43 protein-coding genes and 1 pseudogene (1 of these 44 running past the window's edge) are annotated in these 57,671 nt (G+C 71.2%); 20 read left to right on the top strand and 24 right to left on the bottom strand.

Annotated features, from left to right (window positions below):
* On the bottom strand, positions 1-225 hold the 5' portion of the coding sequence (locus NBY69_RS21260) for a hypothetical protein (RefSeq protein WP_250302685.1). The gene continues 192 nt to the left of window position 1, outside the view; 225 of the gene's 417 nt are visible here — the first part of the coding sequence; its start codon is at positions 223-225; its stop codon lies beyond the left edge, outside the window.
* A gap of 40 nt (positions 226-265) precedes the next feature.
* The gene (locus NBY69_RS21255; protein ID WP_250302684.1) at positions 266-1,669 is read right to left on the bottom strand and encodes an NADP-dependent succinic semialdehyde dehydrogenase; all 1,404 of its coding nucleotides are present in this window, start codon (positions 1,667-1,669) and stop codon (positions 266-268) included.
* 133 nt (positions 1,670-1,802) lie between these two features.
* On the opposite strand from NBY69_RS21255, the gene NBY69_RS21250 reads away from it, so the two are divergent.
* A complete protein-coding gene (locus NBY69_RS21250) occupies positions 1,803-2,261 on the top strand; it encodes a MarR family winged helix-turn-helix transcriptional regulator (RefSeq protein ID WP_374211317.1) in 459 nt (152 codons plus the stop codon).
* 171 nt (positions 2,262-2,432) lie between these two features.
* Positions 2,433-4,490 carry a phosphocholine-specific phospholipase C gene (locus NBY69_RS21245; RefSeq protein ID WP_250302682.1) on the top strand — a complete coding sequence of 686 codons (2,058 nt, stop codon included), beginning with the start codon at positions 2,433-2,435 and terminating at the stop codon, positions 4,488-4,490.
* A 63-nt stretch (positions 4,491-4,553) separates the two neighbouring features.
* On the opposite strand, the gene NBY69_RS21240 is transcribed toward NBY69_RS21245, so the two are convergent.
* A complete protein-coding gene (locus NBY69_RS21240) occupies positions 4,554-6,626 on the bottom strand; it encodes a phage holin family protein (protein WP_284348794.1) in 2,073 nt (690 codons plus the stop codon).
* A gap of 231 nt (positions 6,627-6,857) precedes the next feature.
* Between NBY69_RS21240 and NBY69_RS21235 the strand changes: the two genes are divergently transcribed.
* The 6 genes and pseudogenes from NBY69_RS21235 (at position 6,858) to NBY69_RS21210 (ending at position 12,531) form a co-directional block, all read left to right on the top strand.
* Positions 6,858-7,628, top strand: a complete 771-nt coding sequence (locus NBY69_RS21235) for an MBL fold metallo-hydrolase (RefSeq protein ID WP_250302680.1) — start codon at positions 6,858-6,860, stop codon at positions 7,626-7,628.
* Entirely contained in the window at positions 7,625-8,260 is a 636-nt protein-coding gene (locus NBY69_RS21230) for a DedA family protein (protein ID WP_250302677.1), read from the top strand. Before NBY69_RS21235 ends, NBY69_RS21230 begins: the two co-directional genes overlap by 4 nt.
* Positions 8,261-8,434: 174 nt before the next feature.
* Positions 8,435-9,409, top strand: coding sequence for an alpha/beta hydrolase (locus NBY69_RS21225; protein ID WP_250302675.1), 975 nt, complete (start codon positions 8,435-8,437; stop codon positions 9,407-9,409).
* On the top strand, positions 9,402-10,562 hold the full coding sequence (locus NBY69_RS21220) for an acyltransferase (protein WP_250302674.1): 1,161 nt from the start codon (positions 9,402-9,404) through the stop codon (positions 10,560-10,562). Before NBY69_RS21225 ends, NBY69_RS21220 begins: the two co-directional genes overlap by 8 nt.
* Positions 10,555-11,868, top strand: coding sequence for a sensor histidine kinase (locus tag NBY69_RS21215; RefSeq protein WP_374211313.1), 1,314 nt, complete (start codon positions 10,555-10,557; stop codon positions 11,866-11,868). Before NBY69_RS21220 ends, NBY69_RS21215 begins: the two co-directional genes overlap by 8 nt.
* A pseudogene (locus tag NBY69_RS21210) lies at positions 11,865-12,531 on the top strand (response regulator). Before NBY69_RS21215 ends, NBY69_RS21210 begins: the two are co-directional and overlap by 4 nt.
* Positions 12,532-12,545: 14 nt before the next feature.
* Here NBY69_RS21210 and NBY69_RS21205 read toward each other — a convergent pair.
* A complete protein-coding gene (locus NBY69_RS21205; protein WP_250302672.1) occupies positions 12,546-13,727 on the bottom strand; it encodes an MBL fold metallo-hydrolase in 1,182 nt (393 codons plus the stop codon).
* Between the two features lie 31 nt (positions 13,728-13,758).
* Positions 13,759-14,976 carry an aminotransferase class I/II-fold pyridoxal phosphate-dependent enzyme gene (locus NBY69_RS21200; RefSeq protein WP_250302671.1) on the bottom strand — a complete coding sequence of 406 codons (1,218 nt, stop codon included), beginning with the start codon at positions 14,974-14,976 and terminating at the stop codon, positions 13,759-13,761.
* A gap of 234 nt (positions 14,977-15,210) precedes the next feature.
* Between NBY69_RS21200 and NBY69_RS21195 the strand changes: the two genes are divergently transcribed.
* From NBY69_RS21195 to NBY69_RS21185, 3 genes are all read left to right on the top strand, one after another.
* Positions 15,211-16,716, top strand: a complete 1,506-nt coding sequence (locus NBY69_RS21195; protein ID WP_250302670.1) for a bifunctional phosphatase PAP2/diacylglycerol kinase family protein — start codon at positions 15,211-15,213, stop codon at positions 16,714-16,716.
* A gap of 107 nt (positions 16,717-16,823) precedes the next feature.
* Positions 16,824-17,633 carry a methyltransferase domain-containing protein gene (locus NBY69_RS21190; protein ID WP_250302668.1) on the top strand — a complete coding sequence of 270 codons (810 nt, stop codon included), beginning with the start codon at positions 16,824-16,826 and terminating at the stop codon, positions 17,631-17,633.
* 112 nt (positions 17,634-17,745) lie between these two features.
* Positions 17,746-18,102, top strand: coding sequence for a VOC family protein (locus NBY69_RS21185; protein ID WP_250302666.1), 357 nt, complete (start codon positions 17,746-17,748; stop codon positions 18,100-18,102).
* Between the two features lie 27 nt (positions 18,103-18,129).
* On the opposite strand, the gene NBY69_RS21180 is transcribed toward NBY69_RS21185, so the two are convergent.
* Positions 18,130-19,431 carry a M48 family metallopeptidase gene (locus NBY69_RS21180; protein WP_250302665.1) on the bottom strand — a complete coding sequence of 434 codons (1,302 nt, stop codon included), beginning with the start codon at positions 19,429-19,431 and terminating at the stop codon, positions 18,130-18,132.
* 82 nt (positions 19,432-19,513) lie between these two features.
* Positions 19,514-21,493, bottom strand: a complete 1,980-nt coding sequence (locus tag NBY69_RS21175; protein WP_250302664.1) for a DUF5107 domain-containing protein — start codon at positions 21,491-21,493, stop codon at positions 19,514-19,516.
* Between the two features lie 208 nt (positions 21,494-21,701).
* On the opposite strand from NBY69_RS21175, the gene NBY69_RS21170 reads away from it, so the two are divergent.
* Complete coding sequence (locus tag NBY69_RS21170; RefSeq protein ID WP_250302663.1) at positions 21,702-22,037, top strand: DUF6204 family protein; 336 nt, start codon at positions 21,702-21,704, stop codon at positions 22,035-22,037.
* A 69-nt stretch (positions 22,038-22,106) separates the two neighbouring features.
* Here NBY69_RS21170 and NBY69_RS21165 read toward each other — a convergent pair whose 3' ends face one another.
* The 7 genes from NBY69_RS21165 to NBY69_RS21135 form a co-directional block, all read right to left on the bottom strand.
* Positions 22,107-22,448, bottom strand: coding sequence for a hypothetical protein (locus NBY69_RS21165; RefSeq protein ID WP_250302662.1), 342 nt, complete (start codon positions 22,446-22,448; stop codon positions 22,107-22,109).
* Positions 22,449-22,532: 84 nt separating this feature from the next.
* Complete coding sequence (locus NBY69_RS21160) at positions 22,533-23,084, bottom strand: GNAT family N-acetyltransferase (RefSeq protein ID WP_250302661.1); 552 nt, start codon at positions 23,082-23,084, stop codon at positions 22,533-22,535.
* Between the two features lie 50 nt (positions 23,085-23,134).
* Entirely contained in the window at positions 23,135-23,386 is a 252-nt protein-coding gene (locus tag NBY69_RS21155) for a LapA family protein (protein ID WP_250302660.1), read from the bottom strand.
* A 162-nt stretch (positions 23,387-23,548) separates the two neighbouring features.
* The gene (locus tag NBY69_RS21150; RefSeq protein ID WP_250302658.1) at positions 23,549-24,481 is read right to left on the bottom strand and encodes an LD-carboxypeptidase; all 933 of its coding nucleotides are present in this window, start codon (positions 24,479-24,481) and stop codon (positions 23,549-23,551) included.
* On the bottom strand, positions 24,478-26,466 hold the full coding sequence (locus NBY69_RS21145; RefSeq protein WP_250302657.1) for a prolyl oligopeptidase family serine peptidase: 1,989 nt from the start codon (positions 26,464-26,466) through the stop codon (positions 24,478-24,480). Before NBY69_RS21145 ends, NBY69_RS21150 begins: the two co-directional genes overlap by 4 nt.
* Positions 26,467-26,479: 13 nt before the next feature.
* The gene (locus NBY69_RS21140) at positions 26,480-27,856 is read right to left on the bottom strand and encodes a M20/M25/M40 family metallo-hydrolase (protein ID WP_250302656.1); all 1,377 of its coding nucleotides are present in this window, start codon (positions 27,854-27,856) and stop codon (positions 26,480-26,482) included.
* Positions 27,849-28,682, bottom strand: a complete 834-nt coding sequence (locus NBY69_RS21135; RefSeq protein ID WP_250302655.1) for a M55 family metallopeptidase — start codon at positions 28,680-28,682, stop codon at positions 27,849-27,851. Before NBY69_RS21135 ends, NBY69_RS21140 begins: the two co-directional genes overlap by 8 nt.
* Positions 28,683-29,131: 449 nt before the next feature.
* Here NBY69_RS21135 and NBY69_RS21130 point away from each other — a divergent pair, with 449 nt between their 5' ends.
* Complete coding sequence (locus NBY69_RS21130; RefSeq protein WP_250302654.1) at positions 29,132-30,364, top strand: CdaR family transcriptional regulator; 1,233 nt, start codon at positions 29,132-29,134, stop codon at positions 30,362-30,364.
* A gap of 148 nt (positions 30,365-30,512) precedes the next feature.
* Here the strand turns inward: NBY69_RS21130 and NBY69_RS21125 are convergent, their stop codons facing one another.
* The 4 genes from NBY69_RS21125 to NBY69_RS21110 form a co-directional block, all read right to left on the bottom strand.
* Positions 30,513-34,688 (bottom strand): carboxypeptidase regulatory-like domain-containing protein, encoded by a 4,176-nt coding sequence (locus NBY69_RS21125; protein ID WP_250302652.1) that lies wholly within the window; start codon positions 34,686-34,688, stop codon positions 30,513-30,515.
* 555 nt (positions 34,689-35,243) lie between these two features.
* Positions 35,244-39,152, bottom strand: a complete 3,909-nt coding sequence (locus NBY69_RS21120; RefSeq protein ID WP_250302651.1) for a carboxypeptidase regulatory-like domain-containing protein — start codon at positions 39,150-39,152, stop codon at positions 35,244-35,246.
* Positions 39,153-40,107: 955 nt separating this feature from the next.
* Positions 40,108-41,121 carry a polyprenyl synthetase family protein gene (locus tag NBY69_RS21115; RefSeq protein ID WP_250302650.1) on the bottom strand — a complete coding sequence of 338 codons (1,014 nt, stop codon included), beginning with the start codon at positions 41,119-41,121 and terminating at the stop codon, positions 40,108-40,110.
* Positions 41,122-41,213: 92 nt separating this feature from the next.
* Positions 41,214-42,281: a tetratricopeptide repeat protein gene (locus tag NBY69_RS21110; protein WP_250302649.1), complete on the bottom strand. Its 1,068-nt coding sequence runs from the start codon at positions 42,279-42,281 to the stop codon at positions 41,214-41,216.
* A gap of 296 nt (positions 42,282-42,577) precedes the next feature.
* Between NBY69_RS21110 and NBY69_RS21105 the strand changes: the two genes are divergently transcribed.
* From NBY69_RS21105 to NBY69_RS21085, 5 genes are all read left to right on the top strand, one after another.
* Complete coding sequence (locus tag NBY69_RS21105; RefSeq protein ID WP_250302647.1) at positions 42,578-43,351, top strand: TetR/AcrR family transcriptional regulator; 774 nt, start codon at positions 42,578-42,580, stop codon at positions 43,349-43,351.
* A gap of 168 nt (positions 43,352-43,519) precedes the next feature.
* Entirely contained in the window at positions 43,520-43,714 is a 195-nt protein-coding gene (locus NBY69_RS21100) for a ferredoxin (RefSeq protein ID WP_250302645.1), read from the top strand.
* The gene (locus tag NBY69_RS21095) at positions 43,681-44,910 is read left to right on the top strand and encodes an NAD(P)/FAD-dependent oxidoreductase (protein ID WP_374211316.1); all 1,230 of its coding nucleotides are present in this window, start codon (positions 43,681-43,683) and stop codon (positions 44,908-44,910) included. Before NBY69_RS21100 ends, NBY69_RS21095 begins: the two co-directional genes overlap by 34 nt.
* Positions 44,907-46,142, top strand: coding sequence for an NAD(P)-binding domain-containing protein (locus tag NBY69_RS21090; protein ID WP_250302642.1), 1,236 nt, complete (start codon positions 44,907-44,909; stop codon positions 46,140-46,142). Before NBY69_RS21095 ends, NBY69_RS21090 begins: the two co-directional genes overlap by 4 nt.
* Positions 46,139-47,383 carry a cytochrome P450 gene (locus NBY69_RS21085; RefSeq protein WP_250302639.1) on the top strand — a complete coding sequence of 415 codons (1,245 nt, stop codon included), beginning with the start codon at positions 46,139-46,141 and terminating at the stop codon, positions 47,381-47,383. The genes NBY69_RS21090 and NBY69_RS21085 overlap by 4 nt, the downstream gene beginning before the upstream one ends.
* 77 nt (positions 47,384-47,460) lie before the next feature.
* Here the strand turns inward: NBY69_RS21085 and NBY69_RS21080 are convergent, their stop codons facing one another.
* The 5 genes from NBY69_RS21080 to NBY69_RS21060 form a co-directional block, all read right to left on the bottom strand.
* Positions 47,461-48,183, bottom strand: a complete 723-nt coding sequence (locus NBY69_RS21080) for a class I SAM-dependent methyltransferase (protein WP_250302637.1) — start codon at positions 48,181-48,183, stop codon at positions 47,461-47,463.
* Positions 48,184-48,306: 123 nt separating this feature from the next.
* Entirely contained in the window at positions 48,307-50,754 is a 2,448-nt protein-coding gene (locus NBY69_RS21075) for a SpoIIE family protein phosphatase (protein WP_250302635.1), read from the bottom strand.
* A gap of 236 nt (positions 50,755-50,990) precedes the next feature.
* On the bottom strand, positions 50,991-51,797 hold the full coding sequence (locus tag NBY69_RS21070) for a lysozyme (protein ID WP_250302633.1): 807 nt from the start codon (positions 51,795-51,797) through the stop codon (positions 50,991-50,993).
* Between the two features lie 370 nt (positions 51,798-52,167).
* Positions 52,168-54,564: an MFS transporter gene (locus NBY69_RS21065; RefSeq protein ID WP_374211312.1), complete on the bottom strand. Its 2,397-nt coding sequence runs from the start codon at positions 54,562-54,564 to the stop codon at positions 52,168-52,170.
* Between the two features lie 245 nt (positions 54,565-54,809).
* Positions 54,810-55,253, bottom strand: a complete 444-nt coding sequence (locus NBY69_RS21060; protein ID WP_250302631.1) for an SRPBCC family protein — start codon at positions 55,251-55,253, stop codon at positions 54,810-54,812.
* A gap of 146 nt (positions 55,254-55,399) precedes the next feature.
* Between NBY69_RS21060 and NBY69_RS21055 the strand changes: the two genes are divergently transcribed.
* Together NBY69_RS21055 and NBY69_RS21050 are read left to right on the top strand one after the other, a co-directional pair.
* Positions 55,400-56,464 (top strand): Rv2578c family radical SAM protein, encoded by a 1,065-nt coding sequence (locus NBY69_RS21055; RefSeq protein WP_250302629.1) that lies wholly within the window; start codon positions 55,400-55,402, stop codon positions 56,462-56,464.
* A 71-nt stretch (positions 56,465-56,535) separates the two neighbouring features.
* Entirely contained in the window at positions 56,536-57,147 is a 612-nt protein-coding gene (locus tag NBY69_RS21050) for a GNAT family N-acetyltransferase (protein ID WP_308409494.1), read from the top strand.
* Here NBY69_RS21050 and NBY69_RS21045 read toward each other — a convergent pair.
* Positions 57,096-57,662: an adenylosuccinate lyase gene (locus NBY69_RS21045; protein WP_250302739.1), complete on the bottom strand. Its 567-nt coding sequence runs from the start codon at positions 57,660-57,662 to the stop codon at positions 57,096-57,098. The genes NBY69_RS21050 and NBY69_RS21045 overlap by 52 nt on opposite strands.
* Between the last annotated feature and the right edge of the window lie 9 nt (positions 57,663-57,671).

The following is a 57,671-nucleotide window of genomic DNA, read 5'->3' as shown; positions in this document are numbered from 1 at the left end:
TTCGAAGGACGCCGTCCACACCGTGGGACGGCCCGGGATCTCCGTCTGCGGCCTGTCCTCGACGGGGCGGTCGCAGGCGAACCCCTTGCGCAGGGCGCCGAAGACGGCCGCCGCGTCCTCTCTCGTGCTCCCGGTGAGCTCCACCGTGACCAGGGTGCTGGAGTGTTCCGCGCTGGAGTGTTCCGTGCCGGGGCTCTTCGTGCCGGGGCTTCGCGTGTCGGCCATGGTGCTCACTTTCCTTGCGGTGTCCGCTGGGTACGGGAGTTCACTCGCCCGGTTCTGCTCCGTGCCAGACCGTGGTGATGTTGCAGAACTCCCGGATGCCGTGGCCGGACAGTTCACGTCCGTAGCCGGAGCGCTTGATGCCGCCGAAGGGCAGCGCGGGGTGGGACGCGGTCATGCCGTTGAAGAAGACCCCGCCGGCCTCCAGGTCCCGTACGAAGAGGTCCACTTCTTCCTCGTCCCGGGTCCATACGTTCGAACTGAGGCCGAAGGGCGTGTCGTTGGCGAGCTCCACCGCCTCGGCCGCGCTCGTCACCCGGTAGATGGACGCCACCGGCCCGAAGGCCTCCTCGTGGTGGATGCGCATGTCGGTGGTGATGCCCATGAGGACGGTGGGGGCGAAGAACCAGCCGCGGTCCTGTCCGGTCGGACGCCCGCCGCCGCAGAGCGCCGTCGCGCCCAGGCGTACGGCATCGGCCACCAGCTCCTCCAGGTCCGTCCGGCCCTGCTCGGTGGCGAGCGGGCCGATGTCGGTGGACTCGTCCAGCGGGTCGCCGACCTTCAGGGCCCCCATCCGGGTGGTGAAGTGCTCCATGAAGGTGTCGTAGACATCGGTGTGGACGAGGAAGCGCTTGGCCGCGATGCAGGACTGTCCGTTGTTCTGCACCCGCGCCGTCACCGCGGTCGCCGCGGCCCGCTCGATGTCGGCCGAGGGCATCACGATGTACGGATCGCTGCCGCCCAGCTCCAGCACGGTCTTCTTGACCTCGTCACCCGCCACGGCGGCCACCGAGCGGCCCGCCGGTTCGCTGCCGGTGAGGGTCGCCGCCACCACCCGCGGGTCGCGCAGGACCGCCTCGACCGCCCGGGAGCCGATCAGCAGGGTCTGGAAACAGCCGTGCGGGAATCCGGCCCGCCGGAAGAGATCCTCCAGGTAGAGCGCGGTCTGCGGGACATTCGACGCGTGCTTGAGCAGGCCCGCGTTCCCGGCCATCAGCGTGGGCGCGGCGAACCGCACGACCTGCCAGAGCGGGAAGTTCCACGGCATGACGGCCAGCACCACGCCCAGCGGCCGGTAACGGGTGTACACACGGGAAGCGCCGGAGTCCGCGGCATCGGCGGCCGAGGGGTGCTCGTCGGCCAGCAGTGCGGCTGCGTTGTCCGCGTACCAGCGCATGGCCTTGGCGCATTTCGCGGCCTCGGCACGGGCGGCGGCGACCGGCTTGCCCATCTCGGTCGTCATGGTGCGGGCGATGTCGTCCTGATCCTTGTCCAGCAGGTCGGCGGCACGGTGCAGCAGTCGCGCCCGCTCGGAGAACTCCGTGGTGCGGTACTGCAGGAACGTCGCGTGGGCCACCGCGATCCGCTGCTCGGTCTCCTCGGCGCTCAGCGCGTCGAAAGTGCGGAGCGTCTCGCCGGTCGCGGGGTTCACCGTGGCAATGGGCATGGGTGGGGCCTCCTCGTACTCCCTTCCGACCCTGCCGCCCCCGGTGCGCGCCCGCAACGCGGGCGGCCCGGCGCCGTGGGCCGCCCGCGATGATTCGCGGCACGAACCATCCCCCTATGCTGGCGGCATGGACATGGCCAAAGGTGAGCAGCCAGCCGGGTTCGCGGCAGCACTGGTACGGACGGCGTTCCTGGTGCAGGCCGTGTACACGGAGGCGAGCCGGGAGTACGGACTGCCGGTGCAGCAGGCCCAGTTGGTCTGCGTACTGATGGCGCAGCCGCGCGGCATGAGCGAACTGAGCGCCATGCTGGGGCTGGAGAAGTCCAGCCTGACCGGGCTGGTGGATCGGGCCGAGCGGCGCGGCCTGGTGCGCCGCGAGCCGGACCCGCAGGACAGACGGGCGGTCCGGGTGGCGCTGACGGTGGACGGCAGTACCGTCGCCGGGGATTTCTACGCGGACACGACCGCGCGGATGGAGGCACTGGCCGACGGCATCGGTCCGGCGGAGCGCGACCGGCTGGCGGCCGTGCTCGGACGGGTGGTGCGCGCCAACGAGGTGCCCGTGGTCTTCATGGAGCCGAAGTCCGCCTGATGCGGCGGTACATGACGGGGAGCAGTGTGTCCAGGGGCTGAAATCAGCCAGGTTGCCCGTACTGAGTGCCTCATACATCCACTCGACGGTCGCTGCCTCTTCCTTTTCTCCCCCTCCTCTGGAAACACTCAGCTGGCCCCTTCCCCTCACACCGCGAGAGGCTCCTCACTCATGCCACAGCTCAATCGGCGCCGCTTCCTCCAGATCGCGGGCGCGACCGCAGGTTTCTCGGCCCTCTCGAACAGCATCGACCGTGCCGCCGCCATTCCCGCGAAGCGCCGCTCGGGCACCATCAAGGACATCGAGCACATAGTCGTCCTGATGCAGGAGAACCGTTCGTTCGACCACTACTTCGGCTCGATGAAGGGCGTCCGCGGCTTCGGCGACCCGCGCCCGGTGACACCCGTCGGCGGCAAGCCGGTCTGGAACCAGTCGAACCTCTTCACGGACGTCCTGCCGTACCACCCGGACGCCGACGACCTCGGGATGCAGTTCATCGCGGGCCTCGACCACGACTGGACAACCGCCCACTGGGCCTGGAACCAGGGCAAGTACGACCAGTGGATTCCGGCCAAGACCGCGGGCACCATGGCCCATCTGACCCGCAAGGACATTCCGTTCCATTACGCGCTCGCCGACGCGTTCACGGTGTGCGACGCCTACCACTGCTCGTTCATGGGGGCGACCGACCCCAACCGCTACTACATGTGGTCCGGCCATGTCGGCAACGACGGCAAGGGCGGCGGCCCGGTGCTCGGCAACGCCGAGGCGGGATACGACTGGACGACGTACCCCGAGCGCCTGGAGGAGTCCGGCGTTTCGTGGAAGATCTACCAGGACACCGGCGACGGGCTGGACGCCGCGGGCGGGTGGGGCTGGATCGACGACGCCTACCGCGGCAACTACGGTGACAACTCGCTGCTGTACTTCAACTCGTACCGCAACGCCAAGCCCGGCGATCCGCTCTACGAGAAGGCGCGCACCGGCACGAACGCCAAGAACGGCGACGACTTCTTCGACCACCTCCGGGCGGACGTCAAGGACGGCACGCTGCCGCAGGTCTCCTGGGTCGTCGCCCCGGAAGCCTTCTCCGAACACCCCAACTGGCCCGCCAACTACGGCGCCTGGTACGTCTCGCAGGTGCTGGACGCACTCACCTCCAACCCCGAGGTGTGGAGCAGGACCGCGCTGTTCGTCACCTACGACGAGAACGACGGCTACTTCGACCACGCGGTCCCGCCGTTCCCCCCGTCCTCCGCCGACCGCGGCGCCTCCACCGTGGACACCTCGCTCGACTGGTACCCGGGCGACATCAGCCACATCGCCGGACCGTACGGGCTCGGCATGCGCGTTCCGATGACCGTCGTGTCGCCGTGGAGCACCGGCGGCTACGTCTGTTCCGAGGTCTTCGACCACACCTCGATCATCCGGTTCATGGAGCGGCGCTTCGGCGTGCACGAGCCGAACATCTCGCCGTGGCGGCGGGCCATCTGCGGTGACCTCACCTCCGCCTTCGACTTCGGGCTGAACGACTCCGGCCCCGCCGCCCTTCCCGACACCGACGGCTTCCGGCCGCCGGACCAGAAGCGGCACGACAGTTACGTACCGAAGGCGCCCTCCGACCCGGCTCTGCCGAAGCAGGAAGCGGGCTCCCGTCCCACCAGGCCGCTGCCGTACGCCCCGCTGGTGGACGGATCGGCGACACCGTCCACCGGGAAGTTCACCCTCACCTTCAGCGGGGGCGCGTCGGCCGGGGCGTGCTTCACGGTCACGTCCGCGAACCGCGGGGACGGCCCGTGGTCGTACACCACCGAGGCCGGCAAGCAGATCTCCGACACCTGGAACGCGGCCTACTCACAGGGCTCCTACGACCTGTCGGTGTTCGGCCCCAACGGGTTCCTGCGCACCTTCCGCGGCCCCGGCTCCACCGCCGGGCCGGAGGTGACCGCCCGCCACCGCGCGTCCGACGGTTCCGTGGAGCTGACGATGACCAACGCGGGCAGCGGCGACTGCCACGTGACGGTCACCAACGCGTACGGCGGGCAGGGCCAGACCTTCACGGTGCGCGCGGGGAGCAGCGTGGTGCACACGGTGGATCTGCGCTCCACCCGGCGCTGGTACGACCTGTCGGTGGTGTCCGACACCGACAGCGCCTTCCTGCGCCGGTTCGCCGGGCACGTCGAGAACGGCAGGCCCGGGGTGAGCGACCCGGCGATCATCACCGGCTGACCGCCGACAGGGGTGACGGGGTACCGGCGCCGGCAGACGTTCCGGCGCCGGTACGGTCCCCGTTCAGGCGGACTCGCCGGAGGGGGCGCCGTCCGTCGCGGGGCCCAGCGGAACCTGCGGGCCCTGGTCCTCGGCCAGCCAGCGCCGCAGGACGCGGTGCACCTGTTCGGCTCCGACCAGGTCGCCGCCCTCGGGTACCGGCGCGGAGAGGGCGAGCGGCGACAGCAGGAAGGGAGCCGACTGCTCGCCGCCCAGGCCGCCGTGCGAGCCGATCTGGCCCTCGAAGGCATGCACGGCGCCGGTCCCCGGGTCGTACATCGAATTGACCATGATGTCGGCGACGTGCGGGAAGGCGTCGGTCCGCCGCACGGCGTCCGCCGCGCCGGGGCCGAACGGCGCGAGCGGCCCCTCGCCGTCGGTCAGCTCCACGACCGGCACCTCGACGCCGCCCGCCCCGAGCACCACCGAACCGTGCTCGGCGCTGCCCATCAGCAGGAACCCGATCCCCGGGTGGTTGGCCAGCGTCGGCAGCAGCGCCGGGTGGCGGCGGTCCAGCTGCTCGCGGGTCATCCGTCCCGGCGCGTCAGGGAAGGAGATCAGCCCCAGATTGCCGGAAGCCAGCACGACCGGGTCGGACCCCGGCTCCGGCGACGGCTCACCATCGGCCGGCACCGGCCGGTGCAGCGCCACGCGCACCGCGGCCCGCGCCTCCGAACCGCTCTCGGTGCGCTGCGCCCTGCGCGGTACCGGCAGCCCGCAGCCCGCCCGCACCAGATCCTTCAGGGTGAGGCCGTACGCCCCCTCGAAGGTCTGGCCGGGGCTCTGCCCGTGGTCGGAGAGGAGCACGATCCGGTACGGCCTGGGGGCGTGCTCCTCGACCTTCGCGATCATCGCCAGCGAACGGTCCAGACGGGCCAGCACCTTCGCCGCGTCCCGGCTGCGCGGCCCGCTGTGGTGCGCCACCTCGTCGTACGCGACGAGATCGGCGTAGACCGCGGTGCGTCCGGCGAACATGTCGCCGATCACCGCGGTGACCACCACGTCGCGCTCCACCACGGTCGCGAAGGCCCGGATGAACGGGTAGAGACCGCCGCGCTTGATCCGTGGCTGCTCCTGACGCGCGCGGGCCCGTGTCGACTGGCCCATCTCCCGGCCGACCTCGGCGAAGAACGACATCGCGGTGCGTACCGCGTTGGCCGGGTCCGAGAAGTACGCGAAGTAGCCGGCGCGGGAGCGGTGGCGCCGGTCCCGCCGCGCGGCGACCGAGAGCACCAGGGCCAGCTCGTCGGCGCCACCGCTGAAGAGATTGCCCCGGCTCGCGCCGTCCACCATGAGCAGGCCGGCGTCGCCGGAGTGCTCCACCGCCCGCCGCTGCAGTTCGGCGGCGCTGGCCGGCCGGTTGCAGACCATGACGTCGCCGGTGTCCTTCTCGTACCAGCGGAAGGCCGGGACGTCGTGGTTGGAGCCGTGCAGGATGCCGAGCTGGCTGGCGCCGGTCTGGCTCGACCAGTCGGTGCGCCAGGCGTCGAGCCGGTGGGTGGAGCCGATCCATCCGGCGAGCGTGGGCATCAGCCCGTCCTCGACCGCGCGCAGCAGCGCCGCGTGGCCGACGCCGTCGAGCTGGAGGAAGACCATGCCGTGCGGCCCGCCGCGGCTCATGCCCTCGCCCTGTCTGCGCCGCCGCCGGGAAGCCAGCCGGGAGAGCCGTCGCCGGTACGCCTCGTCGTCGCGCACCGCGAGCGAGGTGGAGGTGGCGGAGGCGACGGCGGACATCACGGCCGCGACGACCACCGCGGTCTCCGGGTTGGAGGCGCCGCGCCCGTTCGGGATGAGGCTGAGGGCGACCAGCAGCAGCGAGCCGTTCAGGAAGAAGACCAGCAGGCCGAGCACGAGCGCCGGGACGAGCAGCAGTGCCCGTACGACCAGTGGCCAGACCAGCGCGCTCAGCAGTCCGAACGCACCGGCGCCCCACCCGGCGGTGATCGCCACCGTGGTGGCGCTGTCGCCGTTGTCGGACTCCAGCTTGAAGTCCGGCAGGATCCCCGCGAGGACCAGCATGGTGAGGGTGGACACCGCCCACACCACGATCACCCGGAACAGAGCGCTGCCCACCCTGTGCCATCGCCTTGCGGCCACGCCTCTGCCACCTCACGTCCGTCGGACCCCGTGCGGGCCCGCCGGCCAGTTTTTCACAGGACCGGAGTCGGACCAGGTCACCGCGGGGAGCCCTGGTCACGGAACCCGCGGACTCCCGTGGACGGGGCCTCACTCCCCATTTGCGGACCGGGCCGCATAGGGTCGTACAGGAATCCGGGGGTTCCGAGACGTCCGGGAGTTCCCGGGGATCCGAGCGTGAGGAGACGGCAGGTGCCGGTCGATGTGACCTGGTGGGGCCATGCCACCTGTACGGTCGAGGACTCCGGTGTCCGGGTGCTCACCGACCCGCTCTTCGCCCGTCGGCTGGCCCATCTCCGGCGCCGTCGCGGCGCCGTGCCACCGGCCGGAGCCACGGTCGCCCAGGCCGTGCTCATCTCGCACCTGCACGCCGACCATCTGCATCTGCCGTCCCTGGCGCGGCTGGCACCCGGCACCCGGTTGATCGCGCCCCGGGGCACGAGCCGCGCCGTGCCGGGGCTGCGGCGGCTCCGCCTGGACCTCACCGAGGTCGTCGCGGGTGACGAGGTGCGGGTCGCGGATCTGCTCGTCCGGGCGGTCCCCGCGCGCCACGACGGCCGCCGGATGCCGCTCGGGCCGCAGCGGGCGCCCGCGCTCGGCTTCGTGATCAGCGGTGAGGCGCGGACCTACTTCGCCGGGGACACCGGGCTCTTCGACACGATGGCGGAGGCGGTCGGCGAGGTCGACGTGGCGCTGCTGCCGGTCGGCGGCTGGGGCCCCTTCCTCGGGCAGGAACACCTGGACGCGCGGCGGGCCGCCGAGGCGCTGACGGCCCTGCGACCGCGCTCGGCCGTCCCGGTGCACTACGGCACGTACTGGCCGGTCGGGATGGACGGGGTCCGCCCGCACGAATTCCACACGCCCGGCGACGAGTTCGTCCGGCAGGCGGCGCTGCTGGCGCCCGAGGTGTCGGTGTACCGGCTCGCGCACGGCGAACAGGTGCGGCCCGAGGTGGCCCGGTGATCCCTGAACTCGTGAGCCAGGTACCGGCGGAGTCCACCCAGCAGGCCGTCGGCTACCCGTCGCTGTTCCTGCTGGTGGTGCTGGGGTCCCTGGTCCCGGTGGTACCCACGGGGGCGCTGGTGAGTTCGGCGGCCGTGGTCGCCCTGCACCAGACGGACCCGTTCGCCCTGCTCTTCGTGTTCGCCGTCGCGTCCTGCGCCGCGTTCCTCGGGGACCTCACGCTGTACTGGCTCGGCCGGCGCGGCGTGCACTCCAGGAACGGTTCGCGCTGGCTGGAGGCGCTGCGCAAGCGGGTCCCGCAGGCACGTCTGGTGAGCACCCAGGAGAGGCTCGACAAGCACAGCAAGTCGGTGCTGGTCCTCTCCCGGCTGGTGCCGGCCGGACGGATCCCGGTGATGCTGGCCTGCCTGCTCGGCGGGATGCCGCTGCGCAGGTTCGCCCTCGCGGACGTACCGGCCTGTCTCGCCTGGGCCGCCGCGTACCAGCTCATCGGGATACTCGGCGGCTCGCTGTTCGACGAGCCGTGGAAGGGCGTGGTCGTGGCGGTCGCGCTGACGCTGCTGGTCAGCGGGGCGCCCGCGGGGTGGCGCAGGATCCGGGCCGCCCGTACCGGATCGCCCGCGGCCCGCTGAACGGGCCCGCGCACAGCGGCTCTTGAGCCCGATCGACCCTTCCCTGTAGGCCCCGTAGTACTTCAGAGCTACCAGGAAGGTTCGGCCGTCCGCGGGACGCCGGCCACAGGGGGCGCTCCCTAACTTCGGTACCGGAAAGCACGACCGTCACCCGGTACGGAAGGACCGTCCTCCATGGAGTCCCGCCCGCGCAGCAGCCGCTTGCGCCGCGCCCTGCTCGCCGCCCTCGTCACCGCTTCGGTGGCCGTGCCGGTGTCGGGGGCGGCCCGCCCAGCGGCTGTCCCGGCCCCCGCCCCGGCGCACCTCTCACCCCTGCGGGCGGTGACCCCCGCGACCCTCGCCGAGCGGTACGCGGCCACCCGTGCGGACGTCGTGGCGGCCGAGCACGCGGCCACCGCCCACGGTGACCGGAAGCGGGCCGCCGCGCTGCGCGCCATGGCGAAGCCCGCGCGTCACTTCCTCACCTTCGACGGCCGCGACGGGGGTCGCACCGCCGAGGTGTTCGGCGACCTGTTCCGGGCCGGGCGGATCGCCGTACTGGTCCCGGGGTCGGACACCGACCTGGACCGGTACGGGCGCCTCCGGAACGGCGCCGCGGCGCTCCAGCACGAGCTGGGCCGCGGGTCCGCCGTCGTCGCCTGGCTCGGGTACGGGACACCGGGCACGGTGAGCCCCGCGGTGCTGACCCCCGGCCGCGCGAACGCCGCCGCCCCCGCTCTGCGCACGTTCACGGCGGAGTTGGGCGCGATCGAACCCACCGCCCGCATCTCCGTCCTGTGCCATTCCTACGGATCGGTGGTGTGCGGCCGGGCCGCGTCGGGGCTCGGGGCCGGGGTGTCGGACATCGTCCTGTTCGGCAGCCCCGGCGCCGGGGCGAGCAGCGCCGCGGCGCTGCACACACGGGCCACCGTCTGGGCGGGCCGGAGCAGCGGTGACTGGATCTCCGACGTGCCGCACGTACAGCTCCGGCTCCCGTTCCTCACGGTCGGACTGGGCGCCGATCCGGTCTCGCCGAAGTTCGGCGCCCGGGTCTTCGCTGCGGGCCACGGCAGCCACAGCGACTACCTGAAACCCGGTTCCGAACCGTTGCGGAACCTCGCCCGGATCGTCTCGGGGCAGACCCCTTCCGAGGAGGACCGTCATGCGTGACCTCGTCCGGCGCATCGATGCCGCGACGCCGCCCGACCGTGACCGGGCCGTCGACGCGCTGCGCGCCCTCGCCATCCTCGGTGTGGTGCTCGGCCACTGGCTGGTGAGCGCCCTGGTCGTGGACAGCGGTACCGTGCACGCCGCCAGCCCGCTCCAGCACATGCCCGGACTCACCCCGGTCTCCTGGGTGTTCCAGACCCTGGCGGTCTTCTTCCTGGTGGGCGGGCGGGTGGGGACGCGGAGTTACGCCGCGGCCCGCGCCCGGGGCACGACGTACGGGCAGTGGCTGGGCGCCCGAACGGCCCGGCTGAGCAGGCCGGTCGCCGCCGTCCTGGTGGTGTGGGCGGTGGCCTCGGTCGCGATGCTCGTCTCCGGGGTCGGCCTCGACACCCTGTACGCGCTGCTGAAGCTGGTGCTGTCACCGCTCTGGTTCCTGCTGGTCTTCGCGGCGCTGACCGCGGCGACCCCGCTGGTCGCCCGGGTGCACCCGCTGTGGCCCGTCGCCGTCGTGCTCCATGTCGACCTGATCCGGTTCGGTCTCGGCGGGCCGTCCTGGCTCGGCTGGATCAATGTGGCGGCCGGCTGGCTGGTCCCGTACTCGCTCGGCGCGGTCTGGGCACGCGGCGGGCTGCGGGGGCGCCGGACCGGGTGGGCCCTGCTGATCGGGGGCGCGGCCGGCACGGTTCTCCTCGTTCTGTTCGCCGGTTACCCGGCCTCCATGGTCGGGGTGCCGGGCGCCGCGATATCCAACCTGGATCCGCCCACGCTGGCGGCGGTCGCCTTCGGTCTCGCCCAGTGCGGGGCGGCGGTCCTGCTGCTCGGTCCGCTGCGCCGGGTGCTGCGCCGCCCCGCCCTCTGGGCCGCGGTGGCGCTGGTCAACCTCTCCGCGATGACGGTCTTCCTCTGGCACCAGACCTCGATGATGGCGGTCACCGCGGTCGGCATGCTCACCGGGCGGACGCTGCCCGGCCTGCACACCGTCCCCGACGGCCCGGGATGGGTGTACGCCCGGCTGGCCTGGCTGCCGGTGTTCGCGGTGGCGCTGCTGGTGTGCTGGACGGCGTTCCGTACCTACGAGCAGGGGCGGCGGCGTGGCTCCACGGTCGTACGGGAAGGGGTACCGGCAGTGAACAGGGGGGCGCGGCATGCCTAGGGTGACGCGTGTGACGGGGAAGGCGTGGGACAAGGAGCATCTGGCGGGGGCCCTGCGGAGGCTGCCGCGCACCTTGCGCGAGGACCTCTGGACCGCGCCCGTCGATCCGCTGCCGCCGGCGGGAACTCCGGGATGGGCCGCCTGGCGCCCGGTGTTCGTGATGCTCCTGCTGTTCGGGGCGGTGCCGGTCGCGGTGTTCCACGTGCAGGACATGGTGCCGCACGACGGGGTTTCCGGAATCCCCGCGTACACCGTCCTTCTCGCCCTGCTCCAGGGCGCGGCGCTGGTCGCCGGGGTGTACCGGCCGCTGACCGCCTGGTGGGCGATGACGGCCCTCACGGCCGTGGTCCTGCGGGTCGGGGAGCCGGTGGTGGGCCCGGACCTGTTGTTCCCCTGGAGTCCGACCGGGATGGCCCTCCAGGGCGGGGCGCTGTTCCTGCTGGCGCTGCGGGTCCATCCGCGGCGCTCGGCCGAGGCGTTGGCGATCACCCTGCTGACCGGGCTGGTCTGCAGCGCCTTCACCACCCAGGTCCACAACTACGACACTCCGCGCGCGATCCCGGTCCTCCTCGCCACCGTGGTGGTCGGCGCCTCGCTGCGCGGCCTGCGGGTGGCCCGCAGCGAAGTCGTCACCCAGGCGGGGCTGACCGCCGAGGAACGGGCCCGGCGCACCCTGCTGGAGGAGCGCAACCGCATCGCCCGTGAACTGCACGACGTGGTCGCCCACCACATGTCGGTGATCTCCATCCAGGCGCAGGTGGCCCGCCATCTGGTCGAGGACCCGTCCGACGAGCTGACGGAGAACCTCGCGGGCATCCGCGAGAACGCCGTCGACGCGCTGAACGAACTGCGGCGGGTGCTGGGCGTGTTGCGCTCCGAGGACGCCTCGTCCGAAGGGCTGCGGCACGCGCCCCAGCCCACGCTGGGCCGGCTCGACGAGCTGATCGGCAAAGTACGCGGGGCCGGGCTCACGGTCGTCTCCGAGACCACCGGCGGACGGCGCCCGCTCCCTCCCGGTGTGGAGCTGACCGTCTTCCGCATCGTGCAGGAGGCGCTCAGCAACGTGCTGCGTCACGCACCCGACGCGACGGCCCGGGTGGAGATCGGGTACCGGTCGGCCGGGGTCACGGTCCGGGTCGCCAACACCGCGCCGGGCGGAACTCCCGTACCCGGGCGGGGGATGGGACACGGGCTGCTCGGTATGCGCGAGCGCGCTGCCATGCTGGGCGGTGACTTCGCCAACGGGCCGACCCCCGGAGGGGGGTACGAGGTCGTGGCCGTGCTCCCCCTGGAGGATTCCGTATGACCATCCGCGTACTGATCGCCGACGACCAGATGATGGTCCGTCAGGGGTTCACGGTGCTGCTCGACGCCGAACCCGGCATCGAGGTCGTCGGTCAGGCGGTGGACGGCCTCGACGCGGTGGCCAAGGTGGCCGAACTCGCCCCGGACGTCGTCCTGATGGACATCCGGATGCCCGGAATCGGCGGCATCGAGGCGACCCGCCAGGTCACCGGACCGGCCGGCGCGACCGTCAAGGTCCTCGTCCTGACGACGTTCGACCTGGACGAGTACGTGTACGAGGCGCTGCGCGCGGGCGCGTCCGGGTTCCTGCTGAAGGACGCCTCGGCCGAGGAACTCGCGCGGGCGGTACGGGTGGTGGCGGCCGGTGACGCCCTGCTCCCCCAACATCACCAAGCGCCTCATCGCCGAGTTCTCCCGGATGGCCGACGCCCCCCGCGCCCCGCTCAAGGAACGCGTAGGAGACCTGACCGGACGCGAGACCGAGGTCCTGTCACTCATCGCGCAGGGGCTGTCCAACGCGGAGATCGCCGGGCGGCTGGTGGTCGCGGAGCAGACGGTGAAGACCCATGTGAGCCGGATCCTGGTCAAGTCGGGGCTGCGCGACCGGACCCAGGCCGCGGTCTTCGCGTACGAGACGGGGCTGGTGCGCCCGGCCGGGCCGTGACGGCGGCCACCGGCTCACAGGACGCGGGACCCGCCCACCGGGAGGTCCCACAGTTCGTCGCGCGGGCGCCCCGCGAGCTGCCAGGCGGCCCGGACCCGGGTCAGCGGTTCGAGCACCGGCTCGGCCGAGAGCAGGAACGTTCCCCAGTGCATGGGAGCCATCCGGCGCGCACCGAGGTCCTCGCAGGCCGCGACCGCCTCCTCGGGGTCGGTGTGCACGGGGCCGAGCATCCAGCGGGGGTCGTACGCCCCGATCGGCAGCAGTGCCAGGTCGATGCCGGGATGGCGGCGGCCGATCTCCTTGAACCAGCGGCCGTATCCGGTGTCGCCCGCGAAGTACACGCGCTGCCCCTGCTGGTCGCTGAGCACCCAGCCGCCCCAGAGCGAACGGCAGGTGTCGGTGAGGGTGCGCTTGGACCAGTGGTGGGCGGGCACGAAGTCGAGCCGGACGCCACCGGTCTCGGCCGCTTCCCACCAGTCGAGTTCGGTGACCCGGGTGAAGCGGCGGCGCCTGCACCAGCGGCCCAGACCGGCCGGGACGAAGAGCGGGGTGTCGCGCGGGAGGCGTTTGAGGGTGGGGGCGTCCAGATGGTCGTAGTGGTTGTGGCTGATGACCACCGCGTCGATCCGCGGGAGGTCCGCCCAGCGGACGCCGACCGGGGTGACCCGGGCCGGCGTGCCGAGGATCCTGCGCGACCAGACCGGGTCGGTGAGGACGGTGAGTCCGCCGATGCGCACCACCCAACTGGCGTGCCCTGCCCAGGTGACCGCGACGGTGGTGGTGTCGGTCTCGGGCAGTGGGGCGGGGGCGTAGGGCAGTAACGGGATGTCGCGGAGCCCCTCGGGCCTCGGGCGGGCGGCGCCTTCGCGGGCCAGCCGGGCCATCGCCCGGACCCCTGGCAGCGGGGCGGTGAGGCGGTCGGCGAAGGACTTCGGCCAGCTGCGGATCTCGCCCGGCGGACGCAGGACGCCCGGCGGCCGGGTGCGGGTCGGTGCGGACGCCTGCGCGGTGGACCGGCCTGCGACGGACGGACCGGGAGTGGACGGGCCTGCGGTGGACCGGCCCGGAGCGGACCGGCCAGGAGCGGACGGGCCTGCGACGGACGGGCCCCGGTCCGGACGCCGGACGTCCGGCTCCGGCTGACGCTGCTGGTGCGACGGCGGCTCGGCGAGGGAGCTCTCGGTCTGTTCCGTCATCGAGGGGCTCCGTCCGGTGGCGGTGAGGAATTCATCGCAGTTGCTCCAGGGCCGACGTGAAATGACTCAACGCACGGGCCACATGCGGCAGTTCGAGTGGCTCCGCCGAGGTGAGGGACTCCAGACGTTCCTCCGGGGTTGACCCGAGGAGCGGGCCCGTCGTGAAACGCACCCGCAGCGCGGCCGGATCGTCCCCGAAACGATGGCCGCCCGGCGCCGGGGCCCCGATCCGCCGGTCCAGGTAGTCCTCCAGTTCCATGGCGTCGGTGACGCCCCGGGACTCCAGCCCCGGGCGCAGCGGCCCGAGGTCGGCGTAGAAGTGCCGGCCCGCTTGCGGAGGGCGGGCCAGCGCGCCCGCGGCGAGCACCGCCCGGTGCGCGGCGCCGGCCACCCGTCCGTACAGTTGGGCCGCCTGCCCGGCCCTCTCCCGTACGGTGTCCGGCTCGCTCAGCGCGTGGGCGGCGGCGGCTGCGACCGGTCCGGCCACCACCGTGCCGATCGCCGTGATGACGTCGAGGGTCCTGGCGCGCCGGGCGGCCCCGTCGGCCGTGTCCGGGAACCGGGCGACGGCCACCGGCCAGGCGGTCGGGATGAGCGATCCGGCCGGATCGACGAGGACGGTCACCGCCTCCGGGCACATCTCGGCGGGGCTGAGGAGCACGGTCCTGCGCGGCCGGTGCCGGGTGTCGTTCCAGGTCTCGTCGCTGATGATGTGCAGCCCGGCGGAGACGGCGGCCTCACAGGCCTCGTGCACCACCTCGGGCGGCGCGACCGTGCCGGTCGGGTCGTCGGCCACGGAGAGCAGCAGCAGCCGGGGGTCACCGCCCTCGTCCCGCACTCTGCGCACGGTCTCCAGGAGCGCGTACGGGTCGGGGACCCCGCCGCACTCCGCCGGGGTCGGCACCGGGTAGGCGGACCGGCCGAGGAGACGGGCCTGCGGTATCCACCAGGCGGGGCACGGACGGGGCACCAGCAGGTCCCCGTGGTCCGCGGCGAGCAGGGCGAGGAGCAGCGACGGGGCTCCTCCGGCGGCGGCTACGTCCGCGGGCCCGCAGCCCAGTCCGCGCCGGGTCCAGTAGCCTGCGGCGGCCTCGCGCAACGCGGCGCCGCCGCCCGGCGGTTCGGGGGCGATGCGCGGGGCGGCCCCGGCGAGTACGGCGGCGAGCTCGGGAAGCACCGGCAGGCCGGGGCCCGGAGCGAGTGGTCCGTAGCGGACAGGGCCGCGGCTCTCCGGAACCGTCCGCTGCATGCCCGTACCTCCGCTGCTCGTCGGCCCCTCCGAGACCTTTATACGTAGATTTGCCCGACCGGGCGACCGTGGCCGGAGGCATCACTCGCGTCGGACGGGGTACGACGACCGGTCACCGGATGCCGGAAGTCACCACCGTCCGGCGGTGGACCGGCACCCGGACGGAACCGGGTCCACCTCGGCACCGACCGACACGCCACGCACGACGCACGACGAACGAGAGGGTTGATCGCCATGGCATTCGCCGTTCCCCACAGCGGTCCGGGGCACTACCGGCGGCTCGCCGCCTGGCTCGGCACCCAGGACCGGGCCCTGTTCCGGACCGCGGCGAGCAAGCGCTGGCCCGCCGCCGGTCCGCTGCTGCCCCGGCTGAGCAGCAGCGCCAACCACGGGCTGCTCTGGTTCGGCGCCGCCGCCGGGATCGCCGCTCTGGGCGGCTCCACCCGGGCCCGCAGGGCCGCGGTGCGCGGGCTGGCCTCACTGGCCGTGGCCTCCGCCGTCGCCAACACTGCGGGCAAGCGGTCGGTCCGCAGGACGAGACCGGTGCTGGACGCCGTCCCGGTGGTGAGGCAGCTGAAACGGCAGCCGGTCACCACCTCCTTCCCGTCCGGGCACGCGGCTTCGGCCGCGGCCTTCGCGACGGGCGTCGCACTGGAGTCGAGGGGCTGGGGTGCGGCTGTCGCACCGCTCGCGGTGAGCGTGGCGGCCTCGCGGATCTACACCGGCGTCCACTATCCGAGTGACGTCCTGATCGGGGCGGCGCTCGGCGTCGGCGCCGCCTTCGCGGTGCGCGGGCTCGTACCGACACGGGCCCAGCTTCCCGCACCGGGCCGCCCGCACACGGAGGCCCCGATACTGCCCGGCGGCCAGGATCTGGTCGTCGTGGTCAACAAGGCATCGGGTACGGCCGCCGCCAAGGCCGCTCTGGTCCGCGCCGCCCTGCCGCTCGCCGAGATCGTGGAGTGCGAGCCCGGCGAACTGGTCACCGCACTGGAGAAGGCCGCGGGCCGGTGCCGGGCGCTGGGCATCTGCGGCGGGGACGGGACGGTCAACCGGGCCGCGGTCGTCGCGGCCCGGCGCGGTGTGCCGCTTGCCGTCTTCCCCGGTGGCACCCTCAACCACTTCGCGTACGACGTCGGGATCGAGGAGGTCCACGACACCTGCCGGGCGCTGGCTTCCGGGGACGCGGTCAAGGTCGACCTGGGGCGCTTCACCCCGGGGCCGCAGGGCGGGGCGGGCGGGTCCGGGCACTTCCTCAACACGTTCAGCCTGGGCGCCTATCCGGAACTGGTGCGGATCCGGGAACGCTGGTCACCGAGGATCGGCGGCTGGCCGGCCGGTGTCCTGGCGGCGGCGAAGGTGCTCGGTTCCGAGCAGCCGCTCCAGGCCGAATTCCACGGGGAGCGCAGGTCGCTGTGGACGCTCTTCGCGGGCAACGGCATGTACCAGCAGATGGGTCCCACGCCCGGCAGGCGTTTCGATCTCGCGGACGGGCTGCTCGACGTACGCGTGGTGCACGGCGGGCGGCTGCCCGGACTGCGGCTGCTGGCCGCCGCGCTCGCCGGACCGCTGTCCCGTTCCCCCGTGCACGCGGCGGAACGGCTGCGGCGGGTACGGATCGCGGGGCTCGCTCCGGGGACGCTGCTCGCGTTCGACGGCGAGATCACCGAGGCGCCCGCCGAACTCTGGATCGACAAGGACGACGAGGCGCTCACGGTCTACCGCCCGCTCCCGCTCTAGGCCGTGTCCATATCTCAAGACGGAAATCTCACGATCCGACATGAGCGTCTACGGTGATCCCCATACCTCGGACGCATAGTCGCGACGACGAATGAGGGAGATCCGTCATGCCGAAAGAGACAGCCGTCTATACGCACGGACACCACGAGTCGGTACTGCGCTCGCACACCTGGCGCACCGCCGCCAACTCCGCGGGCTACCTGCTGAACGAACTCAAGCCCCACATGCAGATCCTGGACATCGGCTGCGGCCCCGGCACCATCACCGCCGATCTGGCCGGGCTGGTCCCCGAAGGCCGGGTCACGGGTGTGGACATGGCGCCCGCGATCGTCGAGCAGGCGCGCGCCCTGGCCGCCGAACGCGGCCTGGACAACACGGACTTCGCGGTGGCGGACATCCACGCGCTGGACTACCCGGACGACAGTTTCTGTGTCGTCCACGCCCATCAGGTGCTCCAGCACGTGGGCGACCCGGTCCAGGCGCTGCGCGAGATGCGGCGGGTGACCAAGCCCGGCGGCATCATCGCGGTGCGCGAGAGCGACTACGGCGCGTTCGCCTGGTACCCCGAGCCCCCGGTCATGGACGACTGGCTGGACCTGTACCACCGGGTCGCCCGCGCCAACGGCGGTGAACCGGACGCCGGACGGCGGCTGTTCTCCTGGGCCCGGCAGGCGGGACTCACGGACATCAGGTCGACGGCGTCGACCTGGGTCTTCGCCACCCCGGAGGAACGCGACTGGTGGGGCGGCCTGTGGGCGGACCGCACGGTCGCCTCGGTCTACGCTGAGAAGGCGGTGGCCGGCGGCCACGCGACGCGGGACCAGCTGACCGCGGTCTCCGCGGCCTGGCGGGAGTGGGCCACGCACGACGACGCGTGGTTCATGGTCCCGCACGGCGAGATCCTCTGCCGGGTCTGACGACCACCGGCCGGGACGGCGGCTGCGGGCTGCGGGCTGCGGGCTGCGGGCTGCGGGCTGCGGGGATTCGATCTCCTGGCCCGCGCCCGCCAACCCAACTAGGCTTCTCCCCATGGAGATTCTGGGCACCACGCTGCGTATCTGCGTCGACGACCTCGACACCTCGGTGTTCTTCTACGAACGCCTCACCGGAAGCAAAGCGCTGCGCTTCGAGCGCGGCGGTGTGTCGGTCGCCGCGGTCGGTTCCTTCCTGCTGATGAGCGGCCCGGAGTCGGAGCTGGAGATCCTGCGCAAGGTGACGGCGACCATCGCGGTCCGCGACCTCGCCGACGCCGTCACCACGCTCAACGATGTCGGCGCCAAGATCATCGTGGGGCCGCTGCCGACGCCGGCCGGAAGCAACCTGATCGCGGTACACCCGGACGGTTCGGTGTTCGAGTACGTCGACCGGAAGACGGCCCAGGACTGACCCCGTTCGTACCCGGCCCGGCACTCATCAGCCGAGACCTCGGACGACCGCTCGGGCCACCACGGCCCGCGCTCCCGCGAGTTCGGCAGCGACGGCTTCCACGGTGGCGCTGTCGGCCACGACCTCCGCCGCACAGGGCTCGCTCTCGGCCAGCAGCTGACGTCGCAGATGGGTCGGCGGATGGGTGGAGTTCACGCTGTGGCCACGTCGCACGCTGACCCGGCGCAGCCGCTCGCGCTCGTGCTCCGGTACGGATGCGGTGTGGTCGACGACCCGTTCCCACAGTTCTGGACCCACGGTGCGGGCGTCCCTCCCCCTGCTCCGTGACCGGGCGGCGACCGACAGCCTGCGCAGTTCGTCCTCGACGGCGCTGCTCGCGGACAGCCGGTCCATCAGCGCGACGGCCGCCTCGCTGGAACCTGCCCGCGCGCCCTTGCGGTCCGCCAGGTACTCGCCACGCTGAGTGGCCCGCAGAGTGAGATGGTCCAGCAGGAGCGCCGTACCGATGACCATCCATCTGGGCAACGCCAGGGCCCAGTCGACAAGGGTCTGTTGCAGTGTCGGCCGGGAGGTCGGGGCCAGGGCGGAGTACCAGAAGGAGAGAGATTCAAACGCGGGCGCGATCACCGCTCCGTGCCGTATGTCCCCGTTGGCGTAGTGACCGAGTTCATGGCCGAGCAGGGCGATGCGCTCTTGCGGCGCAAGGGGCTCCCACAGGCACAGCCCGAGGAACAGCAGGCGGCGTCGGCGTATGCCCCACGCGGTGACCGCGGCGTTGGCGCTCGCGTCGACCAACACCACATCCACTCCTCGGGTGCCCACCGACTCCGCGACCCGGTCGATCAGCCCGAAGAGTGCCGGGGCGTCCGTCCGGTGCAAAGGCACCCCGCCCTCGGGGAATCGCATGAACCGCGGACGCAGTCCCACCGCCAGCAGGATCAGCGCGAGGCCGCAGACCGGCTGGACGACGGTGCTCCAGCCGAGGACGACGAGCAGGACGCCCGCGACGGCGAGAGCGGCGGTCACCGCGTGCACCGCGAGCGCCACCACCTGAGCGAGCACACTGATGAGATCCCGGTGGGGCCTGAGCTCACTGCCCTGCGACAGTTCTGTGTACAGCTGTTCCCCATGGCGGCGGGCCAGCTTCCTGCGGGCCGCGTCGAGCCGTCCGGGCTCCGGCTCGGGAGCACCCGGATCGGCGTTCCAGTCACAGGCGAGGCACCAGGTGACGAAGCGTTCGTTCTTCACCACGGCCGCGCCGCACTCCGGGCAGTCCTGCCGTACCTGTCTCGTGCCGTCCGCGTTCGTGGCAGCGTCGAGCTCCGTCATGGTCCCTCCCCCGGGCGGTCCCTCCCCAGGGCCGCCCACCTGCCCGCGGCGATCTTGCGACGGGCAGGCGGACTGTAGCTGATCAGCCCCCGGGACGCATCCGGTACTCGTAGGCGGCCGGCAGGGGTTCGTCCGTCAGGGACGACCAGGTGTCGTTCAGGACCTCCGCGCCCTCCCGGAGGTCCGCGACCTCGAAGCCCGTGTCGAAGATCGCGCGCGCCGCCCCGATGTCGCCCTCGGCGAGGAGCAGTCGGGACTCGATGAGGCGGAACCGACCGCGGGCGCGGATCGCGGGGCTCAGTGTGCACCAGACCTTGCGGGCGTCGGTGGCGCGTCCCACCGCGAGCAGCGCGTCGATCGTCTCGCGGGCCAGGGACGCGGTCACCGCGGTCCAGGCCTGGCCGTCGCGGCGCTCGTCGCCGAGGTCGTTGCAGAGGTCGTCGAAGGCTTCGGCGTAGCGGTCGGCGGCCCGTTCGCCGTGGCCGTCGCACTGGTCGGCCACCGCCAGGCAGCGCAGCAACGGCCAGCGGGTCAGGGCCGGTTCCAGGCCGCGTTCCCAGCTGCGCACCGCCTGCGCCCGGTCGCCCTCGTGCCACTGGGCGACACCCAGGTGGTACTCGGTGAGCGGGTCGGCTGCCGCCGTCTCCAGCATGTCGCGCCAGTGCCTGCCGACGAGGGAGGGGCCGGGCGGGGTGGCCGGGCGCGGGGCCGGGAAGACGCCCGAGTGGTAGAGCTCCAGCCAGGGCTGCTGCTCGTCGCCGAGCGTCGAATCGTCGAAGGGCGTGCCGGGGAGTTCATGTCCCCCGCGCAGGACTTCGAGCGCGCCCCAGCCGGACCCGGTGGCCAGCGTCTCGTGGGGTTCCCGGTCGGCGCAGGCGTACCACGCCTCGTACGCGGCCTCGACCCGGGCCCGCGGCAGGACCGCTTCGAGTCGGCTCTCCGCCTCGGTGCGGGCCGCGGCCCAGTCGTCGCCGTGCACCGTCGACGGCTCGGCGGCGAGCGGCCCGTACGCCTCCAGCCAGCTGAACTCGGCGCCCGCTTCGAGCCGTACGTGCTCCAGCTGGGTCCGCGCGAGGCCCGCCTGGATCTCCGCGTACCCGGGGGTGTCCGGCTGGGTCAGCCACTGCTGCCAGCGGCGGCCCCCGGTGCCCGAGCCCCAGAGGAAGAGCTTGCGGCCCCGCAGTTGGTCGGTCGAGGTCTGGACGAGCCCCTGGCCGGTCGCGTCGAGGGAGGTGATCCACTTCCTCGCCTCGGGCGGGACCTCGTAGAAGTAGTCGGCCGGGTACTCGCTGCGCAGCGGGTACGTCCGGTCGGCGCCCTCCCAGTCGGGGACCGGCACGCGGCGCAGGCTGCGCTCGTACCCGAAGTGCCAGGCCTCGTCGGCGGGGGCCAGGATCCGGGTGGTCTCGTCCTCGGGTACCGCGATGTTGGACCACCAGTAGGTGGGCACGGTCTGCTCGTGCGGGTTGCGGACCCGCACACCGACATAGAGGAAGTCGGAGTCCTCCGGCAGCCACAGGTCGACCTGGAAGGGCAGATCGCGCAGTCGCTCCCACTCCCAGAGCCGCAGCATCTCACCGCCGTCGGGGGCGGTCACCAGTGCGGCGTGCAGCGGGGCGCAGCTGAGGGTGGTGTGGCCGGTCGCGCCGATGTTCCACTCGATGCCGCCGGAGAACCAGGCGCCGTTGAGGGCGAAGTCGGCGGGCTGGAGGACGGGGTTGCGGTAGAGCAGTTCCCGGCCGGTCGGCTTGTGGAACAGCGAGTGGATACGGCCGCCGAGGCCGGGGAGCACCGTGGCCCGCAGCCGGTCGTTCTCGATCACTATGGTGTCGATGCCGGTGGGCATCCGCTCCCGGCCGTACCCGTCGAGCACGCGCACCGGCAGGAGCGTACGCAGCGGTTCGTAGCCGACCTGACGGGCCATGTCGTGCGGCAGGTCGTCCCGCCCCTCGGTCTCCACCGTGTGCATCTCGTCGAGCGGGCGCAGCGCCGGGAGAGGGTTCTCCGGCCCCAGTGGGGCCGCGGGCAGGGTCAGTACGGCACGTCGCACGGTCGTGGCCAAGGGAACCTCACTCGCTCGCGGGGCGCCGTCCGGCCGGCACCCGTAATGACCATGGAACACCGATGGCCCGGGTCTGACCAGGGGTTCCCGGGGTCAGTTTTGAGGTGACCGAAAGCGGGCCGGGGGCGCGTAAACCTGCTGGCAGTGCTCCGGTCCCGCCCCGTACGCTGCGGCGGTACGGCGTACACCGAGAAAGAGGACGGACGAGATGGCCGAGCAGCACACCTACCGGGTGATCGTGCGGGGTACCTGGAACGGGCTGACGGACGCCTCGCGCGCACGGCTGCTCGCCGAGGTCGACGACCACGGGCTGGCGCAGATGCACTTCACCGAGCAGGGAACGCTCACCTACGACCGCGCGCTGACCCACTTCTCGTACCGCTACGTCGTCGTCTCGGACGCGGCGGACGGCGCGGAGATGGCGGGCGTCATCGCCGAGGACCGGGCCGAGACCGCGCTGAAGGAACTCGGCCACGGCTTCGGCCCGTTGCGCTCGACCGTCACGGACATGGACACCATGAAGATCAACCGCAAGGGGCGCTGAGCGGCCCGGCGCCGCGCGCGGGCCGCCGCTCCCCCGGCTGCCGACCTCACCGGGGCGACCCCACATCGGTCACCCGTGCAGGACGCCCTGCGGGTTCAGCAGTACGAGTACGACCCCCACCGCCACCAGCACTCCGAGCAGGCCGAGGAGGCGACGCCGTTTGCGCGGCGCTCTCCGCGGTCGCTGCGGTCCGGGGTCGGCCCGCCATCCGGCGGGACGGATGCCCGCAGCGTCCTGCTGCCGCAGCCGCTCGGTCACCATCCGCGCCCGCGCCGACGGTTCCTTGGGCGCTGTGGCCCTTATCGCACGCTCGCTGTCCTGCTCGAACTGCACCCACACCTCGTCGGGCAGCACGGGTTCCCCCTCGGCCGCGCCCGAGTGTTCCCCGGATACAGGCGGTCTCTGCGTCATGTAACGGCCCCCCACAGGCAGATCGGTCAAGCCTGATGATCTACCAGCACCGGGGGCTCGCACACAAATCCGGATGCTGTCGCCTCAGCGGACCAACTCGGCTGTGATCGCCCAGCGTTGGTGGTCGCGCCAGGCCCCGTCGATGAGGAGGAAGTCCGGCGAGTACCCCTCCAGCCGGAATCCGGCCCGGCGTACCAGCGCGAGCGAACCCTCGTTCGCGGGCTGGATGTTGGCCTCCAGGCGGTGCAGCCCGAGCGGCCCGAACGCGTACCGCGTCACCAACGCGAGCCCCTCCGCCATCAGTCCGCGGCCCGCCGCGTGCGCGAAGGCTCCGTAGCCGAGTGTCCCGCTCAGGAAGGCGCCCTCGACGATGTTGTTGATGTTGATGAATCCGGCGATGCGGCCCGCCGGGTCGCCCTCGCGTGCGCACACCAGGAATCCGGCCTTCGCCGGGTCCTCGATCAGCCGGCGGGCGTACAGCAGGAAGCCCTCGGTGTCCTCGGGCGGGAAGAGCCAGGGGTGATGCAGGCTCCGGCTCTCCCGTGCCAGCCCGGTGAACTCCTCGGCGTCCTCGTAGGAGAAGAGGCGTATGCCCACGCGGGCGCCCTCGGCGAGATATGTGGTTGTCTCGGACATCGCGCCAGATTAACCGGGCAGCTGCGGCAGGTAAGGGCCGGTGGGGATCCTCATCGGTTGCGCCGTCTGAAGAAGTAGCCGCCGCAGAGCGCGCCGACCACGAACATCCCCAGCAGCGCCGCCCAGAGCCGCATGGTGACCTCGGGGACCAGCAGCCGGATCGTCACCCGCTGGGTGTTCTCGAAGATGAGGACGAGCGCCAGGGCCACCACCACGAGCCAGGCGATCCGGCCCGGTGTGAACCAGCCGCTGAGACCGCTCCTGTCGCTCCTGTCGCGCCTCTCTGCATCCCTGGGGCTCATGACCTGCTCTTCTCCTCGGGTACGGGGCACCGCCTCCGGTACCAGGATGGTCGGATCCGGAGACCGGGGGCGGCTGGAGCGGGCCGTACGGGTGAGAGCGGTCCGGTCGGGGCGGCTCAGGTCGGGGCGGCTCCAGTCGAGGGCGGTTCCGATCAGGGCGGCTCAGGTCAGGGCCGGAACCTCCAGCGTGAGGGTGCCCGCGTCGGCGTCGAGCACCGCCGGGACACCGAGCGGAATGGTCTCCGCCGCGGTGCAGTGTCCGAAGCCCAGTTCCTCGACGACCGGCACACCCAGTCCGCCGAGCCGGTCGAGCAGCACCGCCCGCACGTCGTCGTACGGACCGCAGTCGACCCAGGAGCCGAGGGCGATCCCCGCGACACCGTCCAGCCAGCCGGAGCGGATCAGTTGGGTGAGGATGCGGTCGAGCCGGTACGCCTCCTCCCCGATGTCCTCGATGAGCAGCAGCCCGCCGCGCACCGACGTACGGGCCCGGGGAGTGCCGAGATCCGCGGCGAGCAGCGAGACGCACCCGCCGACGGTGATCCCGGCCGCCCTGCCGGGCAGCAGGGTGCGGGCGGTGCCGAGCCCGAGTGTGCGCACCGACTCGGGCTCGAAGAGCGTGGCCCGCAGGGACTCCTGGGTGTGCGCGTCCTCGAAGGAGGAGAGCGCCGCGGTCATCGGTCCGTGCAGCGTGGAAAAACCCGCCCGTACGGCGAACGCCTCGTGCAGCGCCGTCACATCGCTGAAGCCGACGAACACCTTGGGTCCGGCCGCGCGTATCGCCTGCCAGTCGAGCAGGTCGACCATGCGCTGCACGCCGTATCCCCCACGCGCGCACAGGACGGCGGAGTACGACGGGTCGCACCAGGCGTCCTGGAGATCACGGGCGCGCGCCTCGTCGGTACCCGCGAGATAGGTGAACCGCGGGTGCCTGTCGAGTACATGAGGCATCACGACCGGGTCCAGGTCCCAGCTCCGGAGGATGTCGAGGCCCACCGCGAGGCGGTCCCCGGGCACCGGTCCACTGGGAGACACGACGGCGACCCTGGCCCCGGGCCGCAGCCGCGCGGCCCGGGACAGCGGCAGGAGAGTCACTTGTCCAGCTCCAGGGCCGGGATGTCCGGACGGTCGATGCCGAAGGTCTGGGCGTACAGCGAGAACTCCGCCTCCAGCGCCCGGATCATGGTGTCGGCCCGGCGGAATCCGTGCCCCTCGCCCTCGAAGGTGAGATAGGCGCGCGGCACGTCCCGGCCCGCCATCCGCGCGAGGAAACGCTCGCACTGCACCGGCGGACAGATGACGTCGTCGAGCCCCTGGAGCAGCAGGAACGGAGCGGTGACCCGGTCCGCGTGCTGCGCGGGCGAGCGCTCGCGGTAGCGGTCGGGGACCTCCGCGAACGGCCCGATGAGGCTTTCCAGGTACTGGGACTCGAAGTCGTGGGTGCCGTCCTCCGACGCCCAGTCGGTGAGATCCAGGATGGGGTAGATGACGGTGCCGCAGGCGTAGACATCGGTGGACGCCAGCGAGGCGGCCGAGGTCCAGCCGCCGGCGCTGCCGCCGCGGATCGCGAGGCGGGCCCGGTCGGCGGTGCCCTCGGCGGCGAGTGCCTCGGCGACGGCCGCGCAGTCCTCGACGTCGACGACACCCCACTGTTCGCGCAGCCGGTTGCGGTACTCCCGGCCGTACCCGGTCGATCCCCCGTAGTTGACGTCGGCGACGCCGATGCCGCGCGAGGTGAAGTAGGCGATCTCCAGGTCGAGTACGAGCGGGGTGTGGCTGGTGGGTCCGCCGTGCGCCCACACCACGTAGGGCGGCAGTTCGGTGCCGGGGGCACTGCGGTCCGGGCTGTGCGGCGGGTAGACATGGGCGTGGATCTCGCGCCCGCCGGGCCCGGTGAACGTCCGGGCCTGAGGATCCGGGTAGTACGCCGGGTCCACCGCGTCCTCGTGCGGGGAGCCGATGACCCGGGTGTGGCCGGTCCGGGTGTCGAGTTCGACGATCTCGAACGCGCTGCGCGGGCCTGCCGCCAGGCCGACGACCCGGCTGCCGTACGCGGACAGGGTCGAGGCCCACTCGGTCCAGGGGCCCGCCGCGTCGACGAGTTCGCCGGTCTCGGGGTCGAGTACGCCGAGCGCCGTCGAGCCCTTGCCGTGGACGACGGCGATCAGGCCGTCATCGAGCGGCTCGAACCACTTCTGGCCGACCTTCCAGAGCGGCCCGCCGAACTCCTCCTCGCGGGCGCAGAGCGCGACCGCGCCGCGGTGCGGGTCCCCCCGGTAGAGGTTCCACCAGCCGGTGCGGTCGGAGGCGAACAACAGCGCTCCGTCCGCGGCCCAGTCGACCTGCGCGACGGACTCGTCGGGTCCCCCGGCGAGGTGCCGCGCGGCCGTGAAGGATCCGTCGTCGGTGACGTCCGCGAGCATGACGTCGGTGCCGTCCCACGGCATCCGCGGGTGGTCCCAGCCGATCCAGGCCGCCCGCCGCCCGTCCGGCGAGAGCCGCGCGCCGGTGACGAAGCGGTGCCGGCCGTCGGTGAGTTCGCGTACCGCGGAGCGGTCGTCGGCGGCCGAGCCGTCCAGCGGTACCGCGGCGATCACCCGGCGCACGTCGGTCGGCGACCCGCCGGTGAACTCCTCCAGCACGCACCAGACTTCACCCCGGTCCTGGTGGACCGTCGGGTCCACCCAGCGGAGCCCGCCGCCCAGCGGGGAGACAGGGGTGAGCGGCCTCGGCGCGGCGCCCTGCGGGTCGTCCGGTTCGTAGGCGTAGAGCCGCTGGTCCGCGAAGTGCACGAAGACCACGAGCGGGCGGCCGTCGGCGCGCACCGTGCCGGCCCACGGCTGTCCGCCGTACTCGATGACCCTGCTGCGCACGTTCCACGGCGCGGGCAGTACGGACTCCTCGCTGCCGTCCGCGCGCCGGCGCACCAGCGCGCGCCGCCCGGCCTCGGCCGGGCGCGGCGCCGTCCACCACACTTCCTCGCCGACCGTTCCGATGTGATCCGGCCGGCCGTCGCGCGAGGCCGCGAGTGCGGCGTCGATCGGCGAAGGCCAGGTGCCGTAGGCCCCGATGGGTGCCATGTCCCCCACTCCCCTATGCAGTACGCAGATAGTGATCGAGTACCCGGACGCCGAAGTGCAGTGCGTCCACCGGTACCCGTTCGTCGACCCCGTGGAACAGGGCCTGGTAGTCGAAGCCGGGTGGCAGTTTCAGCGGCGAGAAGCCGTAGCCGGTGATCCCGAGGCGGGAGAACTGCTTGGCGTCCGTGCCGCCCGACATGCAGTACGGGACCACGTGCCCCTCGGGTGCGAAGCGCTCCACCGCCGCACGCAGTTTCGCGTACGTCGGCGAGTCGACCGGCGCCTGGAGCGCCACCTCGCCGTGGTCGAACTCCCAGTCGACGTCCGGCCCGGTGAGCCGGTCGAGTGTCTCTCGGAACTCCTCCTCGGCGCCGGGCAGCATCCGCCCGTCGACGTACGCCGTGGCATGCCCCGGGATCACATTGACCTTGTAACCCGCTTCCAGCATCGTCGGATTGGTGCTGTTGCGGACGGTCGCCTCCACCAGGGCTGCCGCCGGGCCGAGCTTCGCGAGCAGCGCGTCCACGTCGAAGTCCGGTGCGGTGGTGTCCGTGTCGATGCCGTGCAGGGCGGCGATCTCGGTGAGCGCGGCACGCACGGTCGGGGTGAGCCGGACCGGCCACTGGTGCTCGCCGATCCTGGCGATGGCGGCGGCGAGCCGGCTCACCGCGTTGTCCCGGTTGACCTTGGAGCCGTGTCCGGCCTTGCCGTGTGCCGTGAGCTTCAGCCAGGCCGTGCCCCGCTCCCCCGCCGCGATGGGGTAGATCGGCAGGTCGTGCCCGGCGTGGAAGGTGAAGGCCCCGGACTCGCTGATGCCTTCCGTGCAGCCCGCGAAGAGCCCGGGATGGTGGTCTGCCAGGAAGCCCGAGCCGTCGACGGCGCTCGCCTCCTCGTCCGCGGTGTACGCGATGACGATGTCCCGGCGGGGGCGCACGCCCTCCCTGGCCCAGCCACGGACGACCGCGAGGACCATCGCGTCCATGTTCTTCATGTCGACCGCGCCACGGCCCCACACGACACCGTCGCGGACCTCGCCGGAGAACGGGTGCACGGTCCAGTCGTCGGGCTCGGCCGGTACGACGTCGAGATGCCCGTGGACCAGCAGCGCGTCGGCCGACGGATCGGTGCCCTCGATCCGCGCCACCACGTTGGTCCGCCCGGGGGTACGTTCCAGGAGGGTCGGCTCGATACCCGCGTCGGCCAGCCGCTCGGCGACGTACTCCGCGGCGGGCCGCTCCCGGCAGTCCCCGCCGCCGCGGTTGGTGGTGTCGATACGGATCAGCTCCGAGGTGAAGCGCACCACCTCGTCGAGCGCCACGCCGTCCGGGGCCGCCGGGTCCGGCGCTGCCGCGCCGGGCGACGCCGTCTCCGGTGAGGTCACGTCAGCCATACTGTTCCTCCACTGCGGACGAGACGATCGTCGTGACCGCCTTGAAGGTCCGAATGCCTTCGTACATCGTCCCGCTGGTGTACGCGACGCGCCGCTCGCCCGTCCGTCGGACACCCGGGACGACGGTCGCGGCGCCGGTCAGGTGCTCCGCGTCGAACTCCAGCTCGACCGTGAAGGAGTCACCGCTCACCGGTTCGTAGCGCACGGCGAGCGCGGCGGCGTCCGCGGCGGCGCTCCGGATGTCCGCGGCCGTACGGGCCGGGGTGCGGCAGACGGCCGCGTACCGCGAGACATGGTCCTTCACGGCGACCTTGCGGGCCTGTGGCGCGTAACCCAGCGCGTCCTCGCAGGCCAGATCGTCCCCGGTGACGAGGACCACCGGCACGCCGTACTCCGCGACGACATGGGCGTTCAGCAGGCCCTCGCTCGCCCGTACGCCGTTGAGCCAGACACCGGTGATCGAGTTGGCGAGGTAGGTGTGCGCGAGCACACCCTCCATGCCTGCACCCGTGTGATAGCCGATGAAGGCGATGCCGTCCACGTCGCCGTGCTGGACGCCCTCGACCATGGACAGTGATTTGTGACGGCCGGTGAGCATCTCGACCCGCTCGTCGAGCTGCTCGATGAGCAGATTGCGCATGGACCAGTGGGCTTCGTTGACGAGCACCTCGTCGGCGCCCCCGTCGAAGAAGCCGAGAGCTGCCGCGTTCACATCGGACGTGAACAGGGAGCGGCAGCGCTCCCACTGCGCGGAGCCCGGGAGTACGTCGCCGGGCCAGGTCACACCGGTCGCGCCCTCCATGTCGGCGCTGATGAGGATCTTCATGCCTCGGAACCGTACGCGCTGCCGAGCCGCCTCAGCCAGAGCTGTGGATAACTATCGGTGGTCCAGACCAGTGAACTCACCTCGTACGGCCCACGACCAGCGCTTCCCGCGGAGCGGCCGGCCCCAGGGTCAGAACCTGTCCGGTCGGCCCTGCGGCTCGTCGAGGTGGACCGACGGATGCGACGGCGGGGCGGGCGCAACCACCGCTCCCGCAGTGGATGTGCCGGGTCCCGACCTCCGGCCGATCACCGTGTCGGGTTTGCGTCATGGGGGAAATCCGCCACTGTCCATCAGTTGCCCCGGTTCGTCCTCCGGCCTCACTATCTGTCATGCACACGATGACGATCACCATCGACCGGGAGGTTTCGACAAGCGTAGGAAGCTTTGCCACGCCCGTGACATCGAGCGTGCCCGGACCAGCAACGGGCTGCACCGCCCGGAGGTATTCCATGCACCCGGAGCTCCAGCACCTCGTCGACTCAGTGGCGACCGAGCTGTCACGCCCCGCGACCGTCGAGGACCGCAGACAGCGGCTGGTGGTCTACAGCCCGCACAGCGAGCTGCCCGACGTGGTTCGCCATGTTTCTATTCTCCAGCGCCGCGTATCGGCCGAAGTGCTGGCGTGGCTACGGCAGTTCGAGCTGCCCAAGGCGCGACACCCGGTCCGCGTCCCCCGTAACGTCGCGCTCGGCATGCTGCCGCGGATATGCGTACCGATCCGCCACCACGACCTTCTCCTGGGGTATCTGTGGCTCATCGATGCCGACGAGTCGATGAGCTCGGACCAGATCGCACTGACCGAGACCGCCGCCCAGGGCTTCGCCCTGGCGCTGTACCGAGAGGTGCTGGCCGGCGAGCTCGCACAGAACCGGGAGACGGAGGCGATCAGGAACCTGCTGCTCTGCGGCGGCGATGTCCGGCCCCGTGCGGCTCGCACCCTCATCGACGGCAGGCACTTCGACCCCTCCCTCGGTGTCGTCGTAATGGTGGCCCGGCCGGTACTCACCCCCGACGCCGAACCGGATGCCCAGGTGCGACTCGCTCTCGAACACGCACTCGTCGACACCCGCCGCCGACTGCCCGCGCGACACTCCGTCCACCTTGTCTCCTACAGCGACGGATTACTTCTCCTCGGCACGGAGGAGGAGGTGGATGAGGCGACGGTGGACCGCTGTGTGTCCCATCTCGACCATGCTCTGCAGACCGCGATGTCCGGACTCGATCACGTGTCGTCATCTGTGATCGGTGTCGGGCAGCCACGGTCGGAGTTGACACAGGCGCGGGACTCCTACCTGGAGGCCGACCAAGCCGCTCGCATGGCTGCCTCCATGCCGGACGTCAGCCGGATTGCCCGATGGTCCCAGCTCGGCATCTACCGGGTACTCGCGCAGCTGTTCAGTCAAGACCTCGGCGACCTCGTGCTTCATCCCGGGCTGGAGCGGCTTTTCGCCGATCCGGAGGCGCTGCCTCTGCTCCAGACGCTGGAGACCTATCTGGATCTCTCCGGGAACGCACTCGCGACCTCAAAACACCTGATGCTGCACCGTACGTCGCTGTACTACCGGATTCAGCGTTTCGAACACTTGGCAGGCGCCAACCTCAAGGACGGCAACGAGCGTCTCTGCCTGCACCTCGGTCTGAAACTCGCGCGCTTCACCGGCCGCTACCGGCCTGCCTGCTGAACCCGCGGGCCGACAACGGCCCGCTGCACCGCGCGCGTCATACGTCATACGGGCTGCGGAGAAGGACGACGGCCCCGCCACGGGATCAGTGGCGGGGCCGCGGCCTGTGTGCGGGCCGGGGCGGACCCGACCCGCACGAAGCGTCACATCAGGTGCAGGTGCGATCGGGTCCGAGAGAGAAGTCGGCCTTGGACACCCTGCCCTTCGTGATCTTGACCGACCGGGTCTGCGTCGCCCAGCCGTCCTTGGCCGCGATCACCGTGAGCGGGCTGTTGCCGGCATCGAGCCAGAACACGTACTGACCGTTCCGGTCGGTCCTCAGCGTGTAGCTCGCCCTCTTCGAGGTGATCTGCACGGTCGCTCCGGTCAGCGGCGCCGACTTGCCGGAGCAGTCGACCCCGGTGACCGTCCCGGTGATCTTTCCCCAGGTCCTGGGCGGGTTCACCGTGAGCGACACCGGCACCGACGGGATCGCCCCGTACGGGGTCTTCGCACTGACCATGAGCTCCGCGGTGAGCGTGCCCGGCTGGGTGACTGCGGCGACGTTCGCGTCGAAACCCACGTTGACGTCGGCGCTCTTGCCCGGCTGGATCGTCACCTCGGTCTTGTCCACCGAGAGCCAGGGGACTGCGACGCACTCGCCGTAGCCGGGCAGCAGCTCGGAATTCGCGGCCGCGTCCCACCCTGCGGGGGAACCTCCGATCTTGTAGAAGCCGCAGGCCGAACCGCCGCGGTAGACGGTGTTGTTGGAGTTGGGCAGCGCGGTCCAGGCGTTGGATCCCGGATCGTAGGCGAAGCCCTGGTTGGTGGTCGTGGTCGATCCGTCGGTCACGCCACCGGACAGGAGGAGCTTGCCGTCCGCCGCCGAGTAGCCCATCCCCCACAGGTCGGTCGGCAGGTCGGCAACGGCGGTCCAGCTGTGGGACGACGGGTCGTAGCTGTAGGCGTGCTCGGAGGTGCCGGCCAGGTTCGCCCCGCCCGCGCAGTAGAGCTTGTTCGCGACGGCACCGCAGCCGAGCCAGGAGATCGGCTCCGGGTAGGACGTGCCCGAACTCCAGGAGTCCGACGCCGGGTCGTACGCCTGGACGTCCGTCCCGCCGCAGTCGTCGTACGTGCAGCCGCCGACGATGTAGATCTTGCCGCCCAGCACGGTCACGCCGGCGCCGGCGTACGGCTTCGGGTTCTCGGCGCCGGTGGACCAGGTCCCGGTCGCCGGGTCGTAGATCTCGGTCTTGGCCACCGGCCTCCCGTACTGGTCCCAGCCGCCGAAGACGTAGAGCTTGCCCCCGTAGGCAGCCGCCTCCGGTGCCGAACGGGTGACGCTCAGGTCCGGCAGGGCACTCCACGCCTGGGCGACCGGGTCGTAGACGTAGGCCTTCTTGTAATCGGCGGAGCCGTCGGTTCCGTCGACCGAGTAGACCTTGCCGTCGATGGTCGCCACGGCGTTGTCCATGACCGGCAAGGGGTAGTCGGCCACCGTCGTCCACGGTCCCGCGGACGGCATGGCCGACGGCTTGGTGGCCGCCCGCGCGATCTTGCCGGGCCGGAATCGCAGGGGGCTGTAGTGTCCCTTCACCTCGTGCAGCGGGGCACCCTTCTGCGCCGCCGCGGACTGGCGACCACCCGGCTGCTTGCCGATCTCGGCGGTCACCGGGGCGGTTCCGGTGTTCTTCAGGGTCAGGGTGGAGCTGCCCCGCCCTTTCCAGTCGACGGTCTTGCTTACCTGGGCCGGGACAGCGATCCGGGGTGCGGGCAGGGCGAACGTGCCGTCCGTTGCCTGGTCCGGGGCCACGTCGACGGTGATGTCCTGTGGGCTGTAGGAGTTCCCCGTGGTGGCGTTGAACGTGTGCTTCCCGGTGAGCGAGGAGAACATCCAGTAGAAGCCGTCGCCCAGGTTCGGGTCGTTCGGCGTCGCCACCGAAGTCGTCTTCTCCGCGGGTTTGTCGGCCGATGCCACCGAGGCGCCGTTGAGCCCGGCTCCGGTGTTCTTGTCGGTCACCCGACCGAGGGCCAGACCGCCCGGTACCGGGTCACAGGTGCGGTCGCCGAGGCGGACGTCGTCGACCTGCCACCACCACCCGAAGTTGGCGGTGAAGTGGAACCTCACCTGGACATCGGCCTTGCCGGCGGCCCGGGACAGATCCACGATCTCGGTCCGCGGCCCCCGCGCCATGTCGATGGTGTGGTGCCAGACGTTGTTCCATGTCTGACCGCCGTCCACACTGACATCGACGTCCCCGGTCTCGCCCGGGACGCTGTTGTAGTCGGTGTGGAAGGTCAGGGCCGGGTGGGTCTGCCGACTGAAGTCCGTGACCGGGCTGATCAGCGAGCTGTCCTGCGACTTGCCCGCGCCGTACTTCGCACTGTCGATCGTGGCGAAGCCCCCGGACCCGCCGGTCTTGTTGCCGCGCTTGCCGGGATCGTCGAACACCCAGGTCTGGCCGTTGCCGGCCTTGTCGTCGACGGTCCAGCCCGACGGCACCGTGGTGCCGTCGAACGACTCCGTGGCGCCGTCATTGTGGAGGGCGTATCCGCTCGCACTGCAGGTTGTCCAGTCGACCGACGCCTTGACATCATGCGTCACATCCGCCGAACCGACCTGAACCTCCTCGGAGTTCCGCTCGTAACCCGGATACAACGGGTCGACCTGCAAGGTGTAGCTGCCGGAGACGGGCACGCTCAGCGTGTACTTGCCCGTCCCGGGGTCGGTGTAGGCGACCGCTGTCGGCTCGTCCTTGACCCGCACCGTCGCATACAACGGCCAGCCGTGACCGGAACCGTCGTGGACCGTACCCGTGACATCCACCCGCGACTTCGCGGTCAACCCGAAGTTCTCGGTCACCGTCTGACCGTCGGCGATCGCGACACCCGAAACGGTCTTCGTGGCATACCCGAACTTGCTCGCGCTGACGTCATGGGTTCCGAGTGGCGCGGTCAGGGTGTAATGGCCCTGCCCGTCCGTCATTGTCGTGACGTCACCCACGCTGATCTTGGCCGAAGCCAGCGGATCGGTGCCGTCGGTGACAGTCCCGGTGACGGTGCCGTGCGGTGTGTAACGGAACGCGGCGACCCCGTTCGGGGTGCCGAGCCCGGTCGGCCCGTCATAGCCCGCCCCTCCCTTGCACAGATACGCGGGTGTACAACTGCCGTTGCTTCCGGACGTCACGTCGTTCAGCGCGGACGGCTGGGCGTACGGGTAGGAGTTGGGCACCGAACCCGCTGCCGGCGTTCCGGCCATGGCGTAGACCGAAGCGATGATCGGCGCGGACGCACTGGTACCGCCGTAGACGTTCCAACCACCGTTGTAGACCGCGACACCAGTGCTCGGGTTCGCCACCGCGGACACATCGGCGACCGCACGACGCGCACAGCCGGTGTCCTTCTGGAACGACGGCTTGGGCTCGTACACCGAGCAGCCACTGCCCGCTCCACCCCATGCGGTCTCCGTCCAACCACGGGTGGTGGACGTGTTCTTGACCAGCGAGGTGCCTCCGACGGCTGTCACATACGGAGACGAGGCCGGGTACGAGACGCCGTAACTGTTGTCACCGCTACTGGCGGTGATGGCGACACCGGGGTGGTTGAAGTAGGCGTCGTCGGCCTGGCTCTGGTCGGAACCTTCGTCGCCGCCATAGCTGTTGGAGACATACTTGGCACCCTGGGCGACCGCCTGGTTCACGGCGGCACCGAGATTGGTCACGGAGCTGTCGTCGGCCTCGACCAGGAGGATCTTGCAGGTCGGGCAGGTCGCGCTGACCATGTCGACATCCAGCGCGATCTCCCCGGCCCACCCGGCGTCCGTCGCCGGATAGTCCGTGCCACCGCGCTGGTCCACCTTCTTGAAGCAGCCATTGGCCGTGCTGCACGCCGACAGCCCGTACTGCTGACGGTAGACAGCCAGGTCCGCCTCGGCGTTCGGGTTGTCGAACGCGTCGACGATCGCCACCGTCTCCGTGGATCCAACAGCGGGCAGCTTGTACGCACCCTGCAGATCCGCCGGACCGAAACCAGCGGGAGCCGCATCGGGCTGCACCCCCTTCACCACGGCAACATCGGTACGGACCATCGCGAGGCAGGACATCTCACCCGCCCGTGACGGCGAGGCACACAACCGGTCGGTGGGGTGCCGACCAGGCGAAGCAGAACGGGCCGCCTTCGCGGCCGAGACAGAACCGTTGGCGGATGCGGTGGTGGAAGCGGATGTGGTGGAGGTGGCAGATGTGGTGGAGGCCGTGGCCGTGGCCGGTAGAGCGATCAACGTGAGTGCGACGACGGCGAGCGCCACGATCAGCGCGCAGACCCGTCCGACAGCTGTGGTCAACACAACCGGACGCGATCTGCGGCGCGAACGCCGCGCAGCGGGGGGATAAGACACGTACACCTCTCCTACGGGACGCATACAAACCCGAATCGTGAATTCCTGATCAGGCAGATCCCGGCCCAGCCGCACTTACTCAACCGCGCCTCTTCAACCGCGACATGATTCCGCGGTCGAGCGCGTTTCAGTACAGACCGGCGCCGTGATCACCAGGGAAACTTCCGGCCGGATAACCACGGCCGCGACCAAGCCGAATTCTTTCCAACCGGACAAGGTCGACATCTCCCAGCCCCGAGGCGGCGCTCGGGAACACGAGCACTTCGACAGAACACGGTGCACGAGAACTTTCCCGCCCCTTCTGCCGGATGACAGGTTCGCGCGGACTTTATGACCAACAGCACCACCCCGTCATCGGTCGAAAGTCGGGACCATCCCCGCACCAGCCCGACGAATGTCGAATCACACCGACACCCGACAGAACGGTCGCGGCCTCGCCACCGATCGGTGGCGAGGCCGCGACTTGTCCGTGCGGGCAGGGCTCTGCCCGCACGGAGCGTCAGATCAGCTGCAGATGTATGCGAGAGAGAAGTCGGCCGTGGTCGCCTTGCCCGCCTTGATCCTGACCGACCGGGCCTGCGGCACCGAGCCGTCGGTGGACGCGGTCACCGTGAGCGGGCTGTTGCCGGCGTCGAGCCAGAACACGTACTGACCGTTCCGGTCGGTCCTCAGCGTGTAGCTCGCCGCCTTCGCGGTGATCTGCACGGTCGCTCCGGTCAGCGGCGCCGACTTTCCGGAGCAGTCGACCCCGGTGACCGTCCCGGTGATCTTTCCCCAGGTCCTGGGCGGGTTCACCGTGAGCGACACCGGCACCGACGGGATCGCGTACGGGGTCTGCGCCCTGATCGTGAGCAGCGCGGTGAGCGTGCCCGGCTGGGTGACTGCGGCGACGTTCGCGTCGAAGCGCACGCTGACGTCGGCGCTCTCGCCCGGCTGGATCGTCACCTCGGTCCTGTCCACCGAGAGCCAGGGGACATCGGACCCGCAGTAGCCGGGCAACAGCTCGGTCTTCTTGGTCGCGGCCCACCCTCCGGCGGAGCCTCCTATCTTGTAGAAGCCGCAGGCCGAACCGCCGCGGTAGACGGTGTTGTTGGAGTTGGGCAGCGCGGTCCAGGTATCGGATCCCGGATCGTAGGCGAAACCCCGGTTGGTGATCGTGGTGAGGCCGTTGGTGACGCCGCCGGACAGGAGGAGCTTGCCGTCTGCCACCGAGTAGCCCATCCCCCACAGGTCGATCGGCAGGTCGGCGAGGGGAGTCCAGCGGGCGGTTGCCGGGTCGTAGCTGTAGGCGTGCTTGGAGGAGGCGGTGCCCTGCGTCCCGCCCGCGCAGTACAGCTTGTTCGCGATGGCCCCGCAGCCGAGCATGGCGCTCTCTTCCGGGTAGGACGTGCCCGAACTCCAGGAGTCCGACGCCGGGTCGTACACCTGCACGTACGTCTTGTGGCAGCCTGCCGAGCAGCCGCCGACGATGTAGATCTTGCCGCCCAGCACGGTCACGCCTGCGGCGCCGACCGGTTTCGGCATATCGGCGCCTGCGGACCAGGTACGGCTCACAGGGTCGTAGATCTCGGTCTTGGCTATCGTGCTGTACGCGTCCCAGCCGCCGAAGACGTAGAGCCTGCCACCGAATGCGGCTGCCTCCGGAGCGAGACGGGCGACCTTCATGTTCGGCAGGGAACTCCACGCCTGGGTGACCGGGTCGTAGACATAGGCCTTGTTGAGTACGGGCGTGGTTCCGTCGGTTCCGGCGGCCGAGTAGACCTTGCCGTCGATGGTCGCCACACCGTTGTCCATGATCGGTGAGGGGTAGTCGGCCGCCGCCGTCCACGGTCCCGCGGACGGCGTCGCCGACGGCTTGGCCGCCGTCGTCTGCCTGGTCCTGCCGGGCCGGAACTGCGGAGGGCTGTAGTGTCCCTTCACCTCGTGCAGCGGGGCACCCTTCTGCGCCGCTGCGGGCTGGTGGCCGCCCGGCCACTCACCGATCTTGGCAGTCACCGGGGCGGTTCCGGTGTTCTTCAGGGTCAGGGTGGAACTGCCCCGGCCCTTCCAGTCGACGGTCTTGCCGACCTGGGCCGGGCTGACCTCGATCCGCGGTGCGGGCAGGGCGAACGTGCCGTCCGTTGCCTGGTCCGGGGCCACGTCGACGGTGATGTCCTGGGCGCTGTAGGTGCTCCCCGTGGTAGCGGTGAACGTGTGCTTCCCGGTGAGCGAGGAGAACATCCAGTAGAAGCCGTCGCCCAGGTTCGGGTCGTTCGGCGTCGCCACCGAAGTCGTCTTCTCCGCGGGTTTGTCGGCCGATACCACCGAGGCGCCGTTGAGCCCGGCTCCGGTGTTCTTGTCCGTCACCCGGCCGAGGACCAGGCCGCCCGGTACCGGGTCACAGGTGCGGTCGCCGAGGCGGACGTCGTCGACCTGCCACCACCACCCCAGGCTGGCGGTGAAGTGGAACCTCACCTGGACGTCCGCCTTGCCGGCGGCCCGGGACAGGTCCACGAGGTCGGTCCGCGGGCCCTGGGCGATGTCGGTGGTGTGGTGCCAGACGTTGTTCCATGTCTGGCCGCCGTCGACACTGAGGTCGACGTCCCCGGTCTCGCCCGAGTAGCCCTTGTAATCGGTACGGAAGGTCAGGGCGGGGTGAGTTCGCCGGCTGAAGTCCATCACCGGGCTGATCAGCGAGCTGTCCTGCGACTTGCCGACGCCGTACTTCGCACTGTCGATGATGGCGAAGCCACCCGACCCGCCGGTCTGGTTGCCGCGCTTGCCGGGATCGTCGAACACCCAGGTCTGGCCGTTGCCGGCCTTGTCGTCGACGGTCCAGCCCGACGGCACCGTGGTGCCGTCGAACGACTCCGTGGCGCCGTCGCTGTGGAGGGCGTATCCGCTCGCACTGCAGGTTGTCCAGTCGACCGACGCCTTGACGTCATGCGTCACATCCGCCGATCCCACCTGAACGTCCTGAGAGTCTTGCTCGTAACCCGGATACAAGGGGTCGACCTGCAGGGTGTAGGTGGCCCCGGCGGGCACGCTCAGCGTGTACTTGCCCGTCCCGGGGTCGGTGTAGGCGACCGCTGTCGGCTCGTCCTTGACCCGCACCGTCGCATACAACGGCCAGCCGTGACCGGAATCGTCATGGACCGTACCCGTGACATCCACCCGCGACTTCGCACTCAGCCCGAAGTCCTCGGTCACCGTCTGACCGTCGGCGATCGCGACACCCGAAACGGTCTTCGTGGCATACCCGAACTTACTCGCGCTGACGTCATAGGTGCCTGGTGGAGCGATCAGTGTGTACTGCCCCTTCCCGTCCGTCATCGTCGTGACGTCGCCCGCAGTGACCTGGGCCGAAGCCAGGGGATCGGTGCCGTCGGTGACAGTGCCGGTGATGGTGCCGTGCGGCCCGGAGCGGAACGCGGCGACGCCGTTCGGGGTGCCGAGCCCGGTCGGCCCGTCGTAGCCCGCCCCTCCCTTGCACAGGTAGTCAGGCGCGCAGCTTCCGTTGCTTCCGGACGTCACGTCATTGAGTGCGTAGGGCTGGCCGTAGGGGTAGGAGTTGGGCACCGAACCAGCCACCGGCGTCCCGGCCATGGCGTAGACCGAGGCGATGATCGGCGCGGACGCACTGGTACCGCCGTAGACGTTCCAGCCACCGTTGTAGACCGCGACACCAGTGCTCGGGTCCGCGACCGCGGACACATCGGCGACCGCACGACGCGCACAGCCGGTGTCCTTCTGGAACGACGGCTTGGGCTCCAACGCCGAGCAGCCACTGCCCGCACCACTCCATGCGCTCTCGGTCCAACCGCGGCTGGTGGAGGTGTCCTTGACCAGTGACGTACCTCCGACCGCCGTCACATACGGCGACGCAGCCGGATACTCCACCCCATAGCCGTTGTCACCGCTGCTGGCGGTGATGGCGACACCGGGGTGGTTGAAGTAGGCGTCGTCGGTCTGGCTCTGGTCGGGGCTCTCGCCACCGCCATAGCTGTTGGAGACGTATTTGGCGCCTTGGGCGACCGCTTGGTTCACGGCGGCACCGAGATTGGTCACGGAGCTGTCGTCGGCCTCGACCAGGAGGATCTTGCAGGTCGGGCAGGTCGCGCTGACCATGTCGACGTCCAGCGCGATCTCCCCGGCCCACCCCGAGTTCGCCGGCGGATAGTCCGTGCCACCGCGCTGGTCCACCTTCTTGAAGCAGCCATTGGCCGTGCTGCACGCCGACAGCCCGTACTGCTGACGGTAGATGGCCAGATCGGCCTCGGCGTTCGGGTTGTCGAACGCGTCGACGATCGCCACCGTCTCCGTGGATCCAACAGCGGGCAGCTTGTACGCACCCTGCAGATCCGCCGGACCGAAACCAGCGGGAGCCGCATCGGGCTGCACACCCTTCACCACGGCAACATCGGTACGAGCCATCGCGAGACAGGACATCTCACCCGCCCGTGACGGCGAGGCACACAACCGGTCGGTGGGGTGCCGACCAGGCGAAGCAGAACGGGCCGCCTTCGCGGCCGAGACAGAACCGTTGGCAGATCCGGTGGACCCGGTGGACCTGGTGGACCCGGTAGTGGTGACGGTGGATCCGGTAGTGGTGACGGTGGATGCGGAGGCCGGGGCCGGAAGAGCGATCAACGTGAGTGCGACGACGGCGAGCGCCACGATCAGCGCCCGGACACGCCCAACAGCCGTGGTCAACACAACCGGACGCGATCTGCGGCGCGAACGCCGCGCAGCGGGGAGATAGAACACGTACACCTCTCCTACGGAGTGCATGCAAACCCGAATCATGAATTCCTGATCAGGCACATCCCGGCCCAGCCGCGCTTCCTCAGCCGCATTCCTTCAGCCGCATCTTGATCCCGCGGCCCAGCGCGCCTCAGCACCGACCAGCACCGTGATCACCAGAGAACATTTCGGCCGGATCAACACGGCCGCGACCAAGCCAGAGCTTTCCAACCGGACAGGGCCGACACCCTCGAACCCTCAGGCGGCGCTCGGGAACACGAGCACTTCGACAGAACACGGTGCACGAGAACTTTCCCGCCCCTTCTGCCGGATGACAGGTTCGCGCGGACTTTATGACCAACAGCCCCACCCCGTCATCGGTCGAAAGTCGGGACCATCCCCGCACCAGCCCGACGAATGTCGAATCACACCGACACCCGACGGAACAACACCCCTCCCCACACCCGGAAACTCCCGCCCCCAACAACTCCCCGGCCCGACAGGCCCGACAACCCACGGCACCGGCCGACACGGGAGCGGGCGACTTCCCCGGGCAGAGCGCGTCCGGGGCGGAAGACGATCCCCGGTTCCGGCAGCCGGGGATCATCCGCGCGCGCGGGGGCGGGCCCGCTCGGGGCCCGGTTCGTCACATGTCGCGATGCAGTACGAAGGGCACGAGAAGGAGGAGTTCCTCCCGTGCCCGCGGCGCCAGCGGGACACTACGCAGGCAGTGCTCTGCCGCGTCGGCCTGGCGTCGGGCCTCGTCCAGGGTGGCGGTCCGGCCACCCGCCTCAGCCACCAGACGGGCCGCCTGACGAAGCCCCTCCTCACTCAACGGTGCCGGTGCGGTGAGCAGTTCGGCGAGTTCCTCCGCCGCCCGGTTCTTTCCGGCCAGCGCGGTGAGTACCGGCAGCGTCTTCTTGTTTCTCCGCAGATCGCTGTGGACCGGTTTTCCGGTGACAGCGGGATCGCCCCACATGCCGAGGAAGTCGTCCATGGCCTGGAAGGCGATGCCGAGATGGCGTCCGGCGGCGGTGAGCGCGCGGACGGTCGGGGCCGGGGCCCCGCCGAGAATCGCGCCCAGGCCGCTCGCACACCCGAGCAGGGAGCCCGTCTTGTGCTCGGCCACCGTCAGGTAGTCGGCGACGCCGACGGCGTCCGGTCCGGTCCAGGACCTCCGCTCCAGCAGGAGATCGTCGGCCTGACCGCGTACCAGGTCCTGGAGGGCGGCGGCAAGCTGGCGGACCGCCGGGCCGCCCTGCGGGCCTTCGACTCCGGCGACGGTTTCCACCGCGAGCGCGAACAGCGCGTCCCCGGCGAGAACGGCGGGCCCGGTCCCGTACGCCTTCCAGGCGGTCGGGCGCTGTCTGCGGAACTCGTCCCGGTCCATGATGTCGTCGTGCAGCAGCGAGAACGTGTGGACCAGTTCGACGGCCACGGCTCCATCGACGGCGTCCGCTCCCGATGCCCCCACGGCTTCGGCGCTCAGTACGGTCAGCGCCTGCCGCACCCCTTTGCCGGTGCCCGCGCCCGAGCGGGGCGCGCCACCCACGTCGCACCAGCCGAAGGCGTACGCGGCCATCTCGGCGGGCCACTCGGCCAGGCTCGCGATGCGGGACCGCAGCGCCGGTTCCACCAGATCGCGACAGCGCGCGAGCACATCGGCCGCTGTACCGGCATCCCTCGTCCGGTCCGCGTCCCGTGGCGACGGGCCGTGCTCCGCGGGAGGGAGGACGGATGCCCGGGAGGAAGTCACCGCGGGTCCCCCCCGGCCTCGGCCGTGGTGGTGCCGACCGGGACGATGCCCAGTTCCGCGTGCGCCTTGTCGACCATGGCGCGGGCGTGCCGCAGCCCGATGCGGTCCAACACCCCTGCCAGTTCGTGCAGTTCGGCAGCGGTCTGCTCGGCGTCGGCGCCGAGACGGGCACGCGCCTTGACCGCGCCGAGCCGGGAGAGCGCCTCACCGCGCGGCTCGCTCATCAGAAGGAACTCGGCCAGCGATTCCTCGTACGTCGCGGACGCCTCCGCGTAACGCCCGGCCCGGTAGAGGACGTTGGCCTGCATCTTGTGGTTGTAGGCGAGTGCGCTGCTCAGCTTCATCTCGCGGCAGGTCTTCTCGGCTTCCGCGAGGAGGGCCAGTGCCCGCTCGGGGTCCTTGTCGCGTACGGAAACGAGATCAGCCATCCCGCGCAGCGCCCAGGCCCAGCCGCGCCGGTCATCGGCCTTCTCGGCTATCTCGGCTGCTTCCTCGAACATCGCGAACGCGGTGTCGTAGGAGCCGGTGTTGCGGTGCATCTGCGCGATGCCTTCGAGTGCCCAGACCGTGTGCCTGGCCTCGCCGCGCTTGCGGGCCTCGGCGAGCAGTTCGTCGTGCAGGGCCCCGACGGCGCGGTAGTCGCCCTGTATGCGGCCCGTCTCGGCGAGTCCGGCCAGGGAGTATCCGTGGGCCACCACGTCACCGGACTGCTTGCCGGTGTCGGCGGCGTACCGCAGCAGGCGGAAGGCCAGGTTGAGCCCGCCGCGCTGCCGGGCGAGGGTGCCACCGCTCCAGAGGGCCCACGCCATGGCGGACTGGTCCCCGGCCGAACGGGCGGTCCGGTAACTCGACTTCCAGGCCGCGTCGGCCTCCGCTATGTTGCCGAGCCTTCGCTGCGCCTCCGCGACCGCCAGCGCGGCGCGGGCCGTCTCCCGCACATCGCCGGACTGCTCGGCGCGCGCCATCTGTTCGGTCGCCTCCGCAAGAACGTCCGTCAGGGACGAGTTCACCGACAGTGCGCTCAGTGCCCCTTGGTACTCCGGTGCAAGTGCCTTCGTGTACATGCATTCCTTCCGCCCGGGGCCAGGCACGCGCCGGGCAACGGTAAGGACCTCGTCACGGCCGGACCCCTCTCTGTCTCTCCGTGCGGTCGGCTCGATCAGCCGCGCCGGAAAGGAAGATGATCTTCCGGGAGTACGGGTTCCATGAATGTTCACCCCGATCAGCACGTGCGTTCGCCCATGCACCAGCTGTCCGTCACCTGGGACACCGCGCAGCGGACCGCCGGGGCGGAACCGACCGGGAGCGGCCCGACCCAGTCGAAAGGACCTAGGCTCTGCCCCGAGCGAGAGGGCAACTCATGACGGAACGGACGGCGCCCGAGGGGCCCGCGGCGGGGCGGGCGCGCAACCCTCGCGGACACGGTGAGCAGCTGCGCAGGGACATCCTGGCCGCGGTCGGCCGGCTGCTGGACGACTGGGGTGGCATCGACAAGCTCACCATCCGCGCGGTCGCCCGTGAGGTCGGTGTCGCCGCCCCCAGCATCTATCTGCACTTCGCCGACAAGGCCGAGCTGGTGTGGGCGGCACTGGACGACAAGTACACCGATCTCGCGGCCCGGATGACCGCGGCCGACGCGGCGGCCCGGCCGCAGGACGCCCGGAACAGGCTGCGGGCCCAGGCGCGGGCGTACTGCCGCTTCGCCCTGGACAATCCGGGTCACTACCGGCTGATGTTCGAGGTGCCGCAGCCCTCGGTCGCGGCGACGCGCATCAACCGCCATCCGTCCCGTCACGTGTCGTCGAGCCTGCGGGCCGCGTGCGCGCGCTGCGTGGACGAGGGCGGCACGCTGGCCCTGCCGGTGGAGCAGGCCGCGCTCACCCTGTGGGCCGGGCTGCACGGCAACATCGCACTGTCCCACTCCCTGCTGTCCACCGCGCCGATGGACGCGCTCATCCTGAACGTGGCCGACGGCCTCGTCGACGCTCTCGTGCCCCAACGGGCGCCCGAGGGGCAGCCGTTCGGCCCTCCGGTCGCGGAGACGGCGGCTTCGCGCCAGATCAGGGCCATGCTGGCCGGTGCGGGCGAGCCCGGAGGCGCCCACCAGGAATCCGGAGATCATCACCAGGCGTAGAAACCCACCGCACACCGTGAGTTGGATCACAGCGACCGGGATGGACGGGGGCGGGGCGGAGGTCTAGCGTCCATGACTGAACTTAGTTAGGTGACTTGGGCAATCAGTTTGTTGTCCGGCCGCCCCATCCGATCCGCCCTCCCCCAAGGGCCAGACGGAGGTTTTGGCATGAAGGTTTCCCTCGACTTCGACAAGTGCTGCGGAGCGGGCCAGTGCGTGCTCGCCGCCCCCGAAGTGTTCGACCAGCGCGACGAGGACGGCGTGGTGGTCCTCCTCGACCCCGACCCGCCGGAGAGCGAGTACGAGAACGTGCGCCAGGCCGCGGCGGTCTGCCCGGCCGCGGCGATCGAGGTGAGCCGGTGAGCGCTCCGTCCCGTATCGCCGTGGTCGGGGCGTCGGCGGCCGGACTGAGCGTGGTCGAAGGGCTGCGGCGCGGCGGCTACGCCGGGCAACTCACCCTTGTCGGCGCCGAGGCCCATCTCCCGTACGACAGGCCGCCGTTGTCCAAACAGCTACTGACCGGAGAGTGGGAGAGCGACCGCCTCCCGCTGCGCGGCGCCGACGCCATCGAGGCACTCGACCTCGACCTGCGGCTCGGGACCGCGGCCGTCGCGCTGGACACGGACCGCAGCGAGGTGACCCTCGCCGACGGCAGCCGGATCGGCTACGACGCACTGGTGGTGGCCACCGGCGCCGCCGCCCGCCGGCTGCCCGGCACCGAGGGGATCGCCGGGGTACACGTCCTGCGCACGCTGGAGGACGCGCTCGCCTTCCGTACGGAACTGCGCGCCGGGCCACGTCTGGTGATCGTCGGCGCGGGCTTCGTGGGCGCCGAGGCCGCTGCGGTGGCCCGCCGGGCCGGCGCCGAGGTCACGATGGTCACGGACGCGCCGGTGCCCCTGGCCGATGCGCTGGGGCCCCAACTGGGCGGAATGCTGGCGGAGGTCCACCGGGAACACGGGGTACGGATCGTCGCGGGCGCCCCGGTCGAGCAGGTGCTGGCCGAGGGCGGCCGTACGACCGGTGTACGGCTCCGCGACGGCAGCACCGTCGCGGCCGACGCGGTACTGGTCGGCATCGGCGCCCGCCCCCACACCTCCTGGCTCGACGGAAGCGGCATCACCGTCGGGAACGGCGTCGAGTGCGACGCCACCCTGTACGCGGGTTCCGGCGTCTGGGCGGCGGGGGACGTCGCCAGCTGGCCGCACCCGCGCGCCGGGGGCCGGGTCAGGATCGAGCACCGTACGAACGCCGCCGAACAGGGCCTGGCCGTGGCCCGCAACATCCTGGCCGGTCCGGGCGCCGCGGTTCCCTTCGACCCGGTGCCGTACGTCTGGTCCGACCAGTACGACCTGAAGATCCAGGTCTACGGGCGGACCCGGGACGCGGACGAGGTGCGGATCGCCGAGGGCGGTCTCGCCGACCGCCGACTGGTCGCGCTGTACGCGAAGGACGGCCGGGTCTGCGGGGCAGCCGGAGTGAACATGCCGCGTGCGACCCGCGGGTACCGGGCGCTGGTCGCCGATTGCGCCCCCTTTCCTGGAGGAGAAGCGGTATGACGGACCAACAGCCCCTGCGGGCAGGCGTGGTGGGTCTCGGCATGATCGGCGGCGGGGTCGCCGTCAGCATGGCGCGGCGCGGCCGGACCCCGCTGGTTCACGACATCCGGCCGGATGCCTCTGCGGACCTGGCCGGAGTCCCGGATCCGCTGGCCTCGCCCGCCGAGGTGGCCCGGGGCAGCGATGTGGTGATGGTCGCCGTCGTCGACGCCGGTCAGGCGCGCGAAGTGATCGGCGGGGAGGACGGGTTGCTGGCGGGCGCCCATCCGGGCCTGACCGTCGTGCTGCTCGCCACCGTCGCCCTGCCGGTCGTCCACGAGCTGGCCGCGCTGTGCGCGGCCGGCGGTGTCGGCTTCCTGGACTGCGGGGTGACGCCCGGCGACCGGGCGGCCGAGAACGGCATGGTCGCGATCGTCGGCGGCGACCGGGCCACGGTGGACGCGGCGCTGCCCGTACTCGACGACTGGGCCCGGAAGGTCGTGCACTGCGGTCCGCTCGGCGCCGGGATGGCCACCAAGATCGCCCGCAATGTGGTCACGTACGGCAGCTGGCGCGCCGTCGCGGAGGCCGCTGCGCTGGCAGGCGCCGCGGGCGTGGACCCGGCCAGGCTCGCCGAGGTGATCGACACCGCCGACCCCGAGGGCCGGACCCTGCTCCAACTGCTGGGCATGCACGGCCCCGACGGCGCGCTGCCGGACGCTGTCGGTGCGCAGGTGGAGCCGTTGATGACCAAGGACCTGGACGCCGCCAGGGACCTCGCTGCGGCGCTCGGCGTCGAGGTCCCGCTGGTCGACGTCGCGCGTACGCACGCCCGCCACACCCTGGAGCGCGGCGAGCGCCCCGCCCCGGCCGGTGACGATCTGCACCGGCTGGGGCTGGAGATGATGGACCGGGTCTACGGACCGGGCTTCAGCTCGGCCGTCCCGGACACCGGTGAGCCCTTCACCGGCGAGACCGTCGACTACCTCTTCGCGCAGGTCTGGAGCCGTCCCGGTCTGTCCGTACGGGACCGGCGGATGCTCACGCTCGGCGTGGCCGCCTCCACCGGCCGGTCCGAACTCGTACAGATCATCGCCAACGGCGGCCTCGTCAACGACGAGCTGACCCCCGATCAGCTCCGCGAGGCGGCCCTTCATCTGGCCGTGTACGTCGGCTGGTGCAACGGCACCGCCACCCACACCGGCATCACCGCGGCCATCGCGGCCCACACCCCCCACCAGGAGCAGGAATGACCGACCCCCGCACCGAACAGGCTCCCTCCGGAACGGCGTTGATCGACCAGCCCGTCACCCGGGCCCCCGGCCGGCCGCTGGACCCGCCCGCGGAGTTCACCCAGCTGCGCGAGGAACAGCCCGTCGTCAGGGTGCGCTTCCCCAACGGTTCGAGCGGCTGGCTGGTCACCCGCTTCGACGAGGGCAGTCAGGTCTTCAGCGACCCGCGGCTGAGCGCGAAGCGCCCCCGTCACGACACCCCCGAGGGAGAGGTGTCCGAGGCGGGCGAGGACTCCCCCTTCGACGTGGGGTTCGTCTTCATGGACGAGCCGGAGCACGGCGCCCACCGGCGGCTGCTCGCAGGGCGCTTCACACCGAAGGCCGTACGGACCAAGCTCCAGCCGTACCTGGAGAAGATCGTCGACGAGCACCTGGACGCCATCGAGGCCGGGCCCGAGACGTTCGACTTCGTCCAGGCGATGGCGCTGCCGATTCCGTGCCTGGTGATCTGTGAGCTTCTCGGCGTCCCGTACAAGGACCGGGACGGCTTCCACCACGCCACCGAGGCGATGATGGACATGGCCAGGAGCCGTGCGGAACGGGACGCGGGCGCCCACTGGCTGATCGACTACATCACCGCGCTGGTCGCCGAGAAGCGCCGTACCGGCGACACCGAGGGCATCCTCGCCGAGCTGATCGCCAAGGCGGACGACGAGGAATCGATCCTGACGGACTCCCAACTCATCGGTCTCGGTGTGCTGTTGCTCTTCGCGGGCCATGACACCACGGCCGCCATGATGGGCCTGTCCACGCTCACCCTGCTGACCCACCCCGAGCAGCGCGAGGCCCTGCTCGCCGAACCGGCCGGGACGGGGGCCGCGGTCGAGGAGCTGATGCGCTACCTGACGATCGTTCAGTTCGGTCTCGGCCGGGTGGCCAAGGAGGACCTGGAGCTCGGCGGCGCGCAGATCAAGAAGGGCGAGCTGGTGGTGGTCGCCATGAACGCGGCCAACCGGGACCCGCGGGTCTTCGAGAACCCCGACACGCTCGACCTGGACCGGAAGATGGTCCGGCACATGGGCTTCGGCTACGGCGTCCACGCCTGCCTGGGCCAGAACGTCGCACGGGCCGAGTTGACCACGGTGCTGCCCCGGCTCTTCGCGCGCTTCCCCGGCCTGCGGCTCGCGACCCCGCTGGAGGAGGTGCCGATGGACTTCACCGGTACCAACTACGGCGTCCGGAAGCTGATGGTCACCCGCTGATCCGCGGGGTCGTGGCGGTCCGCGCGCCGACCGGACCGCCACGCCCCCGCATCAGCGCCGCTCGTACGGACGGGACATCAGGCGGCGGCAGCGAGGACGAACCAGCGGGCGGGCAGGTCGATCCTGGTCCCGTCCGCCAGGTGTTCGGTCTGCGGCAGTGCCGTGTCGCCGCTCGCGAGTATCGCCAGCCCCGCACCGCGCAGCAGCTCCGGCACCTCCTCGTCGGTGGCCGAGGCCGGCTTGAGCCCGTAGTCGTACACCCTGCGCAGTTTCTCGGGCGGGCCCTGCGGCTCCCCGGCCGCCTCCTTGAGCACACCCTGGGAGGCGGGGGTGAGTTCGACGACGAAGGCCCGGCCCTGCTCCCCCACCAGTGCGGCGACGGCCGCGGCGACGGCGGGGCGTGCCTCGGGTTCGCTCTGGTGGATGACCGCCCGCATGTAGACGTTGCTGTCGCCTACGCGCTCGTGCAGAGCCCGGACCGCTTCGCCGTCCACCAGGTCGAGCTGCGCGAACTCGGCCACTCCGGTGGTGTCCGCGCGGCGTGCGTGTTCGATCGCCGCATGGGAGAGATCCACTCCCAGCGCGCGGGCGAACACGGTGGCCAGATAGCGGGTCTGGGTACCGTTGCCGCAGCCGAGATCGACGACGGGGAGCGAGGTGTCGGCGTACGGCAGCAGCAACTCGCTGTGCGGTACGGAGGCGAGAGACGGGTCGGAGTCCCAGATCGCCTCGCCCTGGGTGTCGGAGGTGGCCGACCAGAAGCCTTCCCACGACTCACGGTACTTCTCTGACACATCCATACGCACTCCCGGGTCCGGCCTGCCGCATGCTTCCTGTTCAGGACCGGATTACCGTTCCTGCACGCCGGAGGCAACAGTGCGGACGATCTCCGGCGTCCGGGGCCGTGCCGGGGATGGCCACCGTCACCAGCTGTGCGACGGCGGGCGGGGAGCCCGGCCCAGGGCCTGCTCGAACCAGACGGTCTTGCCGTGCGCGGTGGCGCTGGTGCCCCATTCCCGGGCGAGGCTGCTCACCACCCGCAGACCGCGGCCGAACTCGTCCTGGTCGGAGGCGTCGAGCAGTGCCGCCGGGGCCGGTTCGTCGTCGCTGACCTCACAGAGCAGTGCGGCTGTCCGGACCAGCCGGAGCCCGATCCGGTGCGTACGGCTGTGTTTCACAGCGTTGGTGACCAGCTCGCTGACCATCAGCTCGGCCGACTCCACCGCACCCGGCAGGCTCCAGTCGAGCAACTGGTCCCGGACGATCCGCCGGGCCCGCGCGACCTCGCGCGGGTCGATGTCGAGCTGCCATTCGGCGACGTCGTCGTCGGGGATCCCGTTCACCCGGGCCATCAGCAGGGCCACGTCGTCCTTGCGGCCGTCTCGCGGATTGAGGGCCCGGATGATGGTGTCGCAGGCGTCGTCCATCGAGGCGGCGGGGTGGGCCGCCGACGCGCAGAGCGCGGCGAGTCCGGCGCCGATGTCCTGGCCCCGCACCTCGACGAGCCCGTCGGTGCAGAGGATGAGACGGTCCCCCGGGCCGACCCGCACGGTCGCGGTCTCGAAGGCGACTCCGCCGACGCCGATGGGTGCGCCGGTCGGCAGGTCGAGCAGTTCGGCGCGGCCGTCCTCGGCGCGCACCAGGACCGGTGGGATGTGTCCGGCGTTGGCGATCTGGATCTCGGAGCGGATCGGGTCGTAGACGGCGTACAGACAGGTCGCCAGATACTGCTCGCCGAGGCGCTGCGCCAGGTCGTCGAGGTTGCGCAGGAGCTGGGCGGGTGGCATCTCCATGGTGGCCATGGTCAGTACGGCGGTGCGCAACTGCCCCATCATCGCCGCAGAGTTGAGGCCGTGTCCCATGACGTCACCGACGACGAGCGCCGTCCGGGAGCCGGGCAGTTTCACCGAGTCGAACCAGTCGCCGCCGACCCGGCCGAGGCGGGCCCCGGGGAGGTAGCGGGTGGCGATGTCGCAGCCCGCCATCCGCGGTTCGACCTTGGGCAGCATGCTGTCCTGGAGCGTCTCGGCGACGTTCTCCTGGTAGGTGTACATCCGGGCGTTGTCGAGGACCAGCCCGGCGCGGGCCGCGAGTTCGGCGCCGGTGGTGCGGTCCATGTCGTCGAAGGGCTCCCGGCCGGGACGCCGCATCAGCACCATGAATCCGAGAACGACATCACGTGCCTTCAACGGCACGATCAGCATGGACCGGTGGTTGATCAGCGGACGCAGGTCACGCTTCTCGAACTCGCCGGAGATGCGGTTGCCCTGCTCCTCGCTGATCGTCGGGATGAGGACGGGCTCGCCGGTGACCATGCACTGGAAGAACGGCGTGTGGTCGGGGAAGGCGATGGCCTCGCCGACCGGCACGGTGTCGTCCCAACGGCCCGGTTCGTCGTTGTGCTCGACCCACACCCGGTGCCAGATGGTGGTCACGTCGGGCGGGCCGTCGGGGAAGCCCTCACCGGCGAGGACCGCGGCGCGCAGATGCGTACCCGCGAAGTCGGTGAAGCGCGGCACCGCGGCGCTGGTGACCTCGCGGATGGTGCGTTCCAGATCGAGTGAGGTACCGATCCGGCCACTGACCTCGTTGAGGAATTCCAGCCGTTCGCGGACGGCGCCGTATTCGAGGTCGAGTTCCGGACGGGGCGCGGCACGCGCCGTGCGGGCGTCGTCGGCCGCCTCGCCCGGCCCACGGGTCCAGCGGCGCGACCGCCGCCGCGGCACACCCCAGTCGGGGGTGACGGGAACCAGGTCGCGTTGGCTGAACTCCAGGACCGGATAGCCGAGTTCGAGGACCTGCGCGACGATCCCGGTCGCCTGGTGAACGCTCATGTGGGGCAGGATCTCGGGGAGCCTGCCCGCCAGGTCCTGGTAGCCGGGGAAGTCGGTGTGGAGCGCGAAGGCCGGGGAGATCGTCTCGGCGTCCGCGCCGCCGTTCCCCTCGTCCTCGCCCAGTTGGGCGGCGTCCGCGGCGAGTACGAGCAGCCGCTCGGGGCCCGGACCGACCAGCGGGTAGGCCCACCAGAGGACGTCGATACGGCCGCGCCGCGGCTCGTCCACCCGGGCCCGGCCCGCTGTCGGGTAGGCGGTGATCCCGCTGAGGGAACTGTCCAGCTCGGGGCCGAAGTCGGCGTACGTACCGTCCGGCCCCAGCTCCTCCTCCTGCCGCAACGCACCGGAAACCGGCAGCAGTTCACCGGCCGCGCAGCCGATCGCGTCCTCCCGCGCCACACCGAAGAGCCGTCGGGCGCCGGTCGACCAGTGCGACACCAGTCCGTCCGCGCCCACGACGACCACGGCGAGCGGCACTCGGCCCGCCGCGGCGTCGCGCGACTGCGGTGACCTCTGCGGCGGTACACCAAGGTCCATGGCTGGAAGGCTCCTTCCCGGCCGCAAGGCTCTGCGGTACGTAAGCCCACCGTACGGCCCCGGGTCCGGCGTCCGCGGGTCATCGCCGGAATCCGCCCCGATGGGGGGTGCGCCCGCGCACACCGGGCGCACGTCCCCTCGGAGAGCCGACCCGGGGCCCCGGCTGTGCGACTGTCATTCCCGACATGCGCGTAGCCATGTCGTGCCTCGGGCTTGCCATGGTGCGAGGACGCCGGTCAGCCGTTCGCGAGGGCTTTCACGCGGTCGAGATTCCCGTTGAACCGGTCGTGGTCACCGACCGTCGCCCCCTTGGAGGTGTACTGCCAGATGGTCTGGTACCTCCAGCCCGCAGGCAGGACTCCGACGGACGAACCGTAGCTCGGCACCCACAGCGGATTGGTCTTGCCGAACCCGGAGTTGTTCCCGGTACAGCTCTTCCACCAGTTCGTGGAGGTGTACAGGACGACATCCCGGCCGGTCTTCGCCTTGTAGGTCCTGGAGAAGTCCCTGACCCAGTTGACCATGCCCTGGTGGCTCAGTCCGTAGCAGGTGGCGCCGTAAGGGTTGTACTCCATGTCCAGAGCGCCGGGCAGGGTCTTGCCGTCCTTGGACCAGCCGCCGCCGTGAGCGAGGAAGTACTGGGCCTGGGCGGCGCCGCTGGAGGTGTTGGGGGTGGCGAAATGGTAGGCGCCCCGGATGATGCCGGCTTTGTACGACCCGTTGTACTGCTGGGCGAAGAACGGGTTCGTGTAACTGGTGGACTCCGTCGCCTTGATGTAGGCGAACCTCACGCCGGACTTCCACAGCGGGGACCATGCGACGTTGCCCTGATGGCTGCTGACGTCGACGCCCTCCGTGCCCCGGGCGGCGGTGAGTGCGACGCCACTCGTGCCGGTGCCCTCATGTCTGAGGATCTGGGAACCGGCGAAGTCGTCCCCGGGGTGAGAGGGATCGGGGACGCCGGTGGCGGCGCCGGCAGTACTGGACAGCACGAGAGCGAGAGCAGGAATGCCCACGGCCAGAGCGGCGAGAACAGCGGACATCCGGCGAGGTGTGCAGGCGGGCACGGACACGATATGCCTCCAAGGGTCAGGCCCAGCCTGCGTGGAGTCCTGGGGAACACCGTGAGGCGCGCGGAGGGCGCGGCTCACGTCACCCGATACGTCGTACGGTGGAAGGCGATCGAAGTCCGCAACGGCGGAGAGAAACGTGGCGCGGAGGGTCTCCTCGACACCGTGACCTCCACGCCACCACAGCAGGGGAGTTGTACGTACGTGGCCGCCCGGTCCCGTACGAACCGGTGTGAAGCGGGGTCTGCCCAAGGCGCTGCGGCTCCTCCCCACGGCACGGCGACGAGCGCTCGCGGGGCAGCCGCCGACTGGCTCCTGCGCCCGCGCGCGACACGTCAGCTCATCAGTCCTCGTGCCCCAGTTGGAGATCGCGTTCGGTACGCCCGCCGCCCGCCACCTGGAGGACCGTCGCGACCGGCGGGTAGCCCGCCGCGATCACCGTGTACTCCCCGGACGACAGATCGACGAACCGGAAGGCACCGTCGGCGCCCGTGGTGAGGGTGTCGACCACATTGCCCGCCGCGTCGAGCAGGGTGACCCGGGCGTCCTCGACCGGCCGGCCGCCACTGGCGCGCACCGTGCCGCGCAGCACCGCGCCACCGGCCAGTTCGACGTCCTGCCGGGTCTCCCGCGCGGCCTGCACGCTCACCGGGAGGGCGGCGGGGCGGAAGGCGGGGGCGCTGCCCGCGAGGGTGTACTCGCCGGCCACCAACTCGGTGATGACGTAGGTGCCTTCGCGCCCGCTGCGGGTGGTCGCGACGACTTCCCCGCGTACGTCGGTGAGGGTCACCGCGGCGTCGCGCACCGGGGTGCCGTCCGCGGTGACCACGGTGCCCGCGAGCCGCCCCGCACCACCGAGGATCACGTCGAGGTCGACGGCGCGCTCACCGACGGTGACACTGACGGCCTGCGGCTGGTGGCCGCCGGCCGCCGCGATCAGGACGTACGAGCCCGATCCGGGCACGCTCAGCGCGTACCGCCCGTCCTCGCCGCTCGCGCCGCGGCCGATCTGGCGGCCGGTGACGTCGATCAGGGTGAGCGCGGCGCGCGGCACGGTGGAGCCGTCGTAGTGCTGGACGGTCCCGCAGACGGGAACGCCCACGGAGTAGGGCGCGGCCGGGACCCGGGCTGCGGGCACTGCCGCGTCCGGTGCGGCCGTGGGGGTGTTGTGGGACACCAGCGGTTTCTCCTTGAGGAAGAAGGCGATGATCAGGCCGAGCAGGAGCACCGGCACGAGGTAGAGGAAGATCCGGGGCATCGCGTCCGCGTACGCCTGGATGTAGCCGTCCCGCAGCGCGGGCGGCAGTGTGCGGACCAGTTGCGGGGTGATCGACTCGGCGTCCGGGAGGTGCGCCCCGGCCGGGATACGAGCCGCGAGCGCGTCGGTGAGCCGGCCGGCGAAGAGAGCGCCGAAGATCGCTGCGCCGACACTGCCGCCGATCTGCCGGAAGTAGTTGTTGGCGCTGGTGGCGGTGCCGAGGTCGCGGGGCGCCACCGAGTTCTGCACGGCCAGCACCAGGACCGACATGATCAGGCCGATACCGATGCCGAGTACGGCCATCCAGATGCTGTACTCGACCTGCGGTGTGCCGGTCTTCAGCCGCGAGAGCAGCCACATGCCGACGGCCGAGATCGCGCAGCCCAGCACCGGGTACAGCTTGTACCGGCCGGTGCGGCTGGTCAGTTGGCCCGACACCACGGAGGCGACGACGACTCCGCCCATCATCGGCAGCATGTACAGCCCGGACTCGGTGGCGCTGGCCCCGTCGACCATCTGCAGGAAGGTCGGCAGATAGCTGGCCGCGCCGAAGAGCGCGATGCCCACCACCGCGCCGACGAGCGCGGTGACGTTGAAGATCGAGTCACGGAACAGCCGCAGCGGGATGATCGGTTCGGGTGTGCGGTGCTCGACGACGAGGAAGAGCAGGGCCGTCACGACCGTACCGGCGGCCAGACCGAGGATGGTGCGTGAGCCCCAGGCGTACTGCGTGCCGCCCCAGGTCGTCAGCAGGACGAGGCAGGTGGAGGCCGCCGCGAGGAGCAGCGCGCCGAGGATGTCCAGACGCGGCTTGGCGGTGGGTTTCGGCAGCTTCAGGACGAGGGCGATGACCACCAGGGTGACCACGCCGAACGGCACGTTGACGTAGAAGCACCAGCGCCAGGAGGCGTGGTCGGTGAAGAAGCCGCCGATGAGCGGTCCGGCGACGGAGGCCAGTCCGAACACCGCGCCGATCAGCCCCATGAACCGGCCGCGTTCCCGGGGCGGCACGATGTCCCCGATGATCGCCTGCACGCCGATCATGAGGCCACCGCCGCCGATGCCCTGGATCGCGCGGAAGCCGACGAGTTCGTTCATCGTCCGGGACCAGCCGGCCAGCGCCGAGCCGATCACGAAGACGACGATCGCGAACATGAAGATGCTCTTGCGGCCGAAGAGGTCGCCGAGTTTGCCGTAGACCGGCAGACCGATCGTGGAGGCCAGCAGGTACGCGGTGACGACCCAGGACATCTTGTCCAGGCCGTGCAGCTCACCGACGATCTTCGGCAGCGCGGTCGCCACGATCATCTGGTCGAGAGCCGCGAGCAGCAGCGTGAGCATCAGCCCGAAGAAGACCATCCGCACCCGGCGCGGGCTGAGTTGAACCTGCTGCGCCGCTGCCGGAGGTGGCGGAGGTACGACGGTCACCGGCTCCGTCGGCACATCGGCGTGCCCGTCCTTCACCAGAGTGATTCCACCCACGTACTGCTCCCCTCGTCGCGCCTGCGCCGCCCTTTTCTCGCATTCGACGACAAGGGGGTGCAAGCGCGACGATCAGCGCGCGAGGCGCACGCCGGAGGCTTCAGGGCCGGTGGGAGCCCCTACGGCGTACAACGGGGCCGCTGAGAAAACCACTCGAACCGGTGAGCATCAATTCCGCTCGAATGAGTTGGCGCGGGGATCGATGCGGGCATCGGTGCGGGGATCGATGCGGGATCGATGCGGGGTCACTTGCTCACTTCGGCGTCGAGCTTTTCCAGCAGCTCGTCGTAGATGCGTCCAAGTCCCTTGGGTGCGAAGGTCTTCTCGAAGAATCCGCCGATGCCTCCGGCGCCGTTCCACACGGTGGAGACGACGACCCGGGACTTCCCCTCCCCGGCCGGGGTGACCGTCCAGGTCGTGACCATGGAGGAGTTGCGGTCCTTCTCGACGAGCTGACCGTCGGTCGGCTCGGTCACGTCGAGCAGGCAGTCGCGGATGCGCTTGCTGGTGGCCTGGAGCTTCCAGTGGACGACCGTGCCCTCGCCGTCGCCGCCCTCCCGGACCTCGTACTCGCTGAAGTGCTCGGGCAGGAGCTTCGCCCGCGTGCCGGTGTAGTCGGCCAGCGCGTCGAACGCCGCCTCCGCGTCCGCCGCGATGATCCGCTCCGTGGTGGCCTCTACCTGCGCCATACCAGTTCCTCCAGCTGTCGTTCTTCAGTCGGTGTGATGAACCGCGTGCTGAGCCAACCACCTCGGGTGCGGCCACGGAAATCCGGGTTGTGCGAACAATGGGAACAGATGTTCTAATCAGGAGCACAGGCTACCGAGGAGGCGCCATGCGCTGGGACCGACTGACCGAGAACGGCGGGGACAACGGGTCCGAAGAGGGCGGCGGGGACGGCCGGGCGCCCGGGGACGCGGCGCTGTTCGGGACGGACCGGGTGGTCACCCGCACCTTCGACACCCCGGAGTTCCGCGGAGTCACCTTCCACGAGGTGCGGTCCCGCTCGATCGTGAACCGGGTGCCCGGCGCCTCACGGATGCCGTTCGAATGGACGGTCAACCCCTACCGCGGCTGTACCCACGCGTGTGTCTACTGCTTCGCCCGCCGGACCCACAGCTATCTCGACCTGGACACCGGCCTGGGATTCGACTCGCAGATCGTCGTCAAGGTCAACGCCCCCGAACTGCTGCGCAGCCGCCTGTCCTCCCGGCAGTGGCAGGGCGCCCACATCGCGATGGGGACGAATGTCGACTGCTACCAGCGCGCCGAGGGCCGCTACCGGCTGATGCCGGGCATCATCGCGGCCCTGCGCGACCATGCGAACCCGTTCTCCGTCCTGACCAAGGGAACGCTGATCCTGCGCGATCTGGAACTGCTGCAACAGGCGGCGAGCGTCACCGACGTCGGTGTCTCCGTATCGGTCGGCTTCGTGGACGAGGAGCTGTGGCGCACCGTGGAGCCGGGCACGCCGTCCCCCCTGCGGCGACTGGACGTCGTACGCACGCTCACCGAGGGCGGCATCGGCTGCGGGGTCCTGATGGCCCCCGTGATCCCGTTCCTCGGCGACCACCCGGACCAGCTGCGCGCCACGGTGCGCGCCGTCGCGGCCTCCGGGGCGACCTCGGTGACGCCGCTCGTACTGCATCTGCGGCCGGGCGCCAGGGAGTGGTTCATGGCCTGGCTCGGGCAGCACCATCCCCACCTGGTGCGGCGCTACGAGCGGCTGTACGCGGAGGGGGCGTACGCCCCGAAGTGGTACCAGCGCAGGATCACCCGCCAGGTGCACGAGCTGGCGGCCGAGTACGGCATCGGGCCTGCCCAGCGGGGTGCGCCGCGCCGGATCCCGGCCCCGCGGGAGCCGCTTCTCGCGGAGCCCACCCAGCTGACGCTGCTCTGACCCCGCGCCCTGGGCACGGTCCGCCGTCAATCCGCTGGCCCGCCCGACCGGGCCCACGCGACGATGTGCGCGTGACGACGCGACTTCCCCGGGAACACCGGGAACAGCAGACACAGCGGGAACAGCAGGCACGGAGTCCGCTGCTCATCAGGGGCATGACGGCCGACGACTGCGAGGCGGTGGCCGTCGTGCGGGTGCGCGGCTGGCAGTTCGCGTACGCCGGGCTGATCCCGCAGCCGTATCTCGACGCCATGGACGCGGGCGAGGACGCGGTGCGGCGCCGCGCCCATTTCGCGGCCGGGCGCGGCCGGGTGTTCAACATCGTCGCCGAACGCGACGGCGCGGTGATCGGGTGGGCCTGCTGCGGACCGTACCGGCCCGACGTGCCACGTACCGGGGACGGTGAGCTGTACGCCCTCTACGTCCTGCCGGAGCACCTCTCCACCGGTGCCGGGCGCGCGCTGATGGCCGAGGCGCTCGCCTGGGCCGGCGCCGCGGGCCACCGTGTTCTGCGCCTGTGGGTGCTCGAAGGGAACGCCCGCGCCCGGCGGTTCTACGAGAGGCGCGGGTTCGCCGCCGACGGCGCCGAGGAGCCGTTCGACGTGGGCGGGGTGTCCGTTCCCGAGGTGCGTTACGCGAGGCGGCTCAGCGCCTCCGACGCGGCGGCGGCCAGCGCGGGGTGACGCAGGGCGGCTTCGAGCACCGGTCGGGCGCGCGGATCACCGAGCCGCCCGAGCCCTTCCACACAGCCGAGCGCCACTCGCGAGTACGGAGCGTCGGGCGCCAGCAGCGGCTCCAGCGCGCGGATCAACGCGGGCACGGACTCGGGCGCCCGGAGCTCGGCGAGCAGCAGCACCGGTTGCAGGGCGTACGCCGTGCGCATCCCGTTCGTGGCGAGGGCCGCGGCGGCGCGTGCCGTGCGCGGGTCGCCGAGTCGGGCGAGGGCGTACGCCGCGGAGACACAGCGCGGCGGGTCACGGTGGTTGAGCAGCAGCACCAGCGCCTCGAAGGCCCTCCGGTCACCGGCGCACCCCAGCCGGAAGGCGGCGAGTTCCCGCGCCCAGAGCGGCTGTCCGGTCGCGGTGAGCACGGCGGCCAGCTCCTCGTGGTCCCCGGCGGCGGCGAGCCGCTCGTACGCCGCCGAGCCGCCCGACTCGTCCCGCAGCCGGTCCGTGAGCGACCGCAGTTCCTCGTCCATAGCGGGAAG

This window comes from Streptomyces sp. A 4/2 (assembly GCF_940670765.1).
Taxonomy (GTDB): Bacteria; Actinomycetota; Actinomycetes; order Streptomycetales; family Streptomycetaceae; genus Streptomyces.
Note: the sequence above shows the minus strand (reverse complement) of the source record. Positions and strands in the feature narration are given on the sequence as shown.

What these genes read in the sequence shown, in the direction of transcription:
- NBY69_RS21180 (WP_250302665.1), bottom strand. Translation starts at nt 19,431, where the DNA reads ATGACGGAGCTCGACGCTGCCACGAACGCGGACGGCACGAGACAGGTA.
- NBY69_RS21225 (WP_250302675.1), top strand. Translation starts at nt 8,435, where the DNA reads ATGGAGTCCCGCCCGCGCAGCAGCCGCTTGCGCCGCGCCCTGCTCGCC.
- NBY69_RS21220 (WP_250302674.1), top strand. Translation starts at nt 9,402, where the DNA reads ATGCGTGACCTCGTCCGGCGCATCGATGCCGCGACGCCGCCCGACCGT.
- NBY69_RS21085 (WP_250302639.1), top strand. Translation starts at nt 46,139, where the DNA reads ATGACCGACCCCCGCACCGAACAGGCTCCCTCCGGAACGGCGTTGATC.
- NBY69_RS21080 (WP_250302637.1), bottom strand. Translation starts at nt 48,183, where the DNA reads ATGGATGTGTCAGAGAAGTACCGTGAGTCGTGGGAAGGCTTCTGGTCG.
- NBY69_RS21145 (WP_250302657.1), bottom strand. Translation starts at nt 26,466, where the DNA reads ATGGCACCCATCGGGGCCTACGGCACCTGGCCTTCGCCGATCGACGCC.
- NBY69_RS21165 (WP_250302662.1), bottom strand. Translation starts at nt 22,448, where the DNA reads ATGACGCAGAGACCGCCTGTATCCGGGGAACACTCGGGCGCGGCCGAG.
- NBY69_RS21245 (WP_250302682.1), top strand. Translation starts at nt 2,433, where the DNA reads ATGCCACAGCTCAATCGGCGCCGCTTCCTCCAGATCGCGGGCGCGACC.
- NBY69_RS21120 (WP_250302651.1), bottom strand. Translation starts at nt 39,152, where the DNA reads ATGGCTCGTACCGATGTTGCCGTGGTGAAGGGTGTGCAGCCCGATGCG.
- NBY69_RS21255 (WP_250302684.1), bottom strand. Translation starts at nt 1,669, where the DNA reads ATGCCCATTGCCACGGTGAACCCCGCGACCGGCGAGACGCTCCGCACT.
- NBY69_RS21130 (WP_250302654.1), top strand. Translation starts at nt 29,132, where the DNA reads ATGCACCCGGAGCTCCAGCACCTCGTCGACTCAGTGGCGACCGAGCTG.
- NBY69_RS21100 (WP_250302645.1), top strand. Translation starts at nt 43,520, where the DNA reads ATGAAGGTTTCCCTCGACTTCGACAAGTGCTGCGGAGCGGGCCAGTGC.
- NBY69_RS21055 (WP_250302629.1), top strand. Translation starts at nt 55,400, where the DNA reads ATGCGCTGGGACCGACTGACCGAGAACGGCGGGGACAACGGGTCCGAA.
- NBY69_RS21200 (WP_250302671.1), bottom strand. Translation starts at nt 14,976, where the DNA reads ATGCAGCGGACGGTTCCGGAGAGCCGCGGCCCTGTCCGCTACGGACCA.
- NBY69_RS21045 (WP_250302739.1), bottom strand. Translation starts at nt 57,662, where the DNA reads ATGGACGAGGAACTGCGGTCGCTCACGGACCGGCTGCGGGACGAGTCG.
- NBY69_RS21170 (WP_250302663.1), top strand. Translation starts at nt 21,702, where the DNA reads ATGGCCGAGCAGCACACCTACCGGGTGATCGTGCGGGGTACCTGGAAC.
- NBY69_RS21090 (WP_250302642.1), top strand. Translation starts at nt 44,907, where the DNA reads ATGACGGACCAACAGCCCCTGCGGGCAGGCGTGGTGGGTCTCGGCATG.
- NBY69_RS21190 (WP_250302668.1), top strand. Translation starts at nt 16,824, where the DNA reads ATGCCGAAAGAGACAGCCGTCTATACGCACGGACACCACGAGTCGGTA.
- NBY69_RS21185 (WP_250302666.1), top strand. Translation starts at nt 17,746, where the DNA reads ATGGAGATTCTGGGCACCACGCTGCGTATCTGCGTCGACGACCTCGAC.
- NBY69_RS21140 (WP_250302656.1), bottom strand. Translation starts at nt 27,856, where the DNA reads ATGGCTGACGTGACCTCACCGGAGACGGCGTCGCCCGGCGCGGCAGCG.
- NBY69_RS21205 (WP_250302672.1), bottom strand. Translation starts at nt 13,727, where the DNA reads ATGACGGAACAGACCGAGAGCTCCCTCGCCGAGCCGCCGTCGCACCAG.
- NBY69_RS21195 (WP_250302670.1), top strand. Translation starts at nt 15,211, where the DNA reads ATGGCATTCGCCGTTCCCCACAGCGGTCCGGGGCACTACCGGCGGCTC.
- NBY69_RS21250 (WP_374211317.1), top strand. Translation starts at nt 1,803, where the DNA reads ATGGCCAAAGGTGAGCAGCCAGCCGGGTTCGCGGCAGCACTGGTACGG.
- NBY69_RS21075 (WP_250302635.1), bottom strand. Translation starts at nt 50,754, where the DNA reads ATGGACCTTGGTGTACCGCCGCAGAGGTCACCGCAGTCGCGCGACGCC.
- NBY69_RS21060 (WP_250302631.1), bottom strand. Translation starts at nt 55,253, where the DNA reads ATGGCGCAGGTAGAGGCCACCACGGAGCGGATCATCGCGGCGGACGCG.
- NBY69_RS21105 (WP_250302647.1), top strand. Translation starts at nt 42,578, where the DNA reads ATGACGGAACGGACGGCGCCCGAGGGGCCCGCGGCGGGGCGGGCGCGC.
- NBY69_RS21215 (WP_374211313.1), top strand. Translation starts at nt 10,555, where the DNA reads ATGCCTAGGGTGACGCGTGTGACGGGGAAGGCGTGGGACAAGGAGCAT.
- NBY69_RS21160 (WP_250302661.1), bottom strand. Translation starts at nt 23,084, where the DNA reads ATGTCCGAGACAACCACATATCTCGCCGAGGGCGCCCGCGTGGGCATA.
- NBY69_RS21155 (WP_250302660.1), bottom strand. Translation starts at nt 23,386, where the DNA reads ATGAGCCCCAGGGATGCAGAGAGGCGCGACAGGAGCGACAGGAGCGGT.
- NBY69_RS21110 (WP_250302649.1), bottom strand. Translation starts at nt 42,281, where the DNA reads ATGTACACGAAGGCACTTGCACCGGAGTACCAAGGGGCACTGAGCGCA.
- NBY69_RS21070 (WP_250302633.1), bottom strand. Translation starts at nt 51,797, where the DNA reads ATGTCCGCTGTTCTCGCCGCTCTGGCCGTGGGCATTCCTGCTCTCGCT.
- NBY69_RS21135 (WP_250302655.1), bottom strand. Translation starts at nt 28,682, where the DNA reads ATGAAGATCCTCATCAGCGCCGACATGGAGGGCGCGACCGGTGTGACC.